General features: G+C 49.8%; 59 protein-coding genes (2 of these 59 cut by a window edge). 20 read left to right on the forward strand and 39 right to left on the reverse strand.

What is annotated here, in order from left to right; translation table 11 throughout:
* Positions 1-438, forward strand: partial view of a catalase family peroxidase gene (locus KZZ10_RS10930; protein ID WP_259661569.1) — the 3' portion only. Its footprint begins 576 nt before the window's first position; only the last 438 of its 1,014 coding nucleotides appear in the window; the start codon falls outside the window, past its left edge; the stop codon is at positions 436-438.
* 67 nt (positions 439-505) lie between these two features.
* On the opposite strand, the gene KZZ10_RS10935 is transcribed toward KZZ10_RS10930, so the two are convergent.
* The 11 genes from KZZ10_RS10935 to KZZ10_RS10985 all read right to left on the reverse strand — a co-directional run bounded on the left by KZZ10_RS10935 (position 506) and on the right by KZZ10_RS10985 (position 11,330).
* Complete coding sequence (locus KZZ10_RS10935; protein ID WP_259661570.1) at positions 506-1,474, reverse strand: Bug family tripartite tricarboxylate transporter substrate binding protein; 969 nt, start codon at positions 1,472-1,474, stop codon at positions 506-508.
* Between the two features lie 152 nt (positions 1,475-1,626).
* Entirely contained in the window at positions 1,627-2,859 is a 1,233-nt protein-coding gene (locus KZZ10_RS10940; RefSeq protein WP_259661571.1) for an MFS transporter, read from the reverse strand.
* Entirely contained in the window at positions 2,819-3,166 is a 348-nt protein-coding gene (locus KZZ10_RS10945) for a nucleotidyltransferase domain-containing protein (RefSeq protein WP_259661572.1), read from the reverse strand. Before KZZ10_RS10945 ends, KZZ10_RS10940 begins: the two co-directional genes overlap by 41 nt.
* 8 nt (positions 3,167-3,174) lie before the next feature.
* Positions 3,175-3,585 (reverse strand): nucleotidyltransferase substrate binding protein, encoded by a 411-nt coding sequence (locus KZZ10_RS10950; protein WP_259661573.1) that lies wholly within the window; start codon positions 3,583-3,585, stop codon positions 3,175-3,177.
* Between the two features lie 123 nt (positions 3,586-3,708).
* On the reverse strand, positions 3,709-4,311 hold the full coding sequence (locus tag KZZ10_RS10955) for an SRPBCC family protein (RefSeq protein ID WP_259661574.1): 603 nt from the start codon (positions 4,309-4,311) through the stop codon (positions 3,709-3,711).
* A gap of 21 nt (positions 4,312-4,332) precedes the next feature.
* Complete coding sequence (locus KZZ10_RS10960) at positions 4,333-5,508, reverse strand: vWA domain-containing protein (protein WP_259661575.1); 1,176 nt, start codon at positions 5,506-5,508, stop codon at positions 4,333-4,335.
* Between the two features lie 9 nt (positions 5,509-5,517).
* Positions 5,518-6,420: an AAA family ATPase gene (locus tag KZZ10_RS10965; protein ID WP_259661576.1), complete on the reverse strand. Its 903-nt coding sequence runs from the start codon at positions 6,418-6,420 to the stop codon at positions 5,518-5,520.
* Between the two features lies 1 nt (position 6,421).
* Positions 6,422-7,213 carry an FAD binding domain-containing protein gene (locus tag KZZ10_RS10970; protein ID WP_259661577.1) on the reverse strand — a complete coding sequence of 264 codons (792 nt, stop codon included), beginning with the start codon at positions 7,211-7,213 and terminating at the stop codon, positions 6,422-6,424.
* A gap of 13 nt (positions 7,214-7,226) precedes the next feature.
* A complete protein-coding gene (locus KZZ10_RS10975; RefSeq protein ID WP_259661578.1) occupies positions 7,227-9,602 on the reverse strand; it encodes a xanthine dehydrogenase family protein molybdopterin-binding subunit in 2,376 nt (791 codons plus the stop codon).
* A 10-nt stretch (positions 9,603-9,612) separates the two neighbouring features.
* Positions 9,613-10,080, reverse strand: coding sequence for a (2Fe-2S)-binding protein (locus KZZ10_RS10980; RefSeq protein WP_259662194.1), 468 nt, complete (start codon positions 10,078-10,080; stop codon positions 9,613-9,615).
* A 128-nt stretch (positions 10,081-10,208) separates the two neighbouring features.
* Entirely contained in the window at positions 10,209-11,330 is a 1,122-nt protein-coding gene (locus KZZ10_RS10985; protein WP_259661579.1) for a Fic family protein, read from the reverse strand.
* An 88-nt stretch (positions 11,331-11,418) separates the two neighbouring features.
* On the opposite strand from KZZ10_RS10985, the gene KZZ10_RS10990 reads away from it, so the two are divergent.
* The 5 genes from KZZ10_RS10990 (at position 11,419) to KZZ10_RS11010 (ending at position 15,707) form a co-directional block, all read left to right on the forward strand.
* Positions 11,419-12,945: an AMP-binding protein gene (locus KZZ10_RS10990; protein WP_259661580.1), complete on the forward strand. Its 1,527-nt coding sequence runs from the start codon at positions 11,419-11,421 to the stop codon at positions 12,943-12,945.
* 162 nt (positions 12,946-13,107) lie between these two features.
* On the forward strand, positions 13,108-13,239 hold the full coding sequence (locus KZZ10_RS10995; protein WP_259661581.1) for a hypothetical protein: 132 nt from the start codon (positions 13,108-13,110) through the stop codon (positions 13,237-13,239).
* An 89-nt stretch (positions 13,240-13,328) separates the two neighbouring features.
* The gene (locus KZZ10_RS11000) at positions 13,329-14,351 is read left to right on the forward strand and encodes a hypothetical protein (RefSeq protein ID WP_259661582.1); all 1,023 of its coding nucleotides are present in this window, start codon (positions 13,329-13,331) and stop codon (positions 14,349-14,351) included.
* Between the two features lie 145 nt (positions 14,352-14,496).
* Positions 14,497-15,006 carry a DUF1993 domain-containing protein gene (locus KZZ10_RS11005; protein ID WP_259661583.1) on the forward strand — a complete coding sequence of 170 codons (510 nt, stop codon included), beginning with the start codon at positions 14,497-14,499 and terminating at the stop codon, positions 15,004-15,006.
* A gap of 59 nt (positions 15,007-15,065) precedes the next feature.
* On the forward strand, positions 15,066-15,707 hold the full coding sequence (locus tag KZZ10_RS11010; protein ID WP_259661584.1) for an SOS response-associated peptidase: 642 nt from the start codon (positions 15,066-15,068) through the stop codon (positions 15,705-15,707).
* 4 nt (positions 15,708-15,711) lie between these two features.
* Here KZZ10_RS11010 and KZZ10_RS11015 read toward each other — a convergent pair whose 3' ends face one another.
* The 5 genes from KZZ10_RS11015 to KZZ10_RS11035 form a co-directional block, all read right to left on the reverse strand.
* The gene (locus tag KZZ10_RS11015) at positions 15,712-16,263 is read right to left on the reverse strand and encodes a hypothetical protein (protein WP_259661585.1); all 552 of its coding nucleotides are present in this window, start codon (positions 16,261-16,263) and stop codon (positions 15,712-15,714) included.
* Between the two features lie 9 nt (positions 16,264-16,272).
* Entirely contained in the window at positions 16,273-17,658 is a 1,386-nt protein-coding gene (locus KZZ10_RS11020; protein WP_259661586.1) for a DUF2779 domain-containing protein, read from the reverse strand.
* A gap of 85 nt (positions 17,659-17,743) precedes the next feature.
* Positions 17,744-18,715, reverse strand: coding sequence for a helix-turn-helix transcriptional regulator (locus KZZ10_RS11025; RefSeq protein ID WP_259661587.1), 972 nt, complete (start codon positions 18,713-18,715; stop codon positions 17,744-17,746).
* Between the two features lie 359 nt (positions 18,716-19,074).
* The gene (locus KZZ10_RS11030) at positions 19,075-20,379 is read right to left on the reverse strand and encodes a hypothetical protein (RefSeq protein ID WP_259661588.1); all 1,305 of its coding nucleotides are present in this window, start codon (positions 20,377-20,379) and stop codon (positions 19,075-19,077) included.
* 148 nt (positions 20,380-20,527) lie between these two features.
* Positions 20,528-20,995, reverse strand: a complete 468-nt coding sequence (locus tag KZZ10_RS11035; protein WP_259661589.1) for a YbjN domain-containing protein — start codon at positions 20,993-20,995, stop codon at positions 20,528-20,530.
* A 146-nt stretch (positions 20,996-21,141) separates the two neighbouring features.
* Here KZZ10_RS11035 and KZZ10_RS11040 point away from each other — a divergent pair, with 146 nt between their 5' ends.
* Both KZZ10_RS11040 and KZZ10_RS11045 read left to right on the forward strand, forming a co-directional pair.
* The gene (locus KZZ10_RS11040) at positions 21,142-21,576 is read left to right on the forward strand and encodes a MerR family transcriptional regulator (protein ID WP_259661590.1); all 435 of its coding nucleotides are present in this window, start codon (positions 21,142-21,144) and stop codon (positions 21,574-21,576) included.
* On the forward strand, positions 21,573-23,915 hold the full coding sequence (locus tag KZZ10_RS11045) for a VIT and vWA domain-containing protein (RefSeq protein ID WP_259661591.1): 2,343 nt from the start codon (positions 21,573-21,575) through the stop codon (positions 23,913-23,915). Before KZZ10_RS11040 ends, KZZ10_RS11045 begins: the two co-directional genes overlap by 4 nt.
* Here the strand turns inward: KZZ10_RS11045 and KZZ10_RS11050 are convergent.
* The 4 genes from KZZ10_RS11050 to KZZ10_RS11065 all read right to left on the reverse strand — a co-directional run bounded on the left by KZZ10_RS11050 (position 23,912) and on the right by KZZ10_RS11065 (position 26,616).
* A complete protein-coding gene (locus KZZ10_RS11050) occupies positions 23,912-25,096 on the reverse strand; it encodes an ATP-binding protein (protein WP_259661592.1) in 1,185 nt (394 codons plus the stop codon). The two genes, KZZ10_RS11045 and KZZ10_RS11050, sit on opposite strands and share 4 nt — an antisense overlap.
* 80 nt (positions 25,097-25,176) lie before the next feature.
* Positions 25,177-25,806, reverse strand: a complete 630-nt coding sequence (locus tag KZZ10_RS11055; protein WP_259661593.1) for a hypothetical protein — start codon at positions 25,804-25,806, stop codon at positions 25,177-25,179.
* On the reverse strand, positions 25,799-26,131 hold the full coding sequence (locus KZZ10_RS11060; RefSeq protein ID WP_259661594.1) for a hypothetical protein: 333 nt from the start codon (positions 26,129-26,131) through the stop codon (positions 25,799-25,801). Before KZZ10_RS11060 ends, KZZ10_RS11055 begins: the two co-directional genes overlap by 8 nt.
* A 77-nt stretch (positions 26,132-26,208) precedes the next feature.
* Positions 26,209-26,616, reverse strand: coding sequence for a hypothetical protein (locus KZZ10_RS11065; RefSeq protein WP_259661595.1), 408 nt, complete (start codon positions 26,614-26,616; stop codon positions 26,209-26,211).
* Positions 26,617-26,800: 184 nt separating this feature from the next.
* On the opposite strand from KZZ10_RS11065, the gene KZZ10_RS11070 reads away from it, so the two are divergent.
* On the forward strand, positions 26,801-26,923 hold the full coding sequence (locus KZZ10_RS11070) for a type II toxin-antitoxin system RelE/ParE family toxin (protein ID WP_259662195.1): 123 nt from the start codon (positions 26,801-26,803) through the stop codon (positions 26,921-26,923).
* Positions 26,913-27,197, forward strand: a complete 285-nt coding sequence (locus tag KZZ10_RS11075; protein ID WP_259661596.1) for a helix-turn-helix transcriptional regulator — start codon at positions 26,913-26,915, stop codon at positions 27,195-27,197. Before KZZ10_RS11070 ends, KZZ10_RS11075 begins: the two co-directional genes overlap by 11 nt.
* 64 nt (positions 27,198-27,261) lie before the next feature.
* Here the strand turns inward: KZZ10_RS11075 and KZZ10_RS11080 are convergent, their stop codons facing one another.
* Both KZZ10_RS11080 and KZZ10_RS11085 read right to left on the reverse strand, forming a co-directional pair.
* Positions 27,262-28,152 carry a dienelactone hydrolase family protein gene (locus KZZ10_RS11080; RefSeq protein WP_259661597.1) on the reverse strand — a complete coding sequence of 297 codons (891 nt, stop codon included), beginning with the start codon at positions 28,150-28,152 and terminating at the stop codon, positions 27,262-27,264.
* Between the two features lie 52 nt (positions 28,153-28,204).
* Positions 28,205-28,573, reverse strand: a complete 369-nt coding sequence (locus KZZ10_RS11085; protein WP_259661598.1) for a hypothetical protein — start codon at positions 28,571-28,573, stop codon at positions 28,205-28,207.
* Between the two features lie 464 nt (positions 28,574-29,037).
* On the opposite strand from KZZ10_RS11085, the gene KZZ10_RS11090 reads away from it, so the two are divergent.
* Both KZZ10_RS11090 and KZZ10_RS11095 read left to right on the forward strand, forming a co-directional pair.
* Positions 29,038-29,928: a TauD/TfdA dioxygenase family protein gene (locus KZZ10_RS11090; protein WP_259661599.1), complete on the forward strand. Its 891-nt coding sequence runs from the start codon at positions 29,038-29,040 to the stop codon at positions 29,926-29,928.
* Between the two features lie 95 nt (positions 29,929-30,023).
* A complete protein-coding gene (locus KZZ10_RS11095; RefSeq protein WP_259661600.1) occupies positions 30,024-30,956 on the forward strand; it encodes a Bug family tripartite tricarboxylate transporter substrate binding protein in 933 nt (310 codons plus the stop codon).
* A gap of 11 nt (positions 30,957-30,967) precedes the next feature.
* Here KZZ10_RS11095 and KZZ10_RS11100 read toward each other — a convergent pair whose 3' ends face one another.
* The 4 genes from KZZ10_RS11100 to KZZ10_RS11115 form a co-directional block, all read right to left on the reverse strand.
* Complete coding sequence (locus tag KZZ10_RS11100; RefSeq protein WP_259661601.1) at positions 30,968-31,525, reverse strand: alpha/beta fold hydrolase; 558 nt, start codon at positions 31,523-31,525, stop codon at positions 30,968-30,970.
* Between the two features lie 211 nt (positions 31,526-31,736).
* On the reverse strand, positions 31,737-32,123 hold the full coding sequence (locus tag KZZ10_RS11105; protein ID WP_259661602.1) for a hypothetical protein: 387 nt from the start codon (positions 32,121-32,123) through the stop codon (positions 31,737-31,739).
* Between the two features lie 93 nt (positions 32,124-32,216).
* Complete coding sequence (gene ggt / locus KZZ10_RS11110; RefSeq protein ID WP_259661603.1) at positions 32,217-33,821, reverse strand: gamma-glutamyltransferase; 1,605 nt, start codon at positions 33,819-33,821, stop codon at positions 32,217-32,219.
* A gap of 143 nt (positions 33,822-33,964) precedes the next feature.
* Positions 33,965-34,729 (reverse strand): DUF8840 domain-containing protein, encoded by a 765-nt coding sequence (locus KZZ10_RS11115; RefSeq protein ID WP_259661604.1) that lies wholly within the window; start codon positions 34,727-34,729, stop codon positions 33,965-33,967.
* Between the two features lie 268 nt (positions 34,730-34,997).
* On the opposite strand from KZZ10_RS11115, the gene KZZ10_RS11120 reads away from it, so the two are divergent.
* Positions 34,998-35,591, forward strand: a complete 594-nt coding sequence (locus KZZ10_RS11120; RefSeq protein WP_259661605.1) for a SprT family zinc-dependent metalloprotease — start codon at positions 34,998-35,000, stop codon at positions 35,589-35,591.
* Entirely contained in the window at positions 35,588-36,136 is a 549-nt protein-coding gene (locus KZZ10_RS11125) for an HD domain-containing protein (protein WP_259661606.1), read from the forward strand. Before KZZ10_RS11120 ends, KZZ10_RS11125 begins: the two co-directional genes overlap by 4 nt.
* Positions 36,137-36,182: 46 nt before the next feature.
* Here KZZ10_RS11125 and KZZ10_RS11130 read toward each other — a convergent pair whose 3' ends face one another.
* From KZZ10_RS11130 to KZZ10_RS11155, 7 genes are all read right to left on the reverse strand, one after another.
* Complete coding sequence (locus KZZ10_RS11130; protein WP_259661607.1) at positions 36,183-36,602, reverse strand: hypothetical protein; 420 nt, start codon at positions 36,600-36,602, stop codon at positions 36,183-36,185.
* A 44-nt stretch (positions 36,603-36,646) separates the two neighbouring features.
* Complete coding sequence (locus tag KZZ10_RS11135) at positions 36,647-38,326, reverse strand: DEAD/DEAH box helicase family protein (RefSeq protein WP_259661608.1); 1,680 nt, start codon at positions 38,324-38,326, stop codon at positions 36,647-36,649.
* The gene (locus KZZ10_RS15480) at positions 38,323-38,520 is read right to left on the reverse strand and encodes an HNH endonuclease (RefSeq protein WP_375372559.1); all 198 of its coding nucleotides are present in this window, start codon (positions 38,518-38,520) and stop codon (positions 38,323-38,325) included. The genes KZZ10_RS11135 and KZZ10_RS15480 overlap by 4 nt, the downstream gene beginning before the upstream one ends.
* On the reverse strand, positions 38,517-38,789 hold the full coding sequence (locus tag KZZ10_RS11140) for a helix-turn-helix domain-containing protein (protein ID WP_259661609.1): 273 nt from the start codon (positions 38,787-38,789) through the stop codon (positions 38,517-38,519). The genes KZZ10_RS15480 and KZZ10_RS11140 overlap by 4 nt, the downstream gene beginning before the upstream one ends.
* 328 nt (positions 38,790-39,117) lie before the next feature.
* On the reverse strand, positions 39,118-39,420 hold the full coding sequence (locus tag KZZ10_RS11145) for a hypothetical protein (RefSeq protein WP_259661610.1): 303 nt from the start codon (positions 39,418-39,420) through the stop codon (positions 39,118-39,120).
* Between the two features lie 193 nt (positions 39,421-39,613).
* Complete coding sequence (locus tag KZZ10_RS11150; protein ID WP_259661611.1) at positions 39,614-40,174, reverse strand: hypothetical protein; 561 nt, start codon at positions 40,172-40,174, stop codon at positions 39,614-39,616.
* A gap of 13 nt (positions 40,175-40,187) precedes the next feature.
* The gene (locus KZZ10_RS11155; RefSeq protein WP_259661612.1) at positions 40,188-40,775 is read right to left on the reverse strand and encodes an RNA polymerase sigma factor; all 588 of its coding nucleotides are present in this window, start codon (positions 40,773-40,775) and stop codon (positions 40,188-40,190) included.
* Between the two features lie 368 nt (positions 40,776-41,143).
* On the opposite strand from KZZ10_RS11155, the gene KZZ10_RS11160 reads away from it, so the two are divergent.
* Together KZZ10_RS11160 and KZZ10_RS11165 are read left to right on the forward strand one after the other, a co-directional pair.
* Positions 41,144-42,271 carry a caspase family protein gene (locus KZZ10_RS11160; RefSeq protein WP_259661613.1) on the forward strand — a complete coding sequence of 376 codons (1,128 nt, stop codon included), beginning with the start codon at positions 41,144-41,146 and terminating at the stop codon, positions 42,269-42,271.
* Positions 42,272-42,274: 3 nt separating this feature from the next.
* A complete protein-coding gene (locus KZZ10_RS11165; protein WP_259661614.1) occupies positions 42,275-42,676 on the forward strand; it encodes a hypothetical protein in 402 nt (133 codons plus the stop codon).
* Positions 42,677-42,687: 11 nt separating this feature from the next.
* On the opposite strand, the gene KZZ10_RS11170 is transcribed toward KZZ10_RS11165, so the two are convergent.
* Positions 42,688-44,946 carry a caspase family protein gene (locus KZZ10_RS11170; RefSeq protein WP_259661615.1) on the reverse strand — a complete coding sequence of 753 codons (2,259 nt, stop codon included), beginning with the start codon at positions 44,944-44,946 and terminating at the stop codon, positions 42,688-42,690.
* A gap of 67 nt (positions 44,947-45,013) precedes the next feature.
* The gene (locus KZZ10_RS11175; protein WP_259661616.1) at positions 45,014-45,832 is read right to left on the reverse strand and encodes a hypothetical protein; all 819 of its coding nucleotides are present in this window, start codon (positions 45,830-45,832) and stop codon (positions 45,014-45,016) included.
* A 371-nt stretch (positions 45,833-46,203) separates the two neighbouring features.
* Between KZZ10_RS11175 and KZZ10_RS11180 the strand changes: the two genes are divergently transcribed.
* Positions 46,204-47,166 (forward strand): HNH endonuclease, encoded by a 963-nt coding sequence (locus tag KZZ10_RS11180; RefSeq protein WP_259661617.1) that lies wholly within the window; start codon positions 46,204-46,206, stop codon positions 47,164-47,166.
* 18 nt (positions 47,167-47,184) lie between these two features.
* Positions 47,185-47,436 (forward strand): hypothetical protein, encoded by a 252-nt coding sequence (locus tag KZZ10_RS11185; protein WP_259661618.1) that lies wholly within the window; start codon positions 47,185-47,187, stop codon positions 47,434-47,436.
* A gap of 4 nt (positions 47,437-47,440) precedes the next feature.
* Here the strand turns inward: KZZ10_RS11185 and KZZ10_RS11190 are convergent, their stop codons facing one another.
* The 4 genes from KZZ10_RS11190 to KZZ10_RS11205 all read right to left on the reverse strand — a co-directional run bounded on the left by KZZ10_RS11190 (position 47,441) and on the right by KZZ10_RS11205 (position 50,534).
* Entirely contained in the window at positions 47,441-47,947 is a 507-nt protein-coding gene (locus KZZ10_RS11190; RefSeq protein WP_259661619.1) for a hypothetical protein, read from the reverse strand.
* Positions 47,948-48,235: 288 nt separating this feature from the next.
* A complete protein-coding gene (locus KZZ10_RS11195) occupies positions 48,236-48,505 on the reverse strand; it encodes a hypothetical protein (RefSeq protein WP_259661620.1) in 270 nt (89 codons plus the stop codon).
* A gap of 8 nt (positions 48,506-48,513) precedes the next feature.
* Entirely contained in the window at positions 48,514-49,020 is a 507-nt protein-coding gene (locus KZZ10_RS11200) for a hypothetical protein (RefSeq protein ID WP_259661621.1), read from the reverse strand.
* A gap of 23 nt (positions 49,021-49,043) precedes the next feature.
* Positions 49,044-50,534 (reverse strand): COG3904 family protein, encoded by a 1,491-nt coding sequence (locus tag KZZ10_RS11205; RefSeq protein WP_259661622.1) that lies wholly within the window; start codon positions 50,532-50,534, stop codon positions 49,044-49,046.
* Between the two features lie 641 nt (positions 50,535-51,175).
* On the opposite strand from KZZ10_RS11205, the gene KZZ10_RS11210 reads away from it, so the two are divergent.
* Together KZZ10_RS11210 and KZZ10_RS11215 are read left to right on the forward strand one after the other, a co-directional pair.
* Positions 51,176-54,685: a helicase-related protein gene (locus KZZ10_RS11210; protein ID WP_259661623.1), complete on the forward strand. Its 3,510-nt coding sequence runs from the start codon at positions 51,176-51,178 to the stop codon at positions 54,683-54,685.
* A gap of 7 nt (positions 54,686-54,692) precedes the next feature.
* A protein-coding gene (locus KZZ10_RS11215; protein WP_259661624.1) for a DUF1156 domain-containing protein crosses the window boundary here: on the forward strand, positions 54,693-57,294 show its 5' portion. Its footprint extends 314 nt past the window's final position; 2,602 of the gene's 2,916 nt are visible here — the first part of the coding sequence; the start codon lies at positions 54,693-54,695; its stop codon lies beyond the right edge, outside the window.

Below are 57,294 nucleotides of genomic sequence, written 5' to 3' on the forward strand. Positions count from 1 at the left end.
GTCCACGGGTTTGGCTTTACAAATGCCAACAACGAGAAAGTCTGGGGCAAATGGGTGTTTGAACCAGTCGACGGCGTGCAAACACTATCGGATGAAGATGCGAAGTCAAAAGGCCCAAACTTTTTGTTTGATGAGTTACGTCAGCGCGTAGCCTCGGGTAAAGCGTCTTTCAATTTCAATCTGGAAATTGCTCAAGCAGGAGATGTACTTGACAATGCGACAGTCCCACTTCCTGAGGGCAGAAAGAAAATCACTCTGGGTGTATTGAAGGTTGTTTCGGTTTCAGCAGACGGCACAGGCCCCTGTTTGAGCATAACCTTTGATCCAAACATCATGCCTAAAGGGGTTGAAGGAGCGCCAGATCCGATGTTGCGGGCAAGAACAGCCCCTTACGCTATTTCGCTGGGGCGTCGGATTACCGAGGGTTCGAAGCAATAAGCGCTAACGCCCATGCGGTTGATTTAGCCTCTTTTTGCTTCTGGCGCAGCTTCTTGTTGTCGGTAAATTATTCGGCCTTCACTCCGACTGTTTTAATCAGGTTGCCCCACTTCGCGATTTCAGCCTTTAGAAACGCATCGGCCTCGGCGGGCGTGCTACCAACCGTGATAATGCCTTGATCCGACAGGCGTTTGATAAGCTCTTCGGATTTCAGCGACTCTCTGACCGCTAGCGATAACTTATCAACGATCGCCTTGGGGGTGCCTGCCGGTGCAAAAAACATCACCCAACTCGAGGACTCAATTTTAGGGCCGCCCGACTCAACAATCGTAGGCACGTCTGGGTAGCTCGCCAGGCGCTTATCCGCGAAAACCGCCAGAGCCTTAATCTTACCGGCACGAATATTTGCGCCGACACCACTTGGTGCGTCGACCAACACCTGGATGTTGTTAGACATCAAGTCAGTCAACGCTGGGGCTGTACCTTTGTAGGGGACGTGAACCATATTGATGCTAGCGGTGTGCTTCAGTAGTTCAGAGGTCAGGTGAGCCGCCGCACCTACCCCCGAGGAGCCAAACGAGAGTTTGCTTGGATTGGCTTTAGCATAGGCAATTAACTCGCCGATTGATTTGACAGGCAAATCCTTGTTAACCGACAGCACCAAAGGCGTAGTCGTCACCAAAGAGATCGGTATTAACGACTGATAAGGATCAAACGGCAACTTGCCTTCGTACAACGTGACGTTGGCGGCATGCGCGGTGATGGTCGTGAGCATGGTGTAACCATCAGGCGCGGCTTTGGTGGCCTGATCGACACCGATAATCGAATTAGCACCAGGCTTGTTTTCGATGATGATCGGCTGCCCCAGGATTGTCGCCATGCGAGCGGTCACCAAGCGAGTGACGTTGTCGGTGTAGCCGCCCGGTGTGTAAGGAACAATCCATTTAATGGGTTTGTTGGGGTAGTCTTGCGCGAAGCCCGCCCCTGAAGAAAAAATGAGCGCGGTCGCCGCGAGCGCGTGTATTAGGTTTTTCAAGGGAGTCTCCGAATTGTTCAATTCAATGGGCAACAATAACCGCAAAGGGAGAGAGACTCCACGTCGCGTGTATTGGGTATAACCCTGATTGGAGTGGGCTACTCGCCATGGAATGACACCTTCGTCAAACCGCGTGTGCAGCAAGTATTTAGTTAGGTATTGTTTGCGGCTGTTGGCTTTTGTAACAACAGCAAGCCTGATAATGCCGCCAAGCCGCCCACGCAGGCGTAGGCCAGGCCGAAGTCATCAAAATATGTCACCGCTACCGAGAACAGCGAAGGTAGTAACAAGACCCCAGCAAACATCAAACCGGAGCCCAAGCCGGTCGCCTCGGTTCTCTGTGCGCCCCCTAAACGTGCCCACTCGGCATAGGCTAGGCCTGTAAACCCGCTTGCGGTTGCCCCCGCGACTGCGCACAGCACAAGCACGACGACATGCGTCCAGCTCTCGGTGAACTGGCCGGCTAGCACGGCGGCTGCACCCATGATGAAGCCCTGCCACGCCAGTAAGAACTTGGCGCTTAACCACTTATCCGCCAACCAGCCCCAGATCGGTCGGCTCACCACTGCGGCGAGTTGATACACGGCCAAAGCCCAGCCGGCTTGCACAAGATCAAAACCGGTCTTGCTCGTTAAGTGCACGGTTAAGAAGGCGATGAAACACAGTTGCAGGCCGCTGTAAATAAAGCTCGCGAAGGCCAGGCTTCGAAGCTCTGGGCGCTCAACCAAAATCTGTACGGGTGCCAAGAGGCCTTTGCTAAATATTTGGCGGGAAGGATCGCGATCAGCATCCCAATCGCGACGCGCGACTTCAAGCAGCAACACGACGACCAACACGGGCAAGGTCTGCCACAACAGTGCGGTTTGCCAACCGAGGCTTAAGGTCATAGGAGCCATGATGAGTCCGGCCAACACACCACCAAGTGGTACGCCGATTTGCCGGATTGAAAGGACCAGATTCATCACAGGAGGTGGCGTGCGCGGCACCAGCAGATGAGCACTAGCGGGGGCAGTTGCCCCATAGGCCAAACCCAAGAGCGCCGCACCAAGGACGACTGAAGCAACATTGCCAACAGAACACGCAAGCAGCATCGCAAGCGTTGCGACCAAGACAAGTTGGCTCACCCTGACAGCACCAAAGCGTCGGATAAAGCGTGGCGATAGCAACGCAGAAATGATACCGACACCGTAAACAGTAGAAATAAAGAAGCCCACTAATGTGCCTGGGACTTGCAGGTCTTCTGCGATGACCGGAGCGACCACGGGAAACGAATACGCTGCCATCGTCGCTAAGCTTTGCGTCGCAAGCGTAGCAATTAGCGGAAAAACCGGAAACCTTGGGCTCTCAGGAATCTTCGTGGCGAGTGGTGAGTGGTTGACACCCATGCTGCTCTCTTTGATAGAACACAACACCTACTCTTGTGATGTGATCTTTTAAGTCGGGATTGTCTATGGTTTCAAGCAAAGAGAGATCAAACACATAGGGCAGCAAAGTATCGTCAAGTGCTTCCGATACTTTCCATACCAACTCTTGATTCAAGTCCTTGCCTAGAAAGCTAAGATCGATATCCGAACCAGCTTTGTAAGTCCCCAATGCTCGCGAGCCATAAAGGATGGCGGTCTCAAGCTGTGGGAATTTTCTGAATTCAGTCAGAATCTTTTCTACAACTTGCGGACTCAGACCGGTATCCATACTTTAAATTAGCGGGCTAAGTCGCCAAACTTTTGGGCGAACTGTTTTAACGCCGGATAAAACTGGGTCAAAATACTTTCAACAACAGCTTGGGCAATTTTAAGATTGTAGGTGTGCGATGTTTGATTACGTGCAGCAATCATTTGCATCCATACCTCACCATCTTGAACAAGTGAGTTTTGAAAGGCAAGCCGACTGGCGTCACGAGACCCCACAATCTCTGCAACACCTTGGTATTCCAGGTAGTCCTTGAGCACTTTCCACGCCAATTCGTGGGTAAATTCAAAGCTTTGTATCAGCCCCTGTTGCTCGAGCGCAGAAAGTTCTCTTTCCAGAGAAAGATCAACCGCTTCAGTTAATGACTGAAAGGCTTTTGTGTAGTTAGAGAATCGCTGTTTCCAGCGAATATCCTCAGTCATCAATGCACATTCCAAATTGATTTAACCGCATAGCGTGCGATTTTAAACGCTTTGAAGGGCCACGACACTCAAAACACCGAAAACACCGCAAGACTTACCCGAACGAAGCGTTGCCCATGGGCCCTAACGCTTAAACCACCAGACGGCGACACCGCCCACCACACCGGCCACTACCGGCCACAGCCAACCGAAGATCTTCGCTCTCTTGGTCTTTGCTACATCACTCTCTGTAGAGGCCCCCTCTTCTGGTGCGTTCGAGGACTGTGTGGGTGCAGACTCGGGGTATTTTTCTTGCAGAGCCAACTCAAAGCGTTTGAAGAAGTCTTCTGCCAAGGACTTGGCCACGCCATCAATCAAGCGTTGTCCAAGCTGGGCGATCTTGCCGCCGACTTTTGAGTGTACGGTATAGCGCAACTCACAACCCTGCGCGTTGGCTACGAGTTCTACTTTGGATTCGCCTTGACCAAACCCTGCAACACCGCCTTGAGCTTCAAACTGCAAGGCATAGGAGTTAGGCGCTTGAATATCGGCTAATGTGACTTTGCCGTTGAATTTCGCAGCAACAGGACCAATCTTGACAGCAACGAGGACGGCAAATTGATTCTCTGCAATCAGTTCAAACTTTTCACAACCGGGGATGCACGCCTTTAAGATCGTGGCGTCGTTGAGTGCGTCCCAAGCTTGTTGTTGTGAAACACCGAGCTGACGATTACCTTGCATATCCATAAGATTCTCTCGTATCTGTATCTACTGTTTAACTAACTCTGCCAAGGACTGGGCTAAATCTTCTAAGTGCGCTAAGTCGTGAATCGCAAGCATGCCATCTGCATATTTCTTTAAGACGCTCGCGCCACCCGCACTTGGCGCATAGTGCTCAAAGCGTAGCAAAGGGTTTAACCATAACAGACTTCGACAATTGCGCTTCAACCAAGCGAGCTCTTGGGCTAAGGCAGTTGGCTCTCCGGTATCGAGGCCGTCGGTGATTAACAGCACGACTGTGCGGCGGCCGATCAACTGTCGGTGCTGGGTTAAACGTAGTTGTTCAAGTGAGTGCCCAATTTGTGTACCACCCGCAAAATCTTGAATTAGTTCATTCGCGGTCGCAAGCATCACATCCGAATCGGCGTGCCGAAAAGCACTATTCAGCTCCGTTAACTGGTTTCCAAAGGCATAGACTGACCTGGCTAAGCCGCGTGTGCTTTGATGCAAAAAGGCGAGCATCAGCCGGGCATAGCGCTCCATCGAACCCGACACATCAATCAAGATTAATACTGGTAACGCTTGGGTGCGCCTGGCCAAATAAGGTAAGGACAGTAACTCGCCATCCAAACGGGCCGATTCTCTGAGCGTATGCGCCCAATCTACCCGTGCACCAGAACGACTGCGTTGTGTTCGACGTGCAGGTACGCGTGGCCAAGGCAAAGGGATTTCACAAGCAAGCCTCTGCACAAGTTTGAATTCACTCGCACTCAGGCTTTCAAAGTCAGCGTGGCGCAGGCGCACTTGCGCACTCGCCGTCATGGCCGCATCAAAGTCAATGGTGTCTTCTTCTACACTCGCCTTTGAATTGTTTAAGATGATCGCAGCCAAGGCCTCTTGCGTGCGCGCACGGCGCTTGGGTGATGGTGCCGCTTCAGTCGTCTTAGGCAACATCTGGGCTAAGAGATGCTGGGTGAGCTCTGGATTCCGAAAGTAGGCGTCAAACAACTGCTCGAAAACTTCTCGGTCTTGCTGCCTGCACACCATTGTGGCTTCTAAAGCCGCCCGAAAATCTTGCTTATCATCAAGCCCAATCAATAAAGCGGACTCAAGCGCTACGCTAATCCGTTCGCTATCCATCGGGAAGCCGGCACGACGCAACGTACGTGCAAAACCGACGATGTTGTCGGCCATTTTTCCTACGCGAGCATCACCGAGTTGCATAGAAAAGCGCTAAGCGTCAGGAGCCGGCGCAAGTAATGCTTCAAGCATCGGCTCAAGCGCAGCGAGATCCTCACGTTGTTTGAATAAGATTCCAACTGTGCTTTGAACCACCTCTGGATCAAGCTGCAAGGTGTTGAGTGCAACCAAGGCCTTCGCCCACTCCACGCTTTCAGCGATACCAGGTGAACGGCTCAAGGCATTCGCAAAAGGCGCAGAACGCAAACGTTCTACAAAACTTGCGACTTGTTGTGCCAGGGCTTCACTCGCTTGGGGAACACTCTGGCGAACAATCGACAGCTCGCGTTCGCGATCGGGATAATCCATCCAGTGATACAAACAACGTCTTTTGACTGCGTCGTTTAAATCACGGGTTCGGTTACTTGTCAGGATCGTGACCGGTGGGATCTGTGCACGCACCGTACCGAGTTCTGGAATACTGACTTGGTACTCGCCCAAGTACTCTAATAAAAAAGCCTCAAACGGCGCATCCGCACGATCGACCTCGTCGATCAACAGCACCGCACCCGGCGCGGGTGTCTGCAAAGCCTGCAGCATCGGACGACGTAACAGATACTTCTCTTGATAAATCGCGTGTTCAAGCTGCTCGGGCGTCGCGCGATCCTGTTGGGCACGCATATGCATCAACTGCGCTGCATGATTCCATTCGTATAAAGCTTCGCGTTGCTCCATGCCGTCGTAGCACTGCAAGCGCACCAGTGGACGTTGCAACACGTTGGACAACGCTTTTGCGAGCTCTGTTTTACCGACACCGGGCTCGCCTTCCAACAACAAGGGGCGTTGTAGGGTCAGGCATAAATAGACAGCAGTCGCCAAGCGTCGTTCGGCCAAGTAACCAACTGAAGCAAGCGCTTCAGTTAACGCTTGTACCGAACCGACGCTTTGTTGCGACACGTTAGGCGAGTGCTTGCTGGACCGCAACACGCGTCTGGACTTTGATGAGCTGGGCGCGATAGCTGGCTGAGGCATGAATATCGCTATTGAGCTCAGCGTCATCCACCGCGACACCCGCAACCGCCTCCGGTGCAAAGTTTTTAGTCAATGCAGCCTCAAGACCGGCATGACGAAACACCCCGCTTGATGCGCCGGTGATCGCAACACGCACACCTTGTGCTGTATCAGCCACAAACACGCCCACCATCGCAAAACGCGAGGCTGCTTGCTTGAACTTTGCATACGCCGCACGCTTAGGGATGGGAAAGCTCACCGCAGTAATGAGCTCTCCGGGATTCAACGCTGTGGCGTACATGCCTTGAAAGAAGTCTTGCGCACTGATCTTACGGGCATCGGTATGAACCGTTGCGCCTAAGGCGAGCAAGGCACTGGGGTAACACGCGGCAGGGTCGTTGTTGGCAACTGAACCGCCCATCGTTCCCATTGCACGTACTTGTCGATCGCCAATACCACCCGCCAAAGCCGCCAGAGCTGGAAGGTGTTGTTTCACCAAGGCGTTGTTCTCGACATCGCAATGTTTGGTCATCGCGCCAATCACCAGTTGATCGCCCTCTTTACGCACGCCCACAAGTTCTGGGATTAAGCGCAAATCCACGAGTTGCTCTGGTTGCATTAGGCGCTGCTTCATCGAAGCCAACAGGGTTTGACCACCAGCCAAGGCTTGCCCACCAGCTTGCACTAGCTTGCTTGCTTCGGCCAGAGTTTTCGGATGCTCATAGTTGAATGCATACATATCCAATTTCTCCTTAGGCTTTCACAGCTTGAATGGCTTGCCACACGCGGTGTGGGGTCGCAGGCATATCGATGTCTTTCACACCCAAGGGTGCTAAGGCATCCAACACTGCATTGATAATCGCGGGAGGCGAGCCAATCGCACCGGCTTCCCCGCAACCTTTGGTACCAAGCGGGTTGTGCGTGCACGGTGTGCAAACATGACCGATCTTGAACTCTGGGAAATCATCCGCGCGCGGCATGGCGTAGTCCATGAAAGAACCCGTCAGCAACTGCCCTGTTTCGCGGTCATAGACGCAGTTCTCAATGAGCGCCTGTCCGATGCCTTGCACCAAACCACCATGCACCTGACCTTCCACAATCATCGGGTTGATGATCGTGCCAAAGTCATCGACGGCGGTGAAGCGGTCTAAGCGGACCACGCCCGTTTCAGGGTCGATTTCCACCTCGGCAATGTAGGTGCCCGAAGGGAACGTAAAGTTAGTGGGATCGTAGAAGGCGGTTTCATTCAAACCAGGCTCTAAGGTCTCTAACGGATAGTTGTGCGGGACGTAGGCTGTGAGTGCCACGGTACCAAACGCAATCTTCTTGTCGGTTCCGCGCACAGTAAATTCACCGTTCGCAAAATCGATGTCGGTGTCAGAGGCTTCCAGTAAATGAGCTGCAATCTTTTTGGCCTTGGCTTCGATCTTATCCAAAGCCTTCATGATGGCCGCACCACCCACGGAGATCGAACGCGAGCCGTACGTACCCATCCCAAAGGGCACGCGTCCGGTATCACCGTGCACGATATCGACCGCATCCACAGCGATGCCCAAGCGCGAAGCCACCACCTGCGCAAAAGTCGTTTCATGACCTTGGCCATGGCTATGCGAGCCCGTAAAGACTGTCACGCTACCGGTTGGGTGTACGCGGACTTCACCGCATTCAAACAAGCCAGCGCGCGCGCCCAAGGCACCCGCAATATTGCTTGGTGCAAGACCGCAAGCTTCGATGTAGCTCGAGTAACCAATCCCACGCAATTTGCCTTGGGCTTTGCTAGCCGCCTGTCGCGCTTTAAATCCCGCCACATCGGCCAGTTTCTGCGAAGCATCCATGCAGGCAACGTAATCGCCAATATCGTATTGAAGCGCCACAGGTGTCTGATACGGGAACTGGGTAATGAAGTTGCGACGACGGATCTCGTCTTGTGACAGCCCAAGTTCAAATGCTGCACGGCTAACAATACGCTCGAGCAAGTACGTTGCCTCAGGGCGTCCCGCGCCACGATAGGCATCGACAGGTGCGGTGTTGGTAAACCAGGCATCCACCTCGGCATAGACCAGCGGTGTCGTGTATTGCCCAGCCAACAAGGTTGCGTACAAAATTGTTGGGACGCAAGTTGAGAATGTAGAGAGATAAGCTCCTAAGTTTGCGTCGGTATGCACACGCAAGGCTAAGAATTTGCCATCTTTATCGATCGCAAGCTCAGCATGGCTTGAGTGATCCCGGCCGTGCGCATCTGACAAGAACGCCTCGCCTCGCTCACATATCCACTTGATGTTCCGATTGAGCTTTTTAGAGGCCCAGGTTAGGCAAACATCTTCTGCGTACAAATAGATCTTTGAACCAAAGCCACCGCCTACATCCGGAGCAATCACTCTAACTTTATGCTCAGGCAGACCCATCACGAACGCTGTCATCAACAAGCGTTCAACGTGTGGGTTCTGGTTTGAAACGTACAACGTATAGTCATCGTTTGCGCGACTATAAGAACCAATCGCAGCGCGCGGCTCCATCGCGTTCGGCACGAGACGGTTATTAATCAGATCTAGTTTGGTGATATGCGCAGCACCGTTAAAGGCTGCATCGACTTGGGCTTTGTCGCCAATCGCCCATTTGTAGCAATGGTTGTCTGGTGCGATATCGTGCAGTGCTGCACCACCCTTCGCATCACGCACATCGACGACTGCCGACAAGGGCTCGTAATCGACTTCGACCAACTCGGCTGCATTCTTTGCTTGCTCAAGCGTTTCAGCTACGACCATTACAACGTGGTCACCCACGTAGCGCACTTTATCCAATGCCAAAATAGGATGTGGCGGCTCTTTCATGGGCTGGCCGTCTGTGCTGGTGATTAACCAGCCGCAAGGCAAGCCGTTGATCTTATCGTTCGCAACATCTTTGCCCTCGAGCACGCCAATCACACCAGGGGCGCTTTTAGCTGCACTCGTATTGACGCTCTTGACGAGCGCGTGTGCGTGCGGTGAACGCACAAACACGGCATGTGCCATGCGTGGCAGAGTAATGTCGTCGGTATATTGACCAGCGCCAGTCAGGAAACGGTAGTCTTCTTTACGCAAGACTGACTCACCAATGTGTGGCAACTTCGCGAAATCATTTGCACCCATGTTCGTCTCCTTAAGCTTTCATGGCGGCAGCACCTTGCTGCACAGCCTTGACGATGTTTTGATAACCGGTGCAACGACAAATATTGCCTTCTAGTTGCTCGCGGATCTGTTGTGCGGTTGGATTAGGATGCTTGCGGCAGATATCCACTGCATTCATCACCATACCGGGGGTGCAATAGCCGCACTGCAAACCGTGGCAATCTTTAAAGGCCGCTTGCATCGGGTGCATCGTGCCATCGGCTTGCGCCAAGCCTTCGATGGTCGAGATCTCGGCACCCTGCGCTTGTGCCAGCAGCACGTTGCAAGATTTGATTGCATTGCCATTCATCAAAACTGTGCAGGCACCACACTGCGCGGTGTCACAGCCGACGTGGGTACCGGTCAGGTTGAGGTGCTCTCGCAGCGCCTGAACAAGCAAGGTGTTGGGTGCGGCGGTCAGTGTCACTGCCTGCCCGTTCACCGTTAGTTGGATCTGCATCATCAAGCGGTCTCCTCAGGTAACTAAGTAAAGTTTTAATGCCAGCCATATGGTTGATCGAGTCTATACCGGTTTATGCTGAGAACCAATCCAGTAATACCCTAGAGATGACCACCACAAAGGCGGCGCTACCGAGCGAGCAACAACTCGTAACTCGTGCTGCGGCCGCTGGCCGCTGACTTCTTCAACGCGCCACGCTCGACGAGCTCAGTGATGTCACGCAACGCAGTGTCTTGTGAGCACTTCGCGATAGCACCCCATTTTGTCGTGGTGAGCTTGCCTTCAAAGCCATCGAGCAATTTATTGAGCAACTTAAGCTGCCTTGCATTGAAAGGCAGCCCTGCCTGCTGTTGCCAGAAACGCGCCTTTGCAAGGACAGACTCAAGCGTCTGTTCAGCACCCTGAATTGCTCTTAACAAGCAGGACAGAAACCATTCAAGCCAACCGGTGACATCCATCCCACCTTTCTGCGTGGCTTCTAAGCGCTCGTAGTAAGCCTTGCGCTCTTTTTGAATCTGGGCCGACAGACTGTAGTAGCGATAGCTACTGTTCTCTGCACGCGCAAGTGCCATGTCGCCGACAGCGCGTGCGATGCGGCCATTGCCGTCATCAAAGGGATGAATCGTCACAAACCAAAGATGTGCAAGCCCTGCGCGAAGGACGGGGTCCTCGGCTTGAGTGTGATTGAACCACTTTAGAAATTCTGCCATCTCAGCATCTAACACTGAAGCCGCTGGCGCTTGATAGTGAATCGTTTGACGGTGCAGAGGTCCGGATACAACCTGCATCGCGCCCAACGCATCATCGCGCCAGGCTCCAACTTTGATGGTGGCGAGCCCGCTGTAGCCAGTTGGAAACAGGGCCGCATGCCAGCCAAAGAGTCGCTCGGCAGTCAACGGCATGCGATGGCGCTGGGTCGCATCCAGCACCATATCCACCACACCTTCAACCTGTCGATCTGTCGGCGCCAAACCACCGATGTCTACTCCTAGACGGCGCGCAATTGAAGAGCGTACCGAGTCAGCATTGAGTATTTCACCCTCGATTTCGCTGGTATTGAGCACGTCTTCGGTCAAGATTCGCAATAAGGCTTGATCGCGTAGATCTAGTCCTAGGTCGACCATTCGGCCTAACAAGTAACCCTGGGCCCTATGCACTTGCGCAAGCAATGTCGCCAGCCGCTTGGTGTCAAACACCCAGTGCGGCCAGTCGCGTTGCTGCCAAATATAGCGTTTATCTCCGCTTTTCATGCGGAGATTATGAGGCCTATTCTCCGCAAGGTCAAGGAGACCGGTTTATGCTGAGAACCAATCCAGTAATACCCTAGAGCTTAGCGCTATGAATATTGCAAAACCATTTCTACTGAGAGCCCTCAGTCACCCCCACTTAAACGCCGTGACGCATCGAGGGCAAACGGTGTCCTATGGGCAATTAGCCGCACGCATCCTCGGGCTCGCCAGTACCTTACAGCAGACTTACCAACTAAAGCCAGGCGATCGTGTCGTACTTTGCATGGAAAATCGTCGCGAATTTCTTGAGGTGTTGTTTGCTTGCTGGGTTGCTGGACTGTGTGCGGTACCGGTTAATGCAAAGCTGCATCCCAAAGAGATCAAACCCATCGCTGAAGACAGCGGGGCAACCCTGCTTTTCACGACCGCTTCGCTCTACCCGGGACTGGCACTTGAGCTTGCCCAGGCCGTACCTAACTGCCTATTGATCAATGTCGACAACGCACAGTACGAGGCCGACGTGCAAGTGCCACCAACCTCTTGCGCAAGCGTAAGACCTGACGACTTAGCCTGGATCTTCTACACAAGCGGGACCACGGGTATACCCAAAGGTGCAATGCTGTCCCACCGAAACTTAATGATGATGTGTTTGCAATATTGCACCGATATCGATCAAGTGATCGCCGGGCAAACCATGCTGCATGTTGCCCCACTGTCGCACGGTTCGGGTCTGTATGCCCTGCCCCATCTATTTGCCGGTGGGCATCAAGTGATTGAAGACGCGTTTACGACCGATATTGTGTTTGAGTCTTTTAAGCGCTTTCCTGGTGTGTCGATGTTTGCAGCACCAACAATGTTGTCACGCTTAGTGCGTTCGTCTAACGGCATCAGCAATCCGGCGGGCAATCTATTGACCATCCATTATGGTGGTGGCCCGATGTATGTGAGCGATTTGCTCAAGACTCTCGAGCTTTTTGGGCCGAAGCTTTATCAAGTCTATGGTCAAGGGGAAAGCCCAATGACCATCGCAGGTTTATCGAAACAAGACCATGAAGGTTCGATGGATACGGCACACCTCGCGCGCCTAGCCTCTTGCGGCACGGCACGTACGGGCGTCGAGATGCGCGTAGTTGACGAGCACGGCGCAGACGTCCCGCCTGGCGAGTTAGGTGAAGTGATCACCCGCAGCGATACCCGTATGCTTGGCTATTGGAATAACGCCAAAGCCACGGCTGCTGCCATACGCGATGGTTGGCTATGGACGGGCGACATCGGTACCATGAACGAGCTCGGTTATCTGACCCTGCGGGATCGCTCTAAAGATATGATCATCCGAGGTGGCAGCAACATCTACCCACGCGAGATCGAAGAAGTGTTGTTGCGTCACCCCGCTATCGTCGAAGTCTCTGTGATCGGCCGAGAGCACGCAGATCTTGGTGAAGAACCCATCGCTTTTGTCGTTGTAAGAGCAGAGCACGAAATCACAAGCGACGAAATGGACGCACTATGTCTAGAAAATATGGCACGCTTTAAGCGACCACGAGAATATGTTTTCGTAGATAGCTTGCCGAAGAATAACTATGGAAAAATCTTAAAGACGGAGCTGCGAAAGACGCTGAAGGGCAAAGTGAAATAGGTTATGAAGGGGGTATGGAGGAATTCTCGCAAAATCACGCAAAGCACTTTCTTATTGTTGACTGCTGAAAACTAACCACCTTATAAGAAAGGCACTAGTCAGCTACCACTCACTAGTTCCCCATGACCACACGGAGATGGGTATACAACCTTGGAGTTAATAATGAATATTGAACTCGATGAAGTAGTTGTTCAGAGTATTTCTGACGATGCACTGGAACAAGCTGCGGGCGACTCGAAAGGCGGACAAATCAACTACACCATGGTCAAAAGCTACGCAGGGTGTAACTGCTAGTCCCAATTAGACATTGAACCCCCTCCACTTGTAGATCGAGGTCTTCAAGTGGTTTTTAGAGATAGTACTCTCGACGTTGGATTGATCTCTTGGACAAAAAAAATAGTTACGACGACTTGTGCGCCTATTCCGAGAAATTTTTAAACGACTGGGAGAATAAATCAACGGTTCGCACACAAAAGCGCAGTCGATTTAGTAAACAGCTATTGGCGAAAGTCGAGTTTGCATATCACCTAAAATCCTATGCCCACTATCCTGAAGTACAAGCGCTTACAAAGAAACAGCTGCAGCCCTTTTACCTGCAAAGCTTTTGCGACATGTTGGGAACTGTCGCAATTTTTGAAGTTAGCTTCGTCACGGATCAATGCGGCAAGTTAGCAACGCAGGATCTTGGGGTTGAGCTAAGCGACTCAGTCAAGCGAGCCGCTATCGCCATCGGCACCGACGAGATGTACCACGCGCTTGTCGCTCGGGAGCTGCTATCGGATATCAAAACGCTCACTGGCATGGAGCCAAGCCATATCGCAACCGGTGCAGTCAAGAAAAAATCTGTCGGTACTAAAAAAATTAAATCCTCTGGAGTGCAGCTTGCGCCACTGGATTACTTTAAAAGTGCGGTGCCGCCAAAACTACAAAACATTGCCGCAGCTATCGTGCTGTGCATCTCCGAAAATTCAGCAGTAGATGATCTGATTGTCATGGCAAGAAATGCCAATAAGGACAATCCAGCAGACCTCTATATTAGAGAACATCTGGCAGATGAGAGTCGCCACTCAGCTTTTTTTCAACGTTTGTTGAAATATATGTGGTCGATCGTGACAGAGAAAGATCGGATTGTTTTAGGCCGTGCTATCGCAGGTTATTTCGTTAAATATATTTCTTCGAACGAAGATCAACGCTATCGCGTTCACTACAACGAACTAAGACGCTTGGAATTATCTGAGCAGACTTGTCAAACCATTGCGCGAGAGGTCGCGCAGAATGAGTGCAACACACCACTCTATGATGTTGAATTCAACAAACCTGCAATGCAGTTAATGAAAATTGCCGGAGTGCATGATCATCTGCCAACCCGTCGATTATTTGTAAGAAATAACTTATTAGCCGCATGAATCACTCGCGCTCACCACAGAAATCATAGAGCGGATTGATCAATTTATTACGTGTTTGGCCATACAAATGACGACACTCTTTGCCATTATTGGCTTACTCTCAAAGATTGCGAACATTTTCTAATTTTCAAAAGGCTCGAACACCATGTCCACATCCCTTTACAACGCCACAGTCCCTGTCTTCAAGCAAATGCTCTTAGCCCTTAGTGACGTCTTAAAAAAAGGCGAGGAGTATGCTGAACAGAAAAAATTTGACTCGACAGTCTTATTGCAGGCGCGTTTGTTCCCCGACATGCTTCCACTGGTTCGCCAAGTACAAATTGCCTGTGATTTCGCCAAGAGCGTCCCTTCGCGTCTTGCCGGGGTAGAAGTTGCCGCGTATGAAGATACTGAACAAACTTTTGCTGAGTTGCAGCAACGTATTGCCAAGACACTTGCGCTCATTAACGCGTTCACGCCCGCGCAATTAGACGGTAGCGCCGTCAAAGAAATTGTTTTACGTCCAGGCACTCCAAAAGAGAAAAAACTCGCGGTCGAAGACTACGCCTTGAAATACGGCATGCCGCAATTCTTCTTTCATGTCACCACCGCATACAACTTGCTACGCAGCAATGGTGTCGAAATCGGCAAGAAGGACTTTATGGGTTCGTACTAGCATTCTTTAGCACTGGCATTATTTAGCACTGGTATTAATTAGCACTGTCTTTATGCGCGATGTGTAGCCACTACAAACCAGTCTCCCATATCAACCAGCTGCGCCAAGCCTTTGGGCTGGGCCCGCTGGAGGATCTTGGCAGGCCAGATATGTGGCCGGGTTACCAAGGCGTGTTTATCCGCCCTCACCCACACGCGGATGTCGGTGACGAGGCGGTTCCCGCGCGCGAGGCACTTGCTGGTCACTGGGGTCTGATCCCCCATTGGTCTAAAGATGGCAAGGTCAAGGGCACGTTCAATGCCCGCAGCGAAACCATCGCAGAGAAGCCAACGTTTCGTGATGCCTGGAGAAAAGGCCAACGCTGCATCATCCCGGCACTATCAGTATTTGAGCCCGACTGGCGCTCAGGCAAGGCCGTGCCCGCCAAAGTATCACGTGCCGATGGTGAACCGATGGGTATCGCGGGAATCTGGTCGACTTGGCGTGGCCCGACCGGCTGGGTAGAAAGCTACACCATGCTGACTGTTAACGCGGACGATCACGCTGTCTTTAAGCTCTTGCACAAACCGCAAGACGAAAAGCGCATGGTGGTGATCCTGAACCCCGACAGCTACGAGACTTGGCTTAAAGGGAATGCTGCGGACGTCGCGCCACTTATTCGGCAGTGCCCGGCAGAGGCGCTTAAGTTAGGTCAAACCTAGCAACCTAGCCCACCCGCTCTTCATCAACTTCTTTTGAGCGGTCAAAGAACTTTCGGACTTCAGCTTGGTAGCGGGCTCTAATTACATTGGACTGTTTATTCCCTTGACCAATGGTGATCCGCTTGTTCTGCAACTCATCGAACATCTGATCTATTTCATTATGAAAAATCGTCAGTTGAACCTTAAGCTCATATTCCCTAAAAGCTTGAAGCCGTAGCGCTCTGCACTCTTTATTTTTCTCACGAAACTCTTTAAGCAACTCGACCTGGGTATCGGTTAAGTACTGCGTAGAATTTTCGAGATAAGAATACTCTCTCGCGATTGCCGGTGAGTACAAGATTTGAGAAAACACACGCTTCCCCACGTCTGAGTCATTCAGGTCGTCCAGACAGCGATTCGCTTGAGCAAAAGTGACAACCGTAGCCGGCTTAGCAACGGGGGTGGCGGTCTCCTGCTTTGTTGCAGAACTCTGGCATCCGCTTAAAACAAAGGCGATCGCTAATAATCCTAGCTTCATTCGCAGGTTGGTTTGGCGCATTTCACGCAGTCGTTTCATTCAAACTCTTTAATTTGGTTGTAATGCACAAAAGCGCTTAGCGACGTGCACCATCGCTAGGGTATCTTGATAACAGTACTTCAATAAGTCCTCATAGAGCGCATCGCGCCGCAAGACTGGTGTTGCGCGATCAATCAGCTCTAGGTACGCGACCTGTGCCAAACCACCATTTCCAATTGCTAAATTGACGTAGTCCAAGTCTGACAAAGTTGGTAACACTGCTTTGATTGACCACGACCCCATCATTGCTGGGTGATAGTAGTTTTTCTGTGCCAACGGCAAGAGATCAAAAATTCGCTCTATCAACGCCAACAACCGCGGAGCTAGGTCCGGGAAATGCGCAGCAAGCTCTTCTATCCGGGAACTCTCAAAACCTGCGTTATAGACAAGAATGCTCCCCTGCGCCCCCAAGGTATTGAGCAAAGACTCTGCAAAGACGCGCCTAGGGTCGCTCGCGTCTCGGTGCAAGAACTGCTGATGTTGTAACGCCGCACCTGCACCCGTCTCGATATGGCATGACCACTGAAAAGGTATTTGTTGATACGGACGACTGTCTAGCCAACGTGGCACCGCCGGTGCAACGGTCTCAAAGTCTAGGTAATAACGGGGATACGGCAACTGATCCAGCGCTTCTTTGGCCAAAGGATTCAAATACGTCTGACCGGACACAGAGACTTGGCGCACACGCTCGTGGTTCTCTTTATCTAGATAGCCGTCGGGGATTTGTCTTACATCGCTGATGCCCTTTTTTGCAAACTGTTCTAACTGCTTTGCACTGACTCGCGGCAAGATAGAGACTGGGTACTCGGTTTGCTTCTCTAAGGATTTGCAATATGCAAGGTAGCCGCACTCAAAGGGCTGTTTGCACTGACGACCCGTCTTTACTTCTGGGAGCTCAGTTTGTTCGCTGGTTGCCTTAGCTGAGGCGATCCAGTCGGGCACTTGATCAAGACGCTCTTTGACTGAAGCGGTAATGTCGACTTCAGTAATCAAGCCTTGGTACTGCCCTTCCGTTTTGTACTCAAACGTATTATTGATATGACCTAACGCTACGCTTGTGGGTACCAAGCCTGCTTGCTGCATTACCCAGTACTGAACGCTCGCGTCCTCGTAGTGATAGTCCTTCACCTCAGTTGAGGACTTCACTTCAACAAGCCGATAGCTACCTTTTTGTGGCAAGAGTAGATCGACTCTGACTAAGACATCGCCTGCAACAAACGCAGGTTCAAACACGGGAACCGTTTTTTGGTTTAGCGCCTCTTGCGTGCGCACCAAGGCCTGGGGAAGATGTAGGGTATCTATCAATACACCGCCAGGGTGCAATTGACGCGAGACATCCCCAACCCGATTGCCCTCAGCCAGGCGCGCGATGGTCGCGTCGTCGTATTGCGCCAAAGAGCGTCGGTTCAGATCAAGCCATAAGAGCCTGGGGCACTGTCGATGCTTCGTGATCTTTGATTTTGTTAACACTGGCGAGCGCTTAATAAAGCTGTGACATTTTTTGTACGGTCTCTTTAACTTTCTTTTTAAGTGCAGGTGGCCCGAGGACTTCTACGTCAGGCCCTTGGCGCAAGATATCTTGGATGAGCTCCCAGTCTTCGCCATACGGCACTTCTAAGGTGTAGCTGCCATCTGGGTGCACTTCACCCACTTGCTCGGGATGCCAGACCTCGCGCGCAACCCATTGCGCTCTGAAGGGTGTGAACTTCAACTTTGCAAGCTGGCTATTCTTGCCAGAGAAAATACCGTAGCTCGTCTCAAACATTTCGCGTAACTCGCCTTCGGGAACGTTCTTCGCGATTTGCTCTGTTAACTGTGCACCATTCAAGGCATCGAGCGCAAAACTGCGTAGACCATCGCGTAGATGACAGTAAGCATCAAGGTACCAATTGTCGCGGTAGTACACAAGCCGCTGCGGAGATACTTGACGCTCGGTCGCCTGACCCGTTTGACGCGCAAAATGTTTGAGGTCGAGACGCTTGCGTTGTACCAACGCATGGGTGATCACTTGAAAATGTTCACCCAAGACCTGGCGCTGCGCCATCGGCAAAATCCGAATGCGCGACATCACCTCTTTGGAACCACCAACGCCCCCGTCTAATAAGCCCTCAAGACGGCTCTTAAACGGTGAAACGTGTGGCAGTAGCAAGCCACCCGGTTCGAGTTTTGAAATCAATTCAATCATCGTCAACAATGAATGGATCTCTTGCTGGTTAAACCAAACACCTGGCAGCTCGAAGGTTTTGTCCTCCGACGGTTGCCGTGTCATGGCGTAGCCGCGTAGCGTCGCATCCCAAGCGAAGGGGATATTGAGCCGATCACGCATATAGGCCAGATCACGATTTAAGGTTGCGCGCGAGACTTCAAGCGCGTCCTGCATTTGCTTCATTGTGACTGAGGGCTTGGCCATCAACATGGCTTGAATCTTGTAGAACCGTTCTGTGCGATCCATCGTTCTTTTTCACCAATCTTGTGTCAAGGAGCGTTTAACAAGGACGTTTGTTAAGTAAATATTAGACTACTTCTGACAACTATTTTGCACGTTGCGGTGGCTCACCACGCGATACATCGACAAATTGCAAGGAGGCGCCGCAGCGGCCAAGCGCGCACGGCGTTTAGACCGTCGCTTCTCTAACGCCAAGACAAAGTCCCGCCGCCATCGCTTGGCGTGCGCCCCCTCAGGCTTAATGACGAGGACGAGCATTCCCAGACTCGGCGCAACCCATTGCAGTGACGCACAACAGTCGTAGCCCTGTGAGTATGGCGTGAGGTACATCAATCGTGGAGAACTAAGCGCTAACACACAGATACTCAGGAGCGCTGTGAACGTTTTAACCAACTTTCGACCCCACAATTCCTTGCCATTAACCTGGCGGTTGATCCATCAAACTGAACATAGTCAGGATTCGCTCCTTTTCTGAGCAGAGCTCTTACGGCCAATTGATCTCTCCGACGAATGGCACCAGGCAGTCGCTCCGTCGCTAAATCCGCTTGACGCTGCCGAGCACGTATCAACCGCTCTCGCTCCTTGCGAGCCGCTAATCTGGCACGTTCAAGACGCAATGCATGATGTTCAATCATTCGATCAAGAATATTTCGAACACCATTACGCGCGAGAGTGTTTATTTCAGCCTCACTTAAGTAACCTGCTTCAAGGTAGATCAACACCGATCGAATCTCAACCTCATAGCGTTTTACCTCGTCGTATCCAAGACTTCCCAAGTCGCTTAATATTTCCGCTGTACTTGACGCTTCAAGATACTTACGTAAGTTCCTACCACCACAAGTACCGCAACTTAAATCGGCACACCCAGATAAACTAGCTTGAAAAAAAGCAGCCAAGAGCGGGTTGATTCTCAGATGTAGTAACTTTTCTATTTGTCGCCGCCTATTTGCAGCTCTTGCACGTAGTTCAGAGTAGCGCTCGTTATATTTATCTTTCTCGGCCATTTCGATTTGAACCATAGCTCGAGCCGTCCCCATACGCACTCGTTCTTCTACTTGCGGTGACGTCGGTTGCATAAATAGCTTCCAAACAGTCAAGCCTTGATAGGGTCGAGATGTTGGAATTTTTTTGACAACTTGACTGTACCAACGCCAAGGTGACGATGCATCTTGCCCTTGCAAACTGCTCACTAAATACTTAGGCGGCATAAGCGGATGAGCCATCATGACTAGGCTAGCTAGCTCGGCTTTATCGTCACGAAATGCAGTCCAGTTGCCAGTAAAGCCATCACAGCGAACGAGTGCAATGGCATACGGCGAAACATTAAAACGCCAATACAAAGACCAATAGGCAGAAACAGCCTCACCACCGATATAAAGCAAACTGAATCGCTCGGGACCATGTTCGGGTCCATAAGTATCAAGTCTTTCAAACACAGCCCACAACGCGTAACTGAAATAGGGGGAGCGGAACCTAAAATCTCGGCGGTCACCTTCTTCAACATACCGATGGGGTTCGAACGATTTGATGCCGAGAGTGTTTTGCTCGATATTTTTTTGAAACAGAAGTCTGTAACCCTTAAAGGTATGTAGCGCTTGTTCTACATAATTACGAGGACAACTTTGATCAACATACACAAAACTATGCACTGCTCCAGAAAAATACTGCACAGGTCTTCCGTCGTACCCGCAAGCTGGATAAAAAAACGAACGCCATAGGATGTGTCTTAAAGGCAATGCATCCTCGAGCGAGGCTTTCATCAGCCAGTCTGGCGTCGCAATAGTCTGATCCGCAAGTTCGACCAACATACAGATCTCTTTAATTAAGCGTCACAGGCTGTGACTCGCGTCGATACAACTCGCGATACTCACGGCTGGCGCTAATGACGAATTCAGCTGCAGACACCACGGTTCTGCTGTATTCCGCCGCCTCAGCGCAGTGGGTTTCGTAGGTGACCCAGACGGTGTTGTTGCTGTTGACGAAGGCTTTTACGCAGCGTCGGTCTGCGTTGAGATCGTTTGCAATGTCGATGCACTTGGTGCGCTCGGCCGAGTCCAGTTCCCAGAATACGCAGCAATAAAGGCGAAAGCCACCGCCCGCTTGATACGGGTCTAGATAGAGCTTCCACCCTTCGCACTTAAAGCCAATCGAGCCGTCTTCATCGATCTTTGGCCGAAAACCTTCTTGCGCTAGGTGTTCATAGATTTGCTGAAGGCTGACGTCGACGTCAATTTTTGGGACGGGTAAAGCAATGGTTGCGCTCTCAGCGCTGCGGGCTTCTGCCATGGTGGGGCTCCTGTTCTGTTGTCCTGAATACGTGGTGTAGTCAGTATTGAATTTTTGGTGGCTCACTGCATGAGCCACTCAGCGACTTATGATCTTATTTTAATTAAGACAGTTTATTTGTACAGTAGTAGTGTTATTATAAACACATGAACACTGCCAATCACACCCAAACGTTCTCGCTTGACGAGCTCTGTGCCCTCACTGACCTCACCAAACGCACGGTTCGCTATTACGTCCAAATCGGACTTGTGAACCGGCCTGAAGGTGAAACACGGGCAGCAAAGTATTCGCCACAGCATCTTGAACAACTCTTGCTCGTCAAAAAATGGACAGCTGCCGGGGTGTCGCTTGACCGTATTCGTGAACTGCTTCAAGGCGGCTCAGCGCCAGTACCTGAGCGCGGGCCCGCCCCCGGGTCTATCGAAGTCTGCAGCCATTTGCACGTGGCGAACGGGGTCGAACTCGTGATTGAACCGACACGTGCAGGGCTCAGCCCAGAACAACTGCGTCAGTTTGTGCGCGCCGTCATGCAGGCCTACGCGCAGCTCGACTCAGACAACACTAACAGGACAGAAAAATGAGCATCGACACAATAGAAGATCTGATGACCGCCACCGTCTGCAATAGCCTCGGTGACCCCATCCCTTTAAAAAACGTAGCGATTACGGGCAACCTAAAAGGCGCCTTGTTTGAAGCCCAAGTACGTCAGTCGTTTCACAACCCTAGAAAGATCCCGACCGAAGTGGTCTACAGCTTTCCCCTACCGATTGGGGCAGTCTTGCTGGGGGTTGAGGCGCAACTCGGTCAGGCCAAGCTCAGCGGCTCTGTCATCGCAACGCCCGAAGCGACAGAGCGTTATGAGGAGGCGCTGTCTCAAGGCGACGCAGCCATCATGCTCGAGCAAGCGGGCGATGGCACCTATGTTTTGAACCTAGGCAATCTTCTGCCGAAGGAAGAATGCATCATCACCCTCACCTACGGTCAGCTATTGGATTTTGAGCAAGGGGGTTTGCGCTTGGCGATACCCACAGTGATTGCGCCGCGCTTTGGTGATCCAATGCGTGGGGGTGGTTTAGCACCCCATCAAGTACCCGACACGAATGTGCTTGCCGAGTACGGTTTTAGCCTAACCCTGACCTTGCACGACGCACTCGCCAACGCGCGCGTTGCCTCGCCTAGCCATCCGATTAGCGTGGCTCGTGGTGCAACGGGCCAGCAGCTCACCGTCTCACTCGCAAAACAAAGCTATCTAGATCGCGACTTTATTTTGGTATTGGATCAGTTGGCAGAGACGTCTCTGCTAACCGTCGGGGCAGACTATGCGGACCCAAGCAAGTTTGTTGCGACGGCAAGTTTTTGTCCGAGCATCCCCCAAGCTGGCACACAACCCACGGCGGTCAAGATTTTGGTGGACTGTTCTGGCTCAATGGGTGGCGGGAGCATCACGGCCGCTCGCCGGGCGCTGATGTCGGTGCTTAAGCAACTCAAAGCGGGCGATAAGTTCTCGCTCTCTAAGTTTGGTACGAGTGTTGAACATGGCTCGCGCGCGCTTTGGTCGGTGTCGGATCAGTCACGTGTCAGCGCAGAAAGCTGGATCACGCAACTAGAAGCCAACATGGGTGGCACGGATATCCCCGACGCACTTGAAAGCACCCTCGCTCTAGGAAGCAACAGTAACTGCGACGTGCTGCTCATTACCGATGGTCAAACACATGAAGTCAACAGCATTATCGAGCGCGCAAATAAATCGAAGCACCGGATCTTTACCGTGGGTATCGGCGCGAGTCCCAGTCAAGGTGTGTTGGAGCGCTTGGCTGCTGCAACAGACGCGACTTGCGACTTTATCGCCGCGGGCGAAGCGGTCGAGCCTGCGATCGTGCGCATGTTTAATCGCTTACGCTCCCCTTCCTTACAGAACATTCAAGTTCATTGGCCCAAAGACTGCGTACCCACCAAAGAGATTCCGCTTGGTCAAGCGCTGTTTGACGGCGACACCGTGCACGTCTCGGCTTGGTTCGATCAAGCCCCGACTGGTCGCGTAACGCTCAGTGGCCACGTCGCTGGGCAAGAGATCGCACAAGAAATCGGCGTGGTTGAATTTAAACCTGCCACACAGGACAACGCAGACGCCACCGGCACGATAGCGAGCGCCTTATCCCGCATCGCTGCCGCACAGAGCCTTAAAACACTCGACAACGAAACGCTTGAAAACGAAGCGCTCGCAACACAGATCGCTGTGGCCTATCAACTCGTCACCGAGCACACCAACTTCTTGATGGTGCACGAGCGAAGCGCCGCTGACAAAGCCACGCAAATGCCGGTGTTGCACAAAGTGCCGCAGATGTTGCCGGCGGGCTGGGGCGGGACGAGTCATGAAGTCAGTTTGATGTGTGACTCCATCAGCTTTGCACACTCATCTGCCTCTGCCGCACGAAATCTGCCACAGACGAGTATCCAAGAACTTCGCGCCTCGGTAGGCGACTTCTCAATGCCAAGCCTGCTGCGCAACCCAAGAAATAACCCACCCGCTTCAGACAAAAAGATCGTGCGTGACACTACGCATTACGAAGTCCCTGCGTTTTTGCGCAGAGAGGGCTATGACCAAAAATCTGGGTACAACCTTGGTGATGTCTTAAAGATCAAAGCAGATTCTATTTGGTTCGTCATCAATGAGAATCAAGAAAAAATCCTCGCCTTGATCACCGACCACCCCAGCGATCCTGGCATCCGGGTTTGGTTCACCAACGCGCAGCACGAAGTGTTTGATTATCTCGATTTCGACACCCTCGAAGAAGCACTCACCACCCTTCGCGTGCACGGCTTTGAAGATCAAGTAAAAAAACGCGTCTCGCTCCTAAGCCGCTTCCGGACTCGTTACATCTGGAAATGCGAGGATCACACGAGAAGGTATAAGCGCTAAAGCCATTGTTCCGGCTTTGAGAGCAGGAACTCGGTCAAGGGTATGCCGCCTGTGCCCACGACCAAGGGCTTGCTTTGCTTGTAGTTGTTCGTGAAGTGCTTCAGCCCTGGATACTGACCTTTATCGCGACCGCTCTTTACCTCGATCGCGGTCAGTCTCTCGCCTTGGCTGAGCACAAAATCAACTTCGTCGGCACGCTCACGCCAATACTGCAGGGCCACACCCGAAGGCTTGTAGTTATGGAGGTGGGCGCCGACAGCGGACTCAACTAAGCGCCCCCACAACTCGCGATCTTTAAGCGCGGCCTCAAAGTTTGTCCCGAGCTGCGCACTCACCAGCGCTAAATTCAACGCCTGCAGTTTTGGGCTCGACGCACGACTGCGAGCCTGATCACCTGCGAACTTCTCAAGGCCTGTCAGCAGCCATGCGCCGCTAAGCAGTGTGAGGTAACTCGAAAGCGTTGTCGTATTGCCAGCATCTTGCAATTGCCCGATCATTTTTTGATATGACAAAATCTGACCCGAGTAATGGCACCCCAATACAAACAAGCTTCTTAACAACGCAGGCTTGTCGATGCGCGTGAGTTGCAATACGTCTTTTGCGAGTGTTGGTTCAATAATCGAGTCGAGCACATAATCGCGCCACCGGTTCTCGTCAGAAATCAGGGAGGCCGCGCCGGGATAGCCACCGAAATAAATGTACTGCTCGAGGTTCCAGTCAAACGCTTCGCGCATTTCCGCGAAAGACCAGTGCGGCACGCGGATTAACTCAAAGCGCCCTGCGAGACTTTCGCTCACGCCTTGTTGCATCAAAAACTGAGACGAACCCAGCAGCACGACACGCAAAGGATTAGCCGCTTCAGAATTAAAGCTGTCCTCGTCCCACAACATTTTGATGACTTCAGACCAACGCTCTACTTTGTGCACTTCATCCAATACCAGCACACATGGTTGGCCTTGGGCAGACCGGCGAGCGACAGCCCACTGCTGTTGAAGCCACGCTGCGTCAGGCTTACTCGGCAGATCAGCAGACGCGTAATGACTCACCCCCTGAAAGCTCGCCATCGCTTGGCGCGCAAGGGTTGTCTTGCCGACCTGACGCGGCCCGGACAAAATCTGTATGAAGCGTCGGGGCTCAACTAGGCGCTGACACAAGGTGGCGTACTGAAGACGATTAAACATAGCTTAGTCTTTAATATTACAATTTGCTCAACATGGTGAGTAATTTTACTCAATATATTGAGCAAATTGTAAATTTTTACTTACTCCCCGTCAGTTTCTGCTGCAAACCTCTCCTGCACCATGTCGCGCAAGGTCTCGTCTAAGCACGGATAGAACTCAGACTCCGCCTCAAAGAAACACTGCATTTCTTCTACGTCGTCGGGGTAGTTCATCTTCAGACACCCCATCAGATCCCAGGCGTGCAAGAAGAAGTCAATCAACTGCCCCATTGTGAGCGGCCTGGCAGAGGTGCGCGTGGTGGGTTCTTCTAAGGTCTCGCCCTCGTACTCATCCACGACACGGTAGTGAATGCGTTTGCCAACTAGGCGCGCGTAGACCACGGTCACATCAAACGTTGTCGAGCGGATACTAATGCGCGCGATTTCTACCTCCTTAGGCTTTAAGCGCGCCAAGAACTCACCGCCTAAAAACATGGGATGCATACGACCGAGCATCGTCCGATCAAACGATTCGAGTTCGGGCTCTTTAAGGAAGTCCGGCAGCTCGTCGATGGCGCCGTTCTCGAGCGCGCCTTTAATCATCTCGCGCCGGGCTCGGCCTTTGACGTGCGTTAAGAGCTCAGCCTGTAAGTCATACCGTGCGAAGTAATCGCGCGGACGATACTGCAACGAGCTGACCGGTAACGCCTTGGGTGTTTGCGCCTTAGACATGACGGCTCTCCTCGCGCAACTCGGCAACCCAGGACGGTGGCATTGAATCCCCCTTCACGGTGAAGACAATATGCGGATTGTGTTTGAGAGGACCTAGCCACATATCGGCTAAGGCCACCCAGTCATCGGGCTCAAAAGACTCGGTGCGCAACGCGTCAAGCGCGCTTTCAAGATCGCCGCCACTCATTGCCACAAGGCAATAGAGGTCGGCATCGCCAACGCCCAAGAACTGCTCACTTTCGAAGGCACGACAGTCACCCGGATAGTGGGCTGCGATATCGGTTTTACGAAAAAAAGCCGACAAAAACTTCACTTGCACAGTCATTGCAATCTCCTGTTTAGCCAGTTTGGCAATACGCCCGGGTTGGCAAGTTGGATATAAATCCCCCGTCCTACTTCACTCTACCGCCCATAAACGTTATACCCACCCACGCCATTCGGTATGACTTGAGTCGAACCATTTGGACCGTACACGTTATAGCCGCCGACGCCGTTTGATTGAATCTGCGTCGTGCCATTAGGACCATAGCTGTTGTAGCCGCCCACACCGTTGGGTATGACCTGCGTTGAGCCTTGTGGGCCATAGACGTTATAACCACCGACACCGTTTGACTGGATCTGGGTCGTGCCATTGGGACCGTAGGTGTTATAGCCCCCTACGCCATTAGGGATCACTTGCGTTATGCCCTGCGGGCCATACACGTTGTAGCCACCTACCCCGTTGGGTATCACTTGGGTCTGAGCCAACACGAGCCGATCACAGAGGGCAAGGCTCCATACAGCCAACACAACGACAGCAAGCTTTTTCATAGTCGATCTCCTGTTTAGGAGATGATGCGCCATTGAGTGCCTCACTGGATGACACACTTAAAAAGCGTTGAAATCACAGGCAATCACGTACCCCCTCCCTCAGCCTGGCAATTAACTCTTAGCATTGATCCGTTGAGACTTTCTTAGTCATTGAAGCATTGCAGTTATAGCAAAAAAGAGATAAATTACCTATGCGACCGGTAAGCAGTTAGTGGTGCTGCATATCTTCACCAAAAAGACTGAAAAAACACCGAGTCGAGCCATTGAAACGGCAAAAGACAGATTACGGAGAATCAATGTTAAATGACTTAAAAGGTGTCAAAGCCCGCCTCTTGAAGGATCCCGAGGCGAGTGCCGAGTACGCAAAGCAAGCACCTGAGTTCGCGATCGCACGCGAGCTTATCGCTGCACGTGTTCGAGCAGGCATGACACAAGCCGAATTGGCCCAGCGCATGAGCACGACTCAATCAACGATTGCCAGACTAGAAAGCGGTCGTATGTTGCCCTCAATGCGGACATTTTCTAGGTATGCTCAAGCCACGAATAGCCATCCAGTATTGCGGCTAGTTGCAAAAACGTGAAGGTTTTACCCACCCACGCCATTCGGCATGGCTTGGTTCGAGGCGTCTTCCTGAAAAACGCCAATTATTTCGGACCCGGCCCACCTGGTTTGTATTGCGGATAGATGACCGCGATCGGCAAGCCAAGCTGCGTCATGAATTTTTCTAGGTAAGGCTCCCATATTGCGCGACCATCTCTGTGGCCAAACAAACTGTGCGCGTCTTCACCAAACACACCGAAGGCCACAAGCTGCGCCTTGGGGTTTGCTTTGCTGTAGCGCTCAAACATGTCTGAATAAATCTCTTTAGAGAAATAACTATCGTTATCTCCATACAGCCAGAGCGATGGGATGGTTGTTGCAGCCCCATAGCTTGCAGCACCTTTCGCCAGATTAGGCGCCCACCCAAGGCAATTTGTTTGACGCAGCCCACCCGCGAAATTCACTAAACCTTTAACGGAGGGATCGGGCTTAGAGGCACCATAGGCAAGCGTGGTCCAGCCACCATGAGACTGCCCTAGTACCAAGGTTTGTGTACGATCAACATAGTCAAGAGTGTGCGCATAAGCGACTGTGGCTGCGACATCCTCCGCTTGCTCGAGACCATTGGACTCGACATTGCATTCACCGCCGACATAACTGCCGGTTGATTTTGAAAATCCCGAGCGCATTGGTACAAAGACAACATAGCCGCGCTCAAGAAAAAATCTCGCCGCCCACCCAGGCGTATAGCGAGCCTGCAACCCGGGCGGCCCAGCTTGTTTTCCATGGTTAATGACAATCAAAGGAAACGGTCCATTTCCCTTGGGCTTGTAAACGGTTGTTTCTAGCTTAAGTGTGCCAAGCAATATCTTTTTAGGGATAAAGATGACTTCCGACGGCAGGCTTATTTGCTGAGCCCAAACCAAGGTCGCAGGTGCAAACAGCACGATTGCTAAGCCCAAGGCACAAAACGTTTGTGTGAAAAGCTTGATCATTATTATCATCCAACGCCACCACGAGGGCGCCCCTCGCATACGGTAACACCCATTACACTTCTTCCCAGTCGTCGTGCACTATGGGGTCACCCGACACATCCCACACCATCGAATGGTATTGCACCTCAAACCACTGCCGAAACATCCCTAGAGTACGACGCTCTGGCCACATGCTTTCATCCATAAACCAAGAGAATAGAAATTGTGTGAATATTGCATCCCAACGTCGTTCAGCCCAGCGCTGTGCTGCCTCTGGCGTTTCGACCTTACCCTCCGGAATAAGAAAAGCGTCTTGCTCTTGCCGAAAAGCGTCAAGCGTGAGGTAAGTCATAGGCTCTGGGTCTACACGCAAGATCCAGTCGAGTGCGGGCTGCTTAGGTAGTAAGACAATCAGATTGCGGTTTATCAGTGCACGTTTCATAGGAGCCTGTTAAGTTGTAAAAAAACAGTACGATCATGAGGATTTTATGAAAAAAACACTTGTTTAAATCATAAATCCGCATGACCATGCGGATCTGTTTCCAGCAGTTAAGGCATTTGGGTTTTAACCGTACCCCCAGACTTTGTACTCTGACAGCTTTGCTCTACCTGCGAAACGACCATTGTTGATGCGTCTAGTGACTTACCGAACTGCCGTTGGAAGGATTCACCTCCTCCTGCTTGCATATGTCTATTAGATGTTACGTAACAGATTAAAGCTTAACGAGTTGGCCACTGAGATAAAGACCTCAAGCGGACGGACGGTCAAATGACGACGCGATATATTTATTTGCTTCATTTATATATAGATAGAAAATAACTATAAAATCGAACAAACATAGCACTATGCTTACTCAAAAAAGCAGATCAGGCAAGAAGTCGTCATGACACCTAAGGAGACTGGAAATGAATCAAGCCGTTGCCTCGCCTAAAAGTATAAAAATTACACCGCTGAATGGACCACTTGGAGCGGATGTCGAGGGTGTTGATTTTTCAACGCCTTTAAGCGAGACCGATCGCCAAACAATAGAGCAAGCGTGGACCAAGCACCTGATACTGCGCTTTAGGGGGATTGGCAAGCTTTCGGCAGATGATTTGATTCTGTTCTCCAAAAACTTTGGTAAGTTGGATTCTCGCCCCATTGGTACCTCTGACAGGAATCCGTATTTTGATGTTGATAAACCAGAGATCACGATTATTTCTAATGTGGTGATGGATGGGAAACCAATCGGTGGGCTAGGCTCCTATGAGGCGGTATGGCATTCAGATATGACCTATGTCGATCTGCCCCCAAAAGGAAGCTGTCTCTACGCAGTTGAAATTCCGCCTAGTGGCGGAGATACGTACTTCACAAACATGTACGAGGCTTACGAAACACTCAGCCCTGCGATAAAGGAAAAGATCCAGAACCTTTTTTGCATTCACGATGCCAGTCGTAATAGCGCCGGGGAATTAAGAAAGGGATTCAAAGATATTGATGACCCAACGCAAACGATTGGTGCACGACATCCCTTGGTCCGCCTTCATCCTTTGAGTCAACGTAAAGCTTTATTTTTAGGTCGTCGCAGGAGTGCCTATATTTCAGGCTTGTCTTTGTCTGAAAGCGAGGACCTGCTAAACCAATTATGGGAACACGTCACGCAACCGAAATTCGCTTGGGGCCAGCAGTGGAAACTCGGCGACATGATCATGTGGGACAACAGATGTACGATGCACCGCAGAGAAGCATTTGACACATCGAGCCGCAGGTTGATGCTTCGCACTCAAATTTCGGGCGAACCAGTGTTGGCAGCTTGATTCTTTTAACCTACATATCGCGGACAAACTAAATGACACACCGTTTCAATAAATTTCTGATATTGCGCGGACTTACTGTCATAGCAACGTGTGTCATGACTATGTTGGGCATGACGGTTCAGGCTCAGTCTTTTCCTAATGCGCCTGTCACTTTTGTTGTCCCTGGGCCAGCAGGGAGTGGGACTGATCAGATTGCAAGACTTTTGGCTGAGCAGTTCACGAAACAGTGGAACCAATCTGTCGTCGTGGAAAACCGTGCGGGTGCTTCGGGTTCGCTCGGGGTGCAAATGTTGATGCGCGCCAAACCTGACGGATACACCATTATGATTGGCCATGTATCCACGCACGGTATCGTGCCAGCGCTTCGCAAACCTAAACCCTACGATCCATTTACGGACTTTGCACCGATCGGCGAGATTGGCTCCTCGTCCAATATTCTCGTCATTACAGCTGAGAAAAACATTAAGACATTAAATGAATGGGTTGCCGCGTCTAAAACAAAGAGCACTGTTTCGTATGGTTCGCCCGGGATAGGCTTGTCTCAACACTTTGATGGTTACTCTTTCGGCAAACAATTTAATGTAGAGGTGCTGCATGTTCCTTACAAAGGAACCGGACCCGCGGTGAATGATTTGCTTGGTGGCCGAATCGACATGATGTTTGTGACCCCCCCGGCTGTGATGCCTATGGTGAATAGCGGAAAACTGGTCGCGTTAGCGCAAACTTCTGAAACCCGCCAGATGGCCTTTAGCAACGTACCGACCTTTAAAGAACTCGGTTACGGTGAGTTAGTTAATAAAACTTGGTGGGGTTTGTTTGCACCCCTTGGTACACCTAAAAATATTGTTGAAAAACTCCATGAGTCACTTTTAAGTGCTCTCAAGAATGATTCGGTCCGAAAGGGACTAGAGTCGCTCGTTGTTGATCCAGCACCGCCCAAATCATCCGCCGAATTCGGTGATTTTGTCCGGACGGATTTCCAGCGTTGGGTGGAACTGGTTCAGCAGTCAGGCATCACTGTGAACTAATGCCAACGTCCCTACGCCTTTAACCACCGATCCAACACCGTGGTCACATAGTCTTTAGGCAGCATATGCCCTGCCTGCGGTACGACCGTAACAGGCACACCCAATAACTGACCGAATTCACTCACGTTTTCTGGATTACTTTGCCAGTCTTGCTCACCGACATGTATCTCGCAGCGCATGGACGTGGGGTACTTCTTGGCAAGGGCTAACTCTTTTAGCTTGCGTGCGCGGGGTGGCACAAAATGTGTTCCGGTCTCGTTATTTGAAAATTCACCAACAATCGGGGATAGCAGCAAGACCTTGCCGGTATACGCTGGCATCAGGGTCTGAGCGTGTAAAAACAAATAGGCACCGAAGGAATTCGCCAGAATCCTTGCGTGTTCGTGCCAAAAGTGCGTTTGTATGTCTCGCGCGACGTGTTCCACCTGCTCCTGAAAACTGAGCGCAGCAAACGCACCAACGGTCTCACGACCTACCACAGAGAGCTTGCGCTCAATTAAAGCGGTACCAAGTCCCGACCCTAGTCGCCCGCCGCGACCGGGTAGGTAATACAAGGCACTATCTTGCATAAAGAAGATCACTCAAGATGCGCTTTGCAGTTTCAGGCTCGCCATTCAGATACAACGAAATAGCTTCGTCAAACATAGCGCGAGCGAATGCGGAATCGCTCTCAACGCGTGCTATCACTGTTTCCTTGAAGTTCTTTGTAAGTACCATTTAATTTTTTATCTTTAAACCATCACACTTTGACTCTACCCGCAAGCTCTGGTCTAGTGCGGACTACGTAACCTCTTCGCAGTCTTCATGCTCCGAAAGATCAACTTCAGAGACTTTAGCTTCCCAGCCGTGTTTCGTTTCTGTCATAACGAAGTGAGCCATCCTCTCAACACCGCTCATTGCGTCAATACTATTTGTGACTTGCTCATTGCCGTCTGAGTATGCCGCAATTGCCTCAAGTGTCGGTTGCAACAGGAGCATCGCTTGACGTAAGTAGCGGGACTCTGCATCCGTTAAATTGCTGTTCTTACGAGTTAAGACATCGCAGATAGCTCTTGAGAGTCCTGGCAAATCACGGATGGCGATAGCCATTCCATACGGAGTTTCCGAGCGTTCATAGCCGTTTGCCAACCAGAAATTACTCAGGTCCCCATCCGTGTAGTAGTACATGCCCTTCCCTAATTTTTACAGGTTTACCAAGAGGTTTTCTATATAAACGCATCAGCATATTAGGATCAAGAGGATTTACAAACTTTTACATCACTACCTCGCATAAACAACCCCCGCTCCACCCCTAGGATCCGCCCCACCCCGCATGCGCCCACCGATCGTTGAGATCACGTGCGCCCTCGACATACTAGGTTCAAAACTATGCGCACTCTGATGCACGGTATGCCCCAGCGCCCGTAACTCTTTAATCACTGAGCGTGGTACGGTGGCTTCGGTGTGTATCCCCAGTCCCTCGCAATGTATGCGTGGCACCGTGACCGCTTCGACCGGCGACATCCCAAAATCCACGACGTTCAAAATAGACTGTAAGGTCGCGCTAATGATCACGCTCCCACCCGGGGCTCCGGCTAACAACACAGGCTTACCGTCCTTAAGCAACATGGTCGGCACCATCCCCGTGGTACGTGCTTTACCCGGAGCCATGGAATTCTTTTTATTCGGCACTGGATCAAACAGCTTCATCGAGTTGTTGTAGTTAAAACCCAAACCTGGGGTGACGACACCGGCGGCTGTGCCCAGCGTATGGGTCATTGACACCGCATTACCCTCGGCATCCATGACACACACATGCGTGGTGCATCCTGGTGGCGCCTCTTCCTGGCCCCCAGCATACTGCCCAGACTTGATGCGGTCAGCCCAATAGGCTGCACGTTTCTTTGAAATCAACATGTCGGTAGGCACATCAGCAAAACGTGGGTCACCAAGATAGGCATTGCGATCCACGTGGGCAGCGCCCATCGCACGGGCAACTAAATCGATGTGCCTTGCCGAGCCATGGTCGAGCGCACTCAGATCAAAGTGCTCCAGAATCTGCAGCATTTCAATCAAAGTTGCGCCACTGCCTGGTGGCGGATTAGAACGGACCTCGTAACCGCGATAAGAGCCGACCAAGGGTGCGCTTTCCTCCGGTTGATAGTCCGCTAGGTCCTCGCGAGTTACGAAGGCGCCATTGGCTTGTAGGTCGCGGGCGATTTCATCGCCGAGCGCACCTTGATGAAACTCCCTCCAACCGCCTTTAGCCAGACGCTCTAAGGTACGTGCATAGTCTGGCAAGCGCATCACATCGCCGACCTTGAACAAACGCCCCTCAGGGTGCAGATACACACGCGCACATTCAGCCGTCTTACGAATACGTGTAAGGCCATCCGGAATACCGGGCTGTGCGTAACCACTCCAGACACTCGCCAGGTTTGGTGTAACCAAGATGCCTTCATTGGCTTGCGCAATCGCCGGTGCGATCAGATCGGCCCACGGCATGGAGCCAAGCTTTGCATGAAAAAGACCGAGGCCCGCTGGTGTGCCAGGCGTCATGACGGCGGTGTAGCCGATCTCGCTGCGGAAATCATCGAACAAGCTATAACCAGAAATCGGGGTGCGACCTTTGCAGTCTTTCTCCCACATATCGGGACGCACTTTGGAGCCCGCGCGGTTATAGAAGTCGATCATCCCACTTGTGCCAGTCGCAGCATGGAAGTAATGCAAGGTCCCCATGCCACCCAAACCGCACATAAACGGATCATTGACCATCTGCGAGAACGCAGTCGCCAAGGCCGCATCAAAGGCGTTACCGCCCTTCTCTAGAATCTCTGCCCCCACCTCGGCAGCACGCGGCTGCGGACACACAACAACGCCTTTCATGAGGTCTCCCGTATTTTGTGATCGTTTGAACAAAAATTAACACGGTATCGGGTAGATCGTCCCACTAGGCACAGAGGTATCCGTGGCGGGCATACATTTCGCCTCTAAAGACCAGAACGTGCGTCCGGCACTGAAACCACTACTTATACGTCTTGTAGTCCCTCGTACCTAACGTGCATCCCGTGTCCGCGATAGAGGGGCATACAGTTCCCGTTAGTAACAGCTTGAGGATCAAACGGATCATCCACAGACGCCATTGCCACAGACGCGAAATATCCAGAGTTCCCAAGTTTCTTGAAATGCGCTTTTATCTCGGCGTAATTAACTGGCGGAGAGGCCTCTGCCTTGGGATATCGCGCCGCACGTACCACCACCCACTGTGGTCCTGCATCACCAACAAACCATATTGAAGGGTTGACTCGCGGGTCGCCATTCCATGACATCAACTTTCGCCCTTCTTTGACCAATTGATCACGAACTACTTGTACCGCCATGTCTTGAAGCTCCCATTCTGTCATCACGATTTTCACATCCGAAATAAGACCCGCCGGGTTGACCGGTTTGCGCGTGCGAGCGTCCAACAAGCCCCAACCAGGCTCTGTAGGTTTCCATTCAGCGCCAACCTTACTCATGGGCATAACACAGGCGTGTCCGGCACAGCCGTCCGCGATGGCGAGCAGTCCCTCGGGGTTGCCTGGGGTCTGCAGGCGCCCGTTAACATCCTCGAGCTGCAGGTAGAACAACTGATTACCGAGCCTGAAGGATAGGTGCTCGAGAAAAGGTGGATTCAGGTGCGATCGCAACCAACTTTGTAAAGGCCCCTGTGCCATTTTCTGTATGTGTAGCCCAGCAGCGTTCCAACACCGAGCGAATTCTTCGGTTACATCGGCCATGTGAATGTCGTGCATATGAATGAACTCTCGTCCTAGCGCTTGTTAAATTTAGGTGTAAAAGAAGTTCAACCAGAGCCTAGCAAGTGCCTAGTAATTTGGTGGCGATTCAGATCGGACTTTAGCAGCTGCTGGCCATGAAAGCTGCACTACATCCAAATTTAGGTCTTGAGCGCTGATCTATTTGCGGACCATACGACAGGCTCACCTCCTGAGGCACTGGCCTCCGTATGCTGAACGAAGAAACAGTACCAACCCTCGGTCTACTCCTTCGTCAGCCCCCACCATGTCCAAACCCAAACACCCCACGCGTGAGCAGTGGCTACAACAAGCCATCCTGTCACTTACGCCGCTCTTTAAAGAGAAAGGCTATGCCGTGCCCAAGTGCCACGTTTCCTGTGGCTTTGCCAGTACGGACGTGAAGCGCGGCCACATCGGCCAGTGCTGGAGCACCAAGGCCTCTACCGACAAGGTCAATCAGATCTTTATCTCACCCGCCTTAAGCGATAGCGTGCAGGTACTCGACACCCTGATGCATGAGCTGATACACGCCGTAGACGACTGTGAGAATAAACACGGTCCAGTGTTTAAAAAGATGGCGCTTAAACTTGGCTTAAAAGGCCCGATGCGTAGTGCCGGGGCTGGGCCAGAACTCAAAGTCAAGCTACAAGACATGGCCCTAACCCTTGGCCCCTACCCCCACGCCAAACTCAGCGTGCCAGCAAAAGTAGTCGACAGACGCCCTCGCCCGCGGGCAAAATGCAGTGAATGCGGCTTTACAGTGCCTATGCTTAAAGCCTTTATCCATTACGGGCCGCCGATTTGCCCGAAAGATAAGATTGAAATGGCAGCCGTTGGTAATTGGGAGGAATCGTATTGATTAGCGCAAACATCGCCACAAGCCTTGCCATCGACACCAACGAGTCTGTGCACGGCGAGGTCTATGACAAGCAAGGCATGATCTCTGCTATTCGGGAGCAGTTCAAGATTAGCTGGCATGGCATACACGGCGCAAACCACTGGGCCCGTGTCCTGCGTCACTGCATGACCATTGGTACTGAGCGCGGCGCGGACTTACTCGTGGTGGAGCTCTTTGCCTTTTTGCATGACAGCCAACGCCATAGCGACGGAGGTGATCACTTCCATGGCAAACGCGGTGCAGAATACGCCCGCTCGCTCAATACCACTTACTTCGAACTCACCCCATCGCGTATCGATGCATTATGCGAAGCGATTGAGCACCATAGCGGTGGCAAAGTGCACGATCAGGCGACGATTCAAACCTGCTGGGATGCAGACCGGCTAGATCTTGGGCGAGTCAATATCATGCCCAGCCCTAAGTTCCTGTCTCAAGAGGCGACTAAGCATATAACTAGGGCTTATCGGTGGAGTCGGGAGAATCGGAAACGCATCGAGATTGAATAGCAGACAATCTGCATTTACGACCAACGCACTGTGTGTAAGTAGCCGATCACCTCTTTGTCCCAGGATTGCCACTAATCGGCCATGCAGTTGGAACTTTCGCGTTGGTGTAGGTTATTTCACCTGAACGCACGTTTCCTTGGATAAATTTTGCAACCCGATGCGCCTTATCCAATTCTTCTTGCGTGATACCTTGACTCGCTATCTTTGGATAAGAAAGCACGGCTAAAACTAGTGAATATCTTTTGGACGATATTTTAGGCAAAACTAGTCGGGCATATAAATTTTCAAAAAAAGGATCGTTAAGTAGAGCGTGGACTATGCTCCAATCGGGTTTGACCTTCTGATCTAGCGGCATGCTATCAACTGGTTTATCCAACAACGCTGTTTCTTTATTCACAGCGTCTGGGCCAAGAGCTTTCAAAATCTGTATAAGCTGTTTTTTCAGTGGATCTTTCTGAGTCATCACGCTCATTACCTTTATGTGCTGCCTTAAAACTGAATGAAGTTGACCTATAACTTCCCGAAACGTACCTCATCTAGCATTCGACCCAGCCTCGAATAACTTTCCTCTGGAACTGTTTTTAAAAAACGTATTAAGTGTTGATCACCACTTTTAAGAATAAGTCTTTTCAATTCAGGAGCCATTTCTTCTGATCCCTGAACTTCACACTCATCAAGCTCCATGCCTCTGACAATCGCACCGACTCGCAAGGCTTCTTCAAGTGTTAAAGTAAATTCGGTTGAAAAGCTTTTGCCACAGGCGTGACAAGTCTCGGCATGCCGTAAGTTGAGTGCCCCGCAAGACACACATTTTTTAATTTGCTTTATTTTTGCCTCAACTGGAAATTCGTACCCACACTCACATTCGGTTGTAGACAGCGGGTGTGTTTCACCACAGTTAGGACAAATCTTCTTTTTTGGAGGGCCAGGATCTACTCTGTGTGCCGGTGACATTTCCGCCTCTACACGTTTAGCGTACTTCTCAAAAGTCTTGAAGGCCGGCATCACCACGTAAGCACGAGAGCAGTCATCGTATGAATCGGTTCTAACGACTCGCCCCATGGCCTGCCTGAAGGCAAGCTCAGTTAATGCATTGGGCAAATAAATTAAGACCCTAAGACGTCGAATATCAACACCCTCGGATACCATAGCAACAGAAACCAACCATCTACGCGTTGTATTACGAAATTGTTTAATTTTGTCTTCTGGGTTAGCCAACTGACTATGGACAATTAATGGCCTCTCGCCATCCAAATTCTCCAATAAGGAAGCCATAAACTCCGCCACTTCAATATTTGGAGCTATTACCAATCCACCAGCCTCAGGCATAGTAAGACGCAACTGATCTAACTTTTCAATGCCCGACTCAATCATCGATGCCTGATAGCCAGTCATCAACGGTTTTTCGGTTCCAGTAACATACTGCGGAGTCTTGGCAAGCTTATAAAAATCAAGTGCAGTCTGCAATCCAGGAATTCGGGCAAGATTTTTAGGTAATGAAGACTCTGTATCACCAGAAACCTTTACTTCTTCGCCGCCGAGGTCAACAGTAAACTTGCCTTGATGCTTGTGAAACGTAATTGGCCGGCAGTATCCAAGCTCAACGGCGTCACCGTAAGTTAATGTATACGTGCCATCTTCAGGGTGAGATATCGCACCACTATCGTCATAGGCTAACCAAACGGACTCAGCACCATCCGAACGAATAGGCGTTCCAGTTAAGACTAGTACATACTTTGCAGTCTCAAAGGCACCGCCAGCACTCTCACCCCAGGCAGCCTCAACAGCGGCATGATGATGTTCGTCGCAAATTACCAATACATTTGAAGACTTGCATACGGCTTGCAGTTCGGGCCATAAGCCTTGTATGGCAGACCACGTCGCGCAGATGTCCATATCTAAGGCACCTAACTCTCCATCTTTCGCAGTGACCTTACCCATATGCAGTCCAGTTACACGAGTAAAGTCATCGGCCCACTGAGTTACCACTTGCGTCCGTGGTGCAATAACGATTACTCGAGTAATTTCTTCGCTATCTAGCAATGTTTTTGCGATAGCACATGCCGCTAGCGTTTTTCCAGCACCCGGAGCCGCATTAATCAAAAAATGCCGGTCCTTTTTCATATGAACTAACCAGTCCATCGCTTTTTGATGAGCTTCTATCTGCCATGGCCTTAATTTGATATTCACTTTGCACCTTTGTTTAAGTTACAACTCTGGCATAGGGCTTGACCGTTATTAGTCACAGTCTTCCCGCCATTAACGAATGCCTGAACATGATCCGCATGAAAATTGCGCACGAGCTTTTCTCTGCAGATCTGACATCGCCCCCCGGACACCCAGGCCAAGATAGAGCGCTGTTTTTTATCAAAAAACCTCTTCATTTCTCTAACCAGTACTCTGTCATTTCAATTTCATTAATAGGTAAATTAATCGGTGGCTTTACAACGGCAACCTTATTAATCCTGAGAAGAACCCTTACGTAACTCACCTTTCTGGACTTAACCATCCAACCTTCTTGACGCATTTTTGAAATATTTGAGGTCAATGAAGGAACACCAAAATAGATAATTGCTTCAAGCCTTGTAATTGGATTTCCGGCTGCTAAATGTTCTTTTAATGCTAAGGTCACGCCGTATCTATTAGCACTCATAATTTCCTCCAAAATATCTGCTCCACGGCTTATTCGTTATGAAGTCATCTGATTCATAGACTAAATTCAACAGTTCTCGCTCCTCATGCATCATCTCTTCACCAAAGGAACTCATCAAGCTGTATACATCTTGCGTATTATGTTCATAGTGAGATGCCCTGAATTCGTAGCCTTCTTCAGGTTCGTTGTTGAATAAGTCATGCAACGTACTTGCATACTCAATCAACTGTGAATCACTGTATTTTTCGCCTACCGATTCCCTTAGAATGTAATATATGTATCGCACCTGATTGGGTCCGTTCATCTGTCTGATCTCCATTGCCACTCGTTAGTGATAAAGACGATTAACTTTGGATTTAGTCAGACGCTGATTTTGGTATAACTTTCCCACCGTCACGATTGCACGATCTGCACGCGACTCGATCAGATAGCTTCTTAAGTTCTCATGATTCTTTGCAATGAAGACATGACCAAAGTCAGCTTCCATTTCTTTTATAGATTTCTTACTAAAAAATCTCACTACACACCCGTGCGTCGCTGGACGTACTTCTCCATAGACTTGCAGCAAGTGCTCTACCCCATCATTAATGCCTCGTTGTTGCGCCCTGACTTCAGCATGCTTGGTTTTCATAAATCCTCCTGGTTAACGAGAAGGAGCGAAGAGGGCCACTTTTGTATATGGCTAATTTCTTTGCTCTTGGTCACAAGACGAGACGAAATTGCAAAAGTCAGGGCCCCGATCAAAAAAAATTGATACTGGGGCCCAGAAATTGACAAAGGCCCGAGAAGGGGCCTTTTGAGGGAACGTGAGTAGTCCTATACGTCTATTGTTTACTTGATCCGATAATCACATTGACTGAGCCAGAGGAGTCTGCACTGATACCAAGCAAAGATCTAAGTTTATCTTGTTTTTTTACATTCGGCTTAAACGGCTTGATGTACAGGCCATATTTATCTCCAGCATATGCTACCTCAACGTCCAACTCTGCATCGAGAGCTATCGCAATGATATTAAAAGCCAACTCTCGAGGGTTAGAAACCTGAAACGAAACATACTCCTGCGCCGACGATACTTGAACAGCTTGACTGTCCTCACCAACGCTTCGCGTTGCGACTGTTGCAGGGACCATAAGGAGTCGGCTAAGCAAAAGACCAACAGAAAAAGCTGACAGCAATGATGCAGTAAATCCTTTCCAGCTGACAGCGAACGGCTTTTTAGTGTGGCCTAGTAGGGCGAGCTTACCTTCAAAAGATCGCTTAAGATAATCTGGCGTCTCTTTCGTGATGCCCAGCGTTTTTTCAAAGCTATGCACTGAGCGCTTAATGATTTTCTCTTGTTCAGCTGAAAATATATTTTCGTGAGGATCTTGACTGTTTACTGGCATATAGCAATCCTCTCTAATTATCTAGACAGTGCTCAATAAATGGAGCTAGTTTTTTCTTACTCTCATATACGTATTGTTTGGTCGCTCCCACAGTTCTCGATATAACTTCGGCGATTTCAACTATGGACATGCTTTCCAAAGACATAGAAATAACTAGGGCATTTTGCGGGAATTTTTTAGAAAACACAGTCAAACCTTTTGAAACGCAATCTTGGATATCCGATTCGACTTCCAGTGACGCCTCTACCTCGGAGGAAAAATCGTCGTCAACCGTTTCCGTCTCATCGGGCAGTGGTATTTCATATTTTTTATAAGCTTTCTTAAATAGATCTAACGCCGTATTCTCAGCAATTGTTAACACCCAAAAAAACAAAGAGGCTGCTGACTGAGGTTTAGAATTCGTCGTTGCTAGCTTGAGAAATGCGTCTTGTACGATATCTTGAGCTTCACTAGTAGAGAGATCTTGATATTTGTAACGTAACTTTCTATAAACAACAGGCTGAAATTCCTCATAAATTAGTTTGATTGCACCACTCTTTTCAATAGCACTATCGCTCACTAAATGACGAAAAATTGCCTCTTTTTCTTGTTGACTGAGCATAAAGACGAATCAGCGTGTAAAAATTCAAAATCAGTGTGAGTGAATAAAGCGAATAAAAAATGTTATAGCCAATCATATCCTAATAGATCGCAAAGGAAAGTAATTGAGTTCGACACATTGGCGAGAGTTGTTTAGGTCCCACATCGGGGGTACGTATCTGGTGATGGCTCTTCCTTGCAACCGATTGTCCGCATGCATGTTTAGCTACATCACTAGGCCTCGTGAAAACTCTCATTCGAACAAGTACAGGAACTTTGCCTTAATCGCTGTGGACCTATGCACAGCTTTCGCGATGTATATCAACCACGATCAGCATTTCCCTCGTGATAATTCAATTAATATACAGTATCTTTATTAGTTGAATTTAAATGTCAGACAAAGGCCCTGCTCTTCTGCTAGCAAGCGCACTCCTAGTAGGAATCGTAGGAGGCTCTTTTTATTACAATTCAATTAAGCCAACACAGGAACAACAGGAGCAACTGTTAATAAACTCAAAAATACGGAGTGAGGTGTGTAGACGAATTGAAAGCGAAGTCAATAACTATAAACAATCGCCGCATACCTTTAAACGTGGTACCTTAAAAAACATTAAAAATGAGGCCAGGGAGACAGCAAAGATTGAGTTACCTCAACTCGCAGTTGATCGTCAAATTCAATACTTAGCTCGAACATCAATCCTTGAAAACTGTCAGCCCTTGGCGCAGGGATGGTTAAGAATTCCGAGTGCGTTTCCTGAATTTTACGAGGCTGAACTTCAAGAAGCGGGGCTTGTACCCGGAAAAACCAAACATCCACAGCCCGCACTTGCAAACAATAGCGTTGCACAAAAAAGAATTGCCTTGGTAATTGGCAACTCATCCTATGAATCAAGACCTTTAAAGAATCCAGTGAATGACGCGGAGGATATGGCGATCTTCTTAAAAAGCGCAGGTTTTCAAGTAACAGAAATTAAAAATGCTGATATCTTTCAGCTTAGATCCGCCATAAAAAAATTCGAACACGACCTATCAATTTATGATGTTGGGCTAATTTACTACTCTGGTCATGGAGTTGAATTCAGAGGTTCGAACTACTTAATACCAGTAGATGCCCAACTTAGGAACGAGCAAGATATTCCGCGACAAGGCTACGATATTGGTAGTGTCCTCGTAAGAGCGTCTAAATCTAACGAAAAAACACTCATATTTATTTTAGACGCCTGTAGAAACAGTCCGATCTTTTCTCAAAATAGATCAACTACCGATGGTTTGACTCAAGTTTTGGCACCTAGTGGAGCCATTGTTGCATTTTCTGCCGCGCCTGGACAAGTGGCCAGCGATGGTAACGGGCGAAACAGCCCGTACACAGCCGCGCTTTTGTCTCAGGCAAGAATGCCAAATAAAAAAATTGAAGACATACTAAAAGAAACCTCTAAAATAGTTTCGCAGAATACGGGAGGGCGACAAATCCCTTGGTACAACAGCAGCCTAGTCGGCGATTTTTATTTCGACAAATAAAAAATGAATCTAATCTACAGATTACCGATTTTCGTCCGATGGATACTTTTACCATTTGCCAGTTTTTTCACTGTTCTTCTGGTCAATGCTTTTGGAAAGTTAGCAGCAAAAATATTTGTTTTTCTTAGCACCCCAGGAGGCTTGTCTGAGAACTTTTTTGAATTTTTATTTCTGCCTGGAGTTTCAGGTTTCTGTGGTGTCTATATAGCGATGGCATTTGCTCCTAAAAAGAAAAGCTTTGTCGGTTATACCGTCGCCTTTTTATGGATTGCGTTAGCGGGAGCGTTAGCCGTATTCAATATTATGCTTCGAGAATGGCCATCTGTGCTGCAATCAGCATCTCTAATTGGCGGATGCATATTGGCTATTTACAATCCTCTACCAGAAGAAACATCGCAAAAATAGTTTCGTAACACTTATTGCCTCGCGAAATCAGACAGTACCAATTTACCAGCGCCCAACGAACCATACTCCCAAGGCTCTTGTTTTCCGCTAGTGGCCTTCAATACGCTATCTCGCACATTTCGCAAAAGAATAGCAATATCCTCCTTCTCTCCGATCAAATTCGCTAATGCTGCAGTGTAAGGACTATTTCTTCCAGCAGTGCCGTCAAAGGCTACCCCCCCATCCTTTGTTGCAAAGGAAATCAGGGTTCCTCTTGGAACATTCATGGGCGCGAGGCCATGATTTGCAAATGCACTGGTTGAGGACTCGAATGGTTTAGTTCTGCATGCATCCAAGAAAACAATTTTAGTTTTACCAGGGAGATTTCTACGAATTACGTCATTAAGGCTTATGCCATCCATCGCAACAATGTTCTCTTTAGATTTAAAATCTATATCAGTTGGCAAAAGATAATTAACACCACCAAGCTGCATGCCGTGGCCAGAATAATAGAAAACTGTCACGCCCGCATTTTTAGCTTTATAAGAAAAATTCATCAATGCACTCATAAATGACTTTCTATTTAGATTCGTAGCAAAAGTAACGTCAAAGCCAAATCCTCTCAATTTATCAGCAATAAGACTCGCATCATTAAGTGAATTGCTTAAACGTCCAGATTGATATTGAGAGTTACCAATCACCAAAGCATAACGTTTAGGTGTGCCAGCAGCGAATGCACCATGCCCCTGATCCATTAAAGACTGCATCTCGTTCAAAGTATCTAGAGGATTACTTTCCCGAATTTCATATAAGTCATCAATAGCTTTACGCATATCAGGCATATCCTTGACATAATGTCCTGCGATGATCTTATCCATCCGATGCAACCTCGAGTCAGCATCTGCACCCTGTAGCCTCTGACGAACTTCGTACCATATTTTGGCTTGTGCCAAGTCTGCGGGATTAGCGAAATTATCTTCCAACATATCCGCAATTTGCTCGGCTAGTTGATCATTCGGTTGCTCATTATATTTTTTTATCAAGTACTGAATTATTTCATGTGGTTTGTTTCTCAAGTCAGCCGGCAGTGGACCCAACGATTGTAGGATATGGTCTTCTCCCTCTAACTCCTTGTATCTTTTGAGTAACACCGTATATTGCATTTCAGACAAGTCAATCTTGCCCTCATAAGCAAACCAGATCAAATTGTCAGGCCCATATTTACTTTCAGCACCATCTAATATGTGCACCTGGGCTAATCTCTTATTACGAACGATAGGATTAACTGCAGCACCGAATAAGACACCTAAATTGTTTCGCGCATGACTAACTAAATCTTGCTGTCCGATAGCTATAGCCTTTTTCAAGCCTTCTTCCATCAATAGTTGCGCAAATGGTTCGTTTACGTCGCCACGTTGTCCTACAAATTGCCGCCAACCCTCATCAATCAAATCACTAGCTTGAATAGGTCCGTATTTTTTCTTATGCTCACCCAAAAATCTATCTGTCTTCGCTACTAATTCAGATAAGCTCATCGCTCTGACTTCCTGAATCTCTTCAGGTTTCAAAGACTCAATTGCAGCTTCTAATTCATCAGAGTAATCGGGGAAATCCTTAATCTCTGGATTCTGAAGGTCATACAACGCCTTTAACCAAGCTGCATTCAAAACATCCGAAAACTGAAGAAACCTAGAATTATCTATGATGTACCAGATTGGCGACGACGCGCCCCGTCGAATTGACTCTAGTGCATAAGGGATGGACTTATACAAGTTGGATGGCTTGTATAACCCGTTCCCGTAAAGATTCATAAGAACCAAGGAACCTGAGACGGATTTATCTTTTTCCAAAGCTTTTTCAATTTCGTCGAGTCCTCGTTTTGTATGTCCTTGGAGAACAATTTGCGAATAGCGGGCGATTGCCACAACATTATCTTGGTCTGCTGCTCGACGAAAATAAGACATTGCTTTAACATTGTCTTGAATTAATCCGCCATATCCATTGAGGTAAAGGTAGCCCAGTATGCCTTGGCCTATCGGGTCATTATTTGCGGCAGCTTTTGTAGCCCAATATAAAGCAGTATTAAAATTTTGCTGCGTACCGAGACCATTTATAAATATGCGAGCCACATAGCTTTGCGACTTTGTATCTCCACTTTTGGCTGCTTCTAGAAAAATAGGAAGTGCCTTTTCGTACTGCTTATTGATGAAGTAGTCAATAGCATCTGGCGGGGTTGAGGCATTCGCGAAACCCAGCATTAACGAACAAATTAGAAGCAAGATCCAATTCATTTTTTAACCCAATACTCACGTGTTAAACCTCATCGAATACTTAGCCAAGGCTTCTATCTCCTGATTCCTACCAAACAACCTTCAATTCAATTTTTCGAATTAAATTTCCCGGATCTTTGGCTGTTATCTTCAAATTTTTTATTAATGTTTCATAACCGAGACAAGTAAAAACGCCTGCGACCTGGAACTCATTTAAAGATGTTGGAACATCGTCAAGGTACAACCCAGAGATAACATCTGCCGTACATTGACCATCTTCATACTCTTCAAAAAAGAATGACATTTTCTTCTTCCCTTGCTGAATATGTTCCCTCACAGATTCGAAGATAATGTTGAAGCTTTTATTTTCGACTGAAGCGATGCTTTTTAAAACAACAGGATTAAAGCCAGGATACCTAGGGACACAAGCAGTTGACGTACCAGACGCCCAGTCAATAGCGATAACTCGCATTCTTGTCTGATTTGCGAAGGATAGGTCTCCGTCATTTTTAGGTTTATAGCTCGCTATTGATGACCAAGGGGAGTTTTTTACTATATCTTCCCACTCGGGCCTTTCATCCAAGCTCGGAAGTTCCTCTCTCAATTGCGATACGTTCTGCAACCCAAGAGCGACCAATCGGAATCCACAACCAGATATTAAATCCGCATATACAGTCACGACATCATCTAGTAATTGACAAGAAAGGTTACCGCTCAAGGCCGCAGTAATGCACTGGCTCGCAACGCTATTAAAAAAATCTACTTCCTGTAATTTTTCTTTTTCGTTACTGACTCGCAGCTCATTCGCTAACGTGTTCGTCGCTGACCTTTGTCTCTCTCGCTCTAACTTTTCCTGTTGTTTCATTTCTTTGGCTCGAGCCACTAAGTCTTTTGCTGCATAGGACACTTTTTTTCTCCGTTGTTCTGATTTCTAGGAGGCTAAGCTAACTAAAAAATATTGACTTCGATTTTTCATAAGAATCAGCTGAGAAAGCTTGGTACGACATATTTAGAAGTAGTTTGACTGCCGAATAAGTTAGTCCGCAATTGAATAGTCGGAGTTAGTCGCCTAGTGGCGCACAAAACTTTAGTTCAGATTACAGCGATTTCCAACTCAAATGGCCAGATTAGTGCCGGCATAAGCCTCACACCGCTCAGGTGAATCAGTATTTGAGGCACTGAAAGCAAGCAATAAAAGATCTGCATCATGCTGCATCCATGGACTAACAACCCGTATAAACTAGTTACAAACCTAATGATTAAACGCTCAGGGACCAAATGCGCTTTTGGTGGGTTAACCAGAACCAAACATATCGCCACGAAATCGATGGCGGGTATCTTTGGTCGCCTAAAAAGAATAAGAATCAGGCGCGCAATCAGTTTTATGAGAACATGCGTGAGGTCGCACCTGGCGATCTGATCTTTTCATTTAAAGACACACTGATCCTAGCTATCGGCATTGCTGAGTCTTACTGTAGTGAGAGTCCAAAGCCAATTGAGTTTGGTAGCGCAGGCTCCTATTGGGAAAATATTGGCTGGAAAGTCAGGGTAAGGTTCACCCAGCTAACAAAACAGATCAGGCCCAAAGATCATATTGAACTGTTACGGCCATTTCTTCCAAGCAAATATTCACCTCTTCAGGCAAACGGTAATGGCTTGCAATCCGTCTACCTCGCAAGTGTTAACCAGAGCTTCGCGGCCGCCCTCATGCATCTTATCGGTGCGGAAGCAGCCCTCCTGCTTCAAGCCGCGCAAGCAGTGGACCCAATAGCAGCGGATGACTTGGACTTCTGGGAAGGCGAGATCGAAAATACGATTGTGCAAGACACGAGCATCCCCGAAACCGAACGTATTGCGCTCGTGCGCTCGCGGATCGGTCAAGGCCTATTCAAGGATCGCGTCAAGAAAATCGAGACGCACTGCCGTATCACGAAGGTAGACAACCCCACTCACCTGATCGCAAGTCACTGTAAGCCCTGGCGAGACGCAACCAACGAAGAACGCTTAAATGGTGAAAACGGACTGCTGCTAACCCCGACCATCGATCACCTATTCGACCGAGGCTTTATTGGCTTTGAAAACAATGGCGAACTCATCATCTCTCCGGTGGCTCACCGCCCTTCATTGGAGCGAATGGGCATTGAAACAAGCAAGACTGTTAATGTCGGGACCTTCAGCGAGGGTCAACGAAGATTTCTTGAGTTTCACCGGGATTTAGTGCTCTTAGTTGCCAGCCGATAGGATTATCGTTGACCGTGCATGTTATTGGAGAGCACGCACGCCTCAATCGACAATTTGTCTAGGGCAGAAAAAATCACAGCCTCTTATGTCAGCCGAGTGCTTCGCCTGGCATACCTGTCACCAACGATCGTCGAAGCCATCCTGGACGGAAAGTACCCAGCGCATTTGACGTTGAAAGACCTGATGGAGCCGTTCCCGCTGGAGTGGGATCGGCAGGTGGCACATTTTTTTGTTGCAGAACCTGCGCATCCGGCTAGCACACAACAGTAAACGCTCAGGGTGAGGGCTTCTTGCGCTTCGGGGTCTTCTTCTTTTCGAAATCCCACAACGCCAAAATTTCAGCACCTCCGATCGCATTGGCCTCACTGTGGAATAAAAACCCAGCCGAGCGTAGGTGCCTATAAAAAGCATCCTTGTCTGCAAAGACTCCGTGCCATTGCGGAATATGGTCGTGACCGCGAATTTCAACTGTGCACCCTAAGATCGCGCGTGCGCCGTCTTCGCGTTCAATTGGAAAACTGTGGACACTAGGGCTGTCATCCCCTTCACTATTTTCAACTGCATAACTGATAGCTGCGCGAGCAAAGTCGACTCTCATCCGATCAGTTATGGCCTCAGCCTCATCAAGGCCATCGGTATCGCGCAGCGTTGAATCAGAAAATTTATAGGTGACCCATTGTTTTAGATTTAAAGCGACGTCTTCATTAATCCACGCTGCAAGAAGGTCATCCCAGCCGTCAGTAGCAAGCCATTCTTGAAGATCGGCAAGGCCGGCAGGCAATCCTGAATTTGACAAGACCTGTTCGATCGCAGCATCACGTGCTTTCCAAAATCTTTTGGGTAATTCAGAGGGAATCGGAGCTATTGGCACAGTCATAATCAGTGCGCTCTATCTTGCTTGTATGTAGTTTAAAAAATCATGCAATTACGGCGCCGCCGCAAATGTTACAGCAATATCTGGAGTCGCTACTGCCAGTCTAAATCCATCACTGCCTTTGTCTACAAGTATTTAACGCCATCAAGTAGATTTACAGATTAGCTCTGCACCAAAACCGTAGTATTTTGAAGGTTAGAGATCAAGTGCTTTTGGTAGCTTGCCTCTAATAATCTCCGTTCCGTAGTATTTTGACAATTGTCGCTTTAATTCAGTGAGTGTTTTGAACTCTACGTTGCTGAAGTCCTTGCCTTTTGATGCTAACTGAATCTCAGCAGTCCATAGCCCATTAGCTGTCTTATATGCTTGAGCGCATATGCACCATTGCCCTGTATGAAAAAACCAATGTCCAGGGGTTAAGCCCAGTTGGTTTTCTCTGACTTCATGATGAAGAATCTCACTCATTTTACGAGTCACATATAAATAATTTTTTTCAGTGCATTGATGTTCAATAGCGCTAGCACTAAAAAAATTAGAGGGGCAAAAACTGTGAAATATTGTTTACTAGAAATGCTCAAATAAATTCCAACGAATCCAAACAATAGAATTATTAGATTTGCACAGAACATCGCAGTCCTGATCATTTTTCTGATTTTAGTGTTAACGAAAAAACTAAAACTAAAAAAATATACTCTGTCATTTGTGAGTGCAATTGCAGTGAGTGCAGGCACACCAGCAAACAAGAATCCAAAGATTAAAAGCCAAATGGATCCAACAATAGTTGGTGATTTCAATAACATCAGGCCAAAACCAACAATAAAAAAGATGGCTACTGCCCAGTTCATTGCTCTGATTTTTTTGTAATTGTTAGGATTCGCATTTGCCACAGCAGAATTTTGATCTCGTTCTGTATTCGTGGTCATAGCAGCAAGTTCCTCTTTTTCAATGATTAAGTGTTTGGCAATGGCTGGACAGGTCAAAACTATTACGACTCAGAACCTAGCTATTTAAGCGTTCCATACATCACAATATCGCGTTGATCGATGGGCAACCTTTTGATTCCGTTGTAATACTTTACGATGCCAGTACAACTGGCCTCTACATTCGTTGCATCAGGAGCGCCAATTGCGCCAATTTCCGAATCGCTCATGTCGGCGACAACGGCTTGAATCGCATTATCAAAGGCGTCATCTGTGTAGTTTTTTGGGCGAACAAACGTTGAGTCCAGTGCGTCTTCCAATAACTTAAGCTCCTGATTCACTAACGCCTTTGACAAGACCTTGGTGACATCAAGTTGAGCGAGTATAAAAGCTGCGCAAGCAGAGACGCCAAATTTCGCAATTTCAGTCGCTTGAGCTGCGCCCAGGTCTGCAAATCGGATTCTGATTTCTGGTGTGCTATTGGCAACCGATTTAGTTTGTAATGCCCCCGCTATCCCTCTAATGGCATTGAATACCTCAGAGTCAGCCTTGCCCGCTAAGATCAGTGGTAGCGCTGCATCCGCGGCATTATTGATAAACCCCGGAAATTTGTTGTCATATTTCTGGAATAGAACAATTGTGGATAATTTTTTGGCAATGTCCTGTTTGGTTGCACCAAATGAACTGCTCGCCGTGTTGGATTCACCTCCGAGGGATAGCCGACTAACGACACCGGCGGCAACTAACTCTTGGTATGTTGGGTACCAAACATCCTCAAATGGAGTACTGAAAATCTTCTTAATAAATACATCAGGTAAGTTAAACGACTGGTATAGACGAATAGATTCATCATTAAATTTTCCACTCAGGTTTCCTGCCCCAACAAGGGAAGGTGTGTGAAATCCAATTTTGGCTGTTGGTGTTGCATATCTTGGATTGCCAGCCAAAAACACGATCGTGCAGAAGGATTCACAAAAGCCCTCAACATAGGTTTCCAAGCTTTTTGACTGAACCACTTGCGCGATTTGACTGACCTCTTTTAGCCGACCCCCGTGCGACGCAAGGTAAATCCGACTTACATTTGGATTGCTGCTGATGGCGCGCTCAAACACATCGAACGATCCATTTCCAAACATACCCTTGATTTGAAGGGTCTTCCCTTGATCGACAACTGCCACACTAATTTTGCCCCACGGATCGCCGCCCGTGAGAAACCCTTTCATTGAATTTGCGTAGGGTACATAGTCTGTAAAGACTAGAGTACTGAATTGCAACAAGCCTAATATCACGGCAAGCTTGGCACCCCTACCCCAAATTTTGGAGTTACCCGACTCCAAGTAATTAGTAGCTGATTTCCAGATTCCTACGTATGCCCAAATTGGATACGCACATGACAACAAGATGGCGAGGACGACGAGCCAGGCCGTAAAGGTCAGGGACGTTGTGAGCGATTCAAGCCAATCTATAGCTAAGGGTGTTGCGATAAAAAAAATAGTACTTAGAACCGAGCCAATGACCCAGTAGGAAAAAGGCAAGCTGAATTGTCCGTCCCAGTGCTTTTTTATGAAATTCATAAGACCTCGAATATTGCCTTGTGAGAGTCCATTACCGTTCACGGCCTTATTACTCGGCGCTGCTTTCTAAGATTACTCTCTTAACCGAGCGTCTCGCAGGCACCCGCCCAAAATCACGTAGCTTCCCTAATGACTCATGGAAATTTACCAAGGTCGTAGCATGACCACTTTACACACGAAGTGCCTCACCTGGTGAGCCTGCAATACATTTTTCACAACAGACAGATAGTTGCCGATCGGTGAATCACTCAGGCGATTACAGTGGAGGATAAGTTTTTACCGACGATCGTCGAGGCGATTTTGGACAGAAAGTACCCAGCCCATTTGACGCTGAAAGACCTGATGGAGACGTACCCGCTGAAAGTGGGGTCGGCAGCGGGTATGCTTTTGCTGCTGCTGCAGCGCAGTTCAAGGCAGATAAACCGCGCATTCTCGGCGCCTGAAAGGGACTTGGCGTCCCGCCAAAGTCCACGCTGAAGCGCACTCGAATCTACACACACTATTTTAACGAACGTCGATCGGTTATCCTGCCTGTTCTAGTGGGAATCTGTAATGTTGGGATAGCGCCTCTAGGGAGAGCGCACATTTCACTGCCCAATTGATACAAAGGAACGCAAACATGCCCAGCCGCACCAAAAACAATGATTAACCTTGATTCAATAACTGCAGGACTTGCGCTGACCGGTCTTGATCCAATTGGCATCGGAAGCGTGATTGCCGTTGTACCGATTGCTGACGGTGCTATCCAAGTTCTCTACAAAACGCCCGATGGCACTCTAAAGGAACGCCTACTTAACCGGGGTGATGAAGGATCCATTTCGATTGCCACCACCGAGCGACCTTGGGCCTTCGATGGTGATGGCGAGGCATTCAAGCTCACAGTCGAGGCCAAACGTATTGACCTTGCTTTTTTATTCGATCCGATGATGGCTGTCCATACGTCTAACGTCGAGCCGCTCCCACATCAGATCACAGCAGTTTATGAAGCCATGCTCCCGCGACAGCCTCTGCGATTTGTTCTCGCCGACGATCCTGGAGCGGGAAAGACCATCATGGCGGGTCTATACATACGCGAACTCATCATGCGCGCAGACGCGCGAAGGATTGTCATCGTTGCACCAGGCAGTTTGGTAGATCAGTGGCGCGAGGAAATGTTCGAGAAATTTGGCTTAGACTTCCGCGTTTTCACTAAAGACTTGGAGTTCGCCACACCAACTGGCAATCCGTTTGAGGACATTGATCACCTCATCGTTCGCCTCGACCAGATGGCGCGTAACGAAGAACTACAAGAAAAACTCTGCGCAGCGGGGTGGGATCTGGCCGTATTCGATGAAGCGCACAAACTTTCCGCGCATTTCTACGGTAACCAACTGGAGAAGACCGGTCGTTTCAAACTAGCCGAAAAGCTTGGCGCACAAACACGCCATCTCTTACTGATGACGGCAACGCCGCACAACGGTAAGGAGGAGGACTTTCAGTTATTTCTTTCGTTGCTCGACTCTGACCGTTTTTACGGCAAATTCCGGGATGGCGTACACAAGGTCGATTGCTCAGATCTGATGCGCCGCATGGTCAAGGAAGAAATGCTTCGCTTCGATGGCACCCACCTTTTTCCCCCACGTAAAGCCTACACCGCCAACTACACGCTTTCCGACATAGAGTCCGCCCTCTACGAATCCGTGACCGAGTATGTGAAGACTGAAATGGGGAAAGCCGATCAACTCGATGGCAAACGAAAAGGCTCAGTTGGTTTTGCGCTCACCGCACTTCAGCGCCGCGTTGCCTCTAGTCCCGAAGCCATCTTTCAGTCGCTCAAGCGCCGCCGCGAGCGTCTTGAAAGTCGCTTACGAGAAGAACGAATGGGCGCTCGAGGCCAGTCACTCCTTACGCAAAATCTTCCAGATGTACCCTTCGACGACGACGACCTCAACGCTGAGGAACAAGAGGATTTGGAAGAAACGCTAGTCGACCAGGCCACTGCCTCACGCAGCATCGCCGAACTCGAGGGCGAGATAATTATTCTTCAATCTCTTGAACAACAGGCCAGAGCACTAGTCGCTTCGGGCAAGGATCGAAAGTGGGACGAACTCTCGCGCATCCTGCAGAACGAACCACAGATGCATGATGCTGGCGGACGGATGCGCAAGATCATCATCTTCAGCGAGCATCGCGACACTCTGAATTACCTGCATGAAAAGATTGCCGGCGTTCTAGGAGGCCATGACGCTATTGTCGTGATTCACGGTGGAGTGCATCGAGATGACCGCCGTAAAGCCCAGGCATTGTTTCGCTCCGACCCAGACATCCGCGTACTGGTAGCCACTGATGCTGCCGGCGAAGGTATCAATCTACAAAACGCCAATCTCATGGTGAACTACGATTTGCCGTGGAATCCCAACCGGCTTGAACAACGTTTTGGTCGTATTCACCGCATCGGCCAACAAGAAATATGCCATCTTTGGAATCTAGTCGCTAAGGAAACCCGTGAGGGCGAGGTTTATCACCGTCTTCTGACCAAGCTTGAAACAATAAATGAAGCATTTAACGGTCGTGTGTTCGACATACTTGGCGAGGTATTTGAAGAAAAAAGCCTAAAAGACCTCTTGCTGGAAGCCATTCGCTACAACGATCACCCGGAGCGAAAGAGTGAACGCCTTAAAAGCATAGATGCTGCGTTCGACAGCACCCACATCAAAGACCTGCTCCAACGTAACGCCCTCGCCCAAGAAAGTCTTAACCCGGAGCGCCTCTTTGCTGTGAAGGAAGAAATGGAGAAGGCGGAAGCCCGTCGTCTCCAGCCATTCTTTGTCCGTTCGTTCTTTATGAAAGGCTTTGAGGCACTCGGTGGCTCTATTTACACTCGCGAATCAGATCGCTTCGAAATTACACACGTTCCTGCTGAACTGCGCGAACGTGACCGACTCATCACAGGACGAAATCGGCGCGATCTCGCACCCGTCCTAAAACGTTACGAGCGTGTTTGCTTTACGAAGGGTGCCGTACGTCCGACCGATCGCCCAGGTCTCGCCTTTGCAAGCATGATTCATCCTGGCCACCCCCTTATGCTGGCGCTCAGCGATGTCTTACTTGAGCAGCACGCGAATTTACTTCGCCAAGGAACGCTACTAGAAGATCCCGCGGACGATGGCGATCAGGTTTCCTTGCTCTTCCTCTTGACCCACGAAGTCAAGTCTGGCGATGGACTAGTCATTTCCAAGCGCCTGCAATTTGTTCGCGTACTACCCGATGGCAGCGCGACTTTTGCCGGTTGGGCACCGCATCTCGATTTAGAGCCCCTCGCACCTTCCGACCATCCGTTGTTAGCTGAAACCCTGGCTGCGTCTTGGCTTACGGCTGGTTTGGAAAGCCGAGCGTTGGCGCTCGCCGCACAGACACTCGTTCCCGAGCACTTCAAGGAAATTGCCGAACGCCGCATCGCTCATGTGGACAAAACTCTCGCCGCCGTCCATGAACGCCTGACTAAGGAAATTGATTACTGGTCTGATCGTTTCATCAAGCTGACTGACGACAAGGCCGCTGGCCGAGATGTGCGGCTAAATCTGGAAAATGTCCGACGAACGCTTAGCGATCTTGAATCACGATTGGATAGCCGCAAGAAAGAACTACAGTCCATGCGTCACATTACCTCCGCCACACCGGTTGTACTCAGTGGCGCGCTGGTCATACCGGCAGGATTACTCCGTCGATTACGTGGTGAACCTTTGAGCGCAGACGTGGGGTTTTCAGCTGACCCCGCCGCGCGATCACGAATTGAGCAACTAGCAATGAACGCAGTGCGCAGCGCGGAGGAAGCCCGTGGTTGCCGCGTCGTGGATGTGTCCGCGCAGAAATGCGGTTGGGACATTACCTCTTACGCGCCAGTCGTGGACGGCAAGTTACCCGAATCTCGTCACATCGAAGTTAAAGGCCGCGCGAAAGGCGCGACTTCGATCACAGTCACGAGAAACGAAATTTTGTACGCACTGAATCAGGCTGATAAATTTATCCTCGCAATTGTTTTGGTGGGTGAAGACGAAATTATCGATGGTCCCCACTATGTGAGAAAGCCCTTCACAAAAGAACCAGATTGGTCAGAATCTTCAAGCAATCACGACCTAGCCAAGCTGCTCTCAATTGCCACTCGAGAATAACTACAAAATGTCCGACTACCCCATCAAATCACCCCGCAAGTTAATCGAAGTAGCCCTGCCGTTAGACGCAATCAATGTCGCTTGTGCCCGCGAAAAATCCATCCGGCATGGGCATCCGTCCACGTTGCATTTGTGGTGGGCGCGGCGACCGCTGGCAGCGGCGCGGGCGGTCATCTTTGCGCAATTAGTTAACGACCCCGGCTACCAGCAGGGCGGCGGGTTCAAATATGGGAAGAACAAGAAGGACGCCGCCATCGAACGGAAGCGGCTGTTCAAAATCATCGAAGAACTCGTGCTGTGGGAGAACACCACAAATGAGGAAGTGCTGGAGCGTGCCCGCGCCGAGATTCGCCGCTCGTGGCGGGAGGTGTGCGAGCTGAACAAGGACCACCCGCAGGCCGCCGAGCTGTTCAATCCCGACAAGCTTCCCGCTCTGCACGATCCCTTTGCCGGTGGCGGAGCCATCCCGCTGGAGGCGCAGCGCCTGGGGCTGGAGGCTTACGCCAGTGACCTCAACCCCGTGGCCGTGCTCATCAACAAGGCTATGATCGAGATCCCTCCCAAGTTCGCGGGCAGGCCGCCGATCAATCCAGATTGGCAGCGCAAGAGCCCGCAAGAAAAGGCTCTGTACGATTGGTCCGGCGCCAAAGGTCTGGCAGATGACGTGCGCTACTACGGCGCTTGGATGCGCGAGGAAGCGCAGAAGCGCATCGGCCATCTCTATCCGCCAGTAGAAATCACGGCGGAGATGGCTAAGGAACGGCCCGACCTCAAACCGCTCGTCGGCCAGAAGCTTACCGTCATTGCTTGGCTCTGGGCGCGGACGGTCAAGAGCCCCAACCCGGCGTTCTCGCATGTGGATGTGCCGCTGGCGTCCAGCTTTATCCTGTCAAATAAGGAGGGGAAAGAGGCATATGTTTGTCCGGTGCTGGAAGGTGATCACTACCGCTTTACTGTAAAGACAGGCCCTCTGCCGTCGGAAGCCGCATCAGGCACTTCTGCGGGTAAGAGAAAGGGCTTTCGCTGCCTTATGTCTGATGTGCCCATGGATTACGACCACATCCGGACAGAAGGAAAAGCTGGACGTATGGGCCAAAAGCTAATGGCTATCGTTGCAGAGGGCATCCGTGGGCGGATCTATTTTTCACCCACAAAGGAAATTGAGACAATCGCAAAAACTGCGATACCGACCTGGAAGCCCGATTGTGAAATGCCTAAAAAGCACCGAAATTATCAGCCGCCTGTTTACGGAATGAACAATCTCGGAGACATATTTACCGCAAGACAGTTGGTAGCTCTAACGACCTTCAGCGACCTAATCGGCGAGGTCCGCGAACGTATCAGAATAGACGCTCATTCAAATGATTTCAGTAATGACGAAGGACTCGAAAAAGGTGGGTTGGGTGCAGCCGCATATTCTGAGGCCTTAAGCCTATATTTGGCATTCTGCTTAGATAAAATGGCCGATTTAGGAAATAATTTGGTGCGGTGGGAGCCTATCGCACAGTGCCCACGCCAACTTTTCGGAAGACAGGCGATCCCAATGATCTGGGATTTTGCAGAAGCTAATCCATTCGGAAATTCTTCTGGTTCATGGGATGTGTTTATCGAAGGCTTCACGAAGGCTTTTACAAAAACGTTCGCAGCCGTGCAACCGTGGTTCAAGGCCACGGTTAGACAAGCAGATGCTCAAACACAAGCTGTCAGCAAAGGTAAATTCATTTCCAGTGATCCACCATACTACGACAATATAGGGTATGCGGATTTATCGGACTTCTTTTACGTCTGGTTGCGGCGAAGCCTCCGATCCGTTTTTCCTGAACTTCTAGCTACGATTTCAGTTCCTAAAGCAGAAGAGTTGATTGCCAGCACATATCGACATGGATCGACAGAAAAGGCGGAACAATTCTTTCTCGATGGTATGACATTGGCAATGAAAAGCCTTGCCGATAAAGCGCATCCAGAAGCACCAATCACGATCTACTATGCATTTAAGCAATCAGAAACATCTGAAGAAACTGGAACGGTTTCCGCCGGTTGGGTAACATTTCTTGGCGCAGTGCTTCACGCCGGACTTCAACTCAGCGGCACATGGCCGTTACGGACAGAAAACGCTTCTAGAATGATTGGTCAAGGTGCCAACGCACTTGCTTCCAGCATCGTCCTCGTCTGCAGGAAGCGCCCCGCCGACGCGCCCTCCATTTCCCGCCGCGAGTTCATCCGCGAGTTGAACGGCGTGCTGCCCGATGCGCTCGACGAGATGACCAAAGGATCCGGCGACGAGCGTTCGCCCGTGGCCCCGGTGGACCTTTCGCAGGCCATCATCGGGCCGGGCATGGCGGTCTTTTCCAAATACGCGGCCGTGCTGGAGGCCGACGGCTCGCCCATGAGCGTGCGTACCGCCCTCCAACTCATCAACCGCTTCCTCGCCGAGGACGACTTCGACGCCGACACCCAGTTCTGCCTGCACTGGTTCGAACAACACGGCTGGACAGAAAGCGTCTTTGGCGAAGCCGATGTTCTGGCGCGCTCTAAGTCCACCAGCGTTGACGCCATGAAGGACGTCGGGGTGCTGCAAAGCGGAAGCGGCAAAGTCCGCCTGCTTAAGT

Source organism: Zwartia hollandica (assembly GCF_019923725.1).
Lineage (GTDB): Bacteria > Pseudomonadota > Gammaproteobacteria > Burkholderiales > Burkholderiaceae_B > Zwartia > Zwartia hollandica.

Excerpts from the sequence above, each read along its gene's own strand:
- KZZ10_RS10985 (WP_259661579.1), bottom strand. The coding sequence starts at position 11,330 with ATGAAAAGCGGAGATAAACGCTATATTTGGCAGCAACGCGACTGGCCG.
- KZZ10_RS11115 (WP_259661604.1), bottom strand. The coding sequence starts at position 34,729 with ATGCACGACATTCACATGGCCGATGTAACCGAAGAATTCGCTCGGTGT.
- KZZ10_RS10975 (WP_259661578.1), bottom strand. The coding sequence starts at position 9,602 with ATGGGTGCAAATGATTTCGCGAAGTTGCCACACATTGGTGAGTCAGTC.
- KZZ10_RS11045 (WP_259661591.1), top strand. The coding sequence starts at position 21,573 with ATGAGCATCGACACAATAGAAGATCTGATGACCGCCACCGTCTGCAAT.
- KZZ10_RS11160 (WP_259661613.1), top strand. The coding sequence starts at position 41,144 with ATGTCAGACAAAGGCCCTGCTCTTCTGCTAGCAAGCGCACTCCTAGTA.
- KZZ10_RS15480 (WP_375372559.1), bottom strand. The coding sequence starts at position 38,520 with ATGAAGAGGTTTTTTGATAAAAAACAGCGCTCTATCTTGGCCTGGGTG.
- KZZ10_RS10995 (WP_259661581.1), top strand. The coding sequence starts at position 13,108 with ATGAATATTGAACTCGATGAAGTAGTTGTTCAGAGTATTTCTGACGAT.
- KZZ10_RS11035 (WP_259661589.1), bottom strand. The coding sequence starts at position 20,995 with ATGGCAGAAGCCCGCAGCGCTGAGAGCGCAACCATTGCTTTACCCGTC.
- KZZ10_RS11150 (WP_259661611.1), bottom strand. The coding sequence starts at position 40,174 with ATGCCAGTAAACAGTCAAGATCCTCACGAAAATATATTTTCAGCTGAA.
- ggt (WP_259661603.1), bottom strand. The coding sequence starts at position 33,821 with ATGAAAGGCGTTGTTGTGTGTCCGCAGCCGCGTGCTGCCGAGGTGGGG.
- KZZ10_RS11005 (WP_259661583.1), top strand. The coding sequence starts at position 14,497 with ATGTCCACATCCCTTTACAACGCCACAGTCCCTGTCTTCAAGCAAATG.
- KZZ10_RS11075 (WP_259661596.1), top strand. The coding sequence starts at position 26,913 with ATGTTAAATGACTTAAAAGGTGTCAAAGCCCGCCTCTTGAAGGATCCC.
- KZZ10_RS11180 (WP_259661617.1), top strand. The coding sequence starts at position 46,204 with ATGCGCTTTTGGTGGGTTAACCAGAACCAAACATATCGCCACGAAATC.
- KZZ10_RS10940 (WP_259661571.1), bottom strand. The coding sequence starts at position 2,859 with ATGGGTGTCAACCACTCACCACTCGCCACGAAGATTCCTGAGAGCCCA.
- KZZ10_RS11085 (WP_259661598.1), bottom strand. The coding sequence starts at position 28,573 with ATGAAACGTGCACTGATAAACCGCAATCTGATTGTCTTACTACCTAAG.
- KZZ10_RS11065 (WP_259661595.1), bottom strand. The coding sequence starts at position 26,616 with ATGAAAAAGCTTGCTGTCGTTGTGTTGGCTGTATGGAGCCTTGCCCTC.
- KZZ10_RS11120 (WP_259661605.1), top strand. The coding sequence starts at position 34,998 with ATGTCCAAACCCAAACACCCCACGCGTGAGCAGTGGCTACAACAAGCC.
- KZZ10_RS11060 (WP_259661594.1), bottom strand. The coding sequence starts at position 26,131 with ATGACTGTGCAAGTGAAGTTTTTGTCGGCTTTTTTTCGTAAAACCGAT.
- KZZ10_RS11205 (WP_259661622.1), bottom strand. The coding sequence starts at position 50,534 with ATGAATTTCATAAAAAAGCACTGGGACGGACAATTCAGCTTGCCTTTT.
- KZZ10_RS11170 (WP_259661615.1), bottom strand. The coding sequence starts at position 44,946 with ATGAATTGGATCTTGCTTCTAATTTGTTCGTTAATGCTGGGTTTCGCG.
- KZZ10_RS10945 (WP_259661572.1), bottom strand. The coding sequence starts at position 3,166 with ATGGATACCGGTCTGAGTCCGCAAGTTGTAGAAAAGATTCTGACTGAA.
- KZZ10_RS11080 (WP_259661597.1), bottom strand. The coding sequence starts at position 28,152 with ATGATCAAGCTTTTCACACAAACGTTTTGTGCCTTGGGCTTAGCAATC.
- KZZ10_RS11145 (WP_259661610.1), bottom strand. The coding sequence starts at position 39,420 with ATGAAAACCAAGCATGCTGAAGTCAGGGCGCAACAACGAGGCATTAAT.
- KZZ10_RS10970 (WP_259661577.1), bottom strand. The coding sequence starts at position 7,213 with ATGTATGCATTCAACTATGAGCATCCGAAAACTCTGGCCGAAGCAAGC.
- KZZ10_RS11050 (WP_259661592.1), bottom strand. The coding sequence starts at position 25,096 with ATGTTTAATCGTCTTCAGTACGCCACCTTGTGTCAGCGCCTAGTTGAG.
- KZZ10_RS11140 (WP_259661609.1), bottom strand. The coding sequence starts at position 38,789 with ATGAGTGCTAATAGATACGGCGTGACCTTAGCATTAAAAGAACATTTA.
- KZZ10_RS11095 (WP_259661600.1), top strand. The coding sequence starts at position 30,024 with ATGACTATGTTGGGCATGACGGTTCAGGCTCAGTCTTTTCCTAATGCG.
- KZZ10_RS11155 (WP_259661612.1), bottom strand. The coding sequence starts at position 40,775 with ATGCTCAGTCAACAAGAAAAAGAGGCAATTTTTCGTCATTTAGTGAGC.
- KZZ10_RS11105 (WP_259661602.1), bottom strand. The coding sequence starts at position 32,123 with ATGTACTACTACACGGATGGGGACCTGAGTAATTTCTGGTTGGCAAAC.
- KZZ10_RS10950 (WP_259661573.1), bottom strand. The coding sequence starts at position 3,585 with ATGACTGAGGATATTCGCTGGAAACAGCGATTCTCTAACTACACAAAA.
- KZZ10_RS11010 (WP_259661584.1), top strand. The coding sequence starts at position 15,066 with ATGTGTAGCCACTACAAACCAGTCTCCCATATCAACCAGCTGCGCCAA.
- KZZ10_RS10990 (WP_259661580.1), top strand. The coding sequence starts at position 11,419 with ATGAATATTGCAAAACCATTTCTACTGAGAGCCCTCAGTCACCCCCAC.
- KZZ10_RS11055 (WP_259661593.1), bottom strand. The coding sequence starts at position 25,806 with ATGTCTAAGGCGCAAACACCCAAGGCGTTACCGGTCAGCTCGTTGCAG.
- KZZ10_RS11015 (WP_259661585.1), bottom strand. The coding sequence starts at position 16,263 with ATGAAACGACTGCGTGAAATGCGCCAAACCAACCTGCGAATGAAGCTA.
- KZZ10_RS10955 (WP_259661574.1), bottom strand. The coding sequence starts at position 4,311 with ATGGATATGCAAGGTAATCGTCAGCTCGGTGTTTCACAACAACAAGCT.
- KZZ10_RS10960 (WP_259661575.1), bottom strand. The coding sequence starts at position 5,508 with ATGCAACTCGGTGATGCTCGCGTAGGAAAAATGGCCGACAACATCGTC.
- KZZ10_RS11195 (WP_259661620.1), bottom strand. The coding sequence starts at position 48,505 with ATGAGTGAGATTCTTCATCATGAAGTCAGAGAAAACCAACTGGGCTTA.
- KZZ10_RS11185 (WP_259661618.1), top strand. The coding sequence starts at position 47,185 with ATGTTATTGGAGAGCACGCACGCCTCAATCGACAATTTGTCTAGGGCA.
- KZZ10_RS11100 (WP_259661601.1), bottom strand. The coding sequence starts at position 31,525 with ATGCAAGATAGTGCCTTGTATTACCTACCCGGTCGCGGCGGGCGACTA.
- KZZ10_RS11040 (WP_259661590.1), top strand. The coding sequence starts at position 21,142 with ATGAACACTGCCAATCACACCCAAACGTTCTCGCTTGACGAGCTCTGT.
- KZZ10_RS11025 (WP_259661587.1), bottom strand. The coding sequence starts at position 18,715 with ATGGATCGCACAGAACGGTTCTACAAGATTCAAGCCATGTTGATGGCC.
- KZZ10_RS11210 (WP_259661623.1), top strand. The coding sequence starts at position 51,176 with ATGATTAACCTTGATTCAATAACTGCAGGACTTGCGCTGACCGGTCTT.
- KZZ10_RS11090 (WP_259661599.1), top strand. The coding sequence starts at position 29,038 with ATGAATCAAGCCGTTGCCTCGCCTAAAAGTATAAAAATTACACCGCTG.
- KZZ10_RS11165 (WP_259661614.1), top strand. The coding sequence starts at position 42,275 with ATGAATCTAATCTACAGATTACCGATTTTCGTCCGATGGATACTTTTA.
- KZZ10_RS10980 (WP_259662194.1), bottom strand. The coding sequence starts at position 10,080 with ATGCAGATCCAACTAACGGTGAACGGGCAGGCAGTGACACTGACCGCC.